Annotated in this window: 48 protein-coding genes; 14 read left to right on the top strand and 34 right to left on the bottom strand. The window is 33.6% G+C overall.

Annotated elements, in window-relative coordinates:
* Positions 1–109: 109 nt before the first annotated feature.
* Together CD128_RS02475 and CD128_RS02480 are read left to right on the top strand one after the other, a co-directional pair.
* A complete protein-coding gene (locus CD128_RS02475) occupies positions 110–553 on the top strand; it encodes a MarR family winged helix-turn-helix transcriptional regulator (protein WP_103328503.1) in 444 nt (147 codons plus the stop codon).
* Positions 554–788: 235 nt separating this feature from the next.
* Positions 789–1205, top strand: a complete 417-nt coding sequence (locus tag CD128_RS02480) for an Hsp20/alpha crystallin family protein (protein ID WP_103328504.1) — start codon at positions 789–791, stop codon at positions 1203–1205.
* A gap of 55 nt (positions 1206–1260) precedes the next feature.
* Here the strand turns inward: CD128_RS02480 and CD128_RS02485 are convergent, their stop codons facing one another.
* From CD128_RS02485 to CD128_RS02575, 19 genes are all read right to left on the bottom strand, one after another.
* Positions 1261–2436 (bottom strand): nitrate/nitrite transporter, encoded by a 1176-nt coding sequence (locus CD128_RS02485; RefSeq protein ID WP_103328505.1) that lies wholly within the window; start codon positions 2434–2436, stop codon positions 1261–1263.
* Positions 2437–2699: 263 nt separating this feature from the next.
* Entirely contained in the window at positions 2700–3353 is a 654-nt protein-coding gene (gene nreC, locus CD128_RS02490) for a nitrate respiration regulation response regulator NreC (protein ID WP_103328506.1), read from the bottom strand.
* 21 nt (positions 3354–3374) lie between these two features.
* Positions 3375–4409, bottom strand: coding sequence for a nitrate respiration regulation sensor histidine kinase NreB (gene nreB / locus CD128_RS02495; protein ID WP_103328507.1), 1035 nt, complete (start codon positions 4407–4409; stop codon positions 3375–3377).
* Positions 4410–4418: 9 nt separating this feature from the next.
* Positions 4419–4868, bottom strand: a complete 450-nt coding sequence (gene nreA / locus CD128_RS02500; RefSeq protein ID WP_103328508.1) for a nitrate respiration regulation accessory nitrate sensor NreA — start codon at positions 4866–4868, stop codon at positions 4419–4421.
* Positions 4869–4888: 20 nt separating this feature from the next.
* Positions 4889–5572 (bottom strand): respiratory nitrate reductase subunit gamma, encoded by a 684-nt coding sequence (gene narI / locus CD128_RS02505; protein WP_103328509.1) that lies wholly within the window; start codon positions 5570–5572, stop codon positions 4889–4891.
* A complete protein-coding gene (gene narJ / locus CD128_RS02510; RefSeq protein ID WP_231917248.1) occupies positions 5565–6140 on the bottom strand; it encodes a nitrate reductase molybdenum cofactor assembly chaperone in 576 nt (191 codons plus the stop codon). The genes narI and narJ overlap by 8 nt, the downstream gene beginning before the upstream one ends.
* Positions 6133–7686: a nitrate reductase subunit beta gene (gene narH, locus CD128_RS02515; RefSeq protein ID WP_103297960.1), complete on the bottom strand. Its 1554-nt coding sequence runs from the start codon at positions 7684–7686 to the stop codon at positions 6133–6135. Before narH ends, narJ begins: the two co-directional genes overlap by 8 nt.
* The gene (locus CD128_RS02520; RefSeq protein WP_103328510.1) at positions 7676–11359 is read right to left on the bottom strand and encodes a nitrate reductase subunit alpha; all 3684 of its coding nucleotides are present in this window, start codon (positions 11357–11359) and stop codon (positions 7676–7678) included. The genes narH and CD128_RS02520 overlap by 11 nt, the downstream gene beginning before the upstream one ends.
* A gap of 248 nt (positions 11360–11607) precedes the next feature.
* A complete protein-coding gene (gene cobA / locus CD128_RS02525; protein ID WP_103328511.1) occupies positions 11608–12549 on the bottom strand; it encodes a uroporphyrinogen-III C-methyltransferase in 942 nt (313 codons plus the stop codon).
* A complete protein-coding gene (gene nirD / locus CD128_RS02530; protein WP_103328512.1) occupies positions 12540–12854 on the bottom strand; it encodes a nitrite reductase small subunit NirD in 315 nt (104 codons plus the stop codon). Before nirD ends, cobA begins: the two co-directional genes overlap by 10 nt.
* A gap of 3 nt (positions 12855–12857) precedes the next feature.
* Positions 12858–15269: a nitrite reductase large subunit NirB gene (gene nirB / locus CD128_RS02535; protein ID WP_103328513.1), complete on the bottom strand. Its 2412-nt coding sequence runs from the start codon at positions 15267–15269 to the stop codon at positions 12858–12860.
* Between the two features lie 234 nt (positions 15270–15503).
* Positions 15504–16217, bottom strand: coding sequence for a sirohydrochlorin chelatase (locus CD128_RS02540; RefSeq protein ID WP_167797504.1), 714 nt, complete (start codon positions 16215–16217; stop codon positions 15504–15506).
* A 161-nt stretch (positions 16218–16378) separates the two neighbouring features.
* Positions 16379–17200 (bottom strand): formate/nitrite transporter family protein, encoded by an 822-nt coding sequence (locus CD128_RS02545; RefSeq protein ID WP_103328514.1) that lies wholly within the window; start codon positions 17198–17200, stop codon positions 16379–16381.
* Positions 17201–17336: 136 nt separating this feature from the next.
* Positions 17337–17519 (bottom strand): hypothetical protein, encoded by a 183-nt coding sequence (locus tag CD128_RS02550; protein ID WP_103328515.1) that lies wholly within the window; start codon positions 17517–17519, stop codon positions 17337–17339.
* A 69-nt stretch (positions 17520–17588) separates the two neighbouring features.
* The gene (locus CD128_RS02555; RefSeq protein WP_103328516.1) at positions 17589–18056 is read right to left on the bottom strand and encodes an SRPBCC family protein; all 468 of its coding nucleotides are present in this window, start codon (positions 18054–18056) and stop codon (positions 17589–17591) included.
* 123 nt (positions 18057–18179) lie between these two features.
* Positions 18180–18695, bottom strand: a complete 516-nt coding sequence (locus tag CD128_RS02560) for a YceI family protein (protein WP_103328517.1) — start codon at positions 18693–18695, stop codon at positions 18180–18182.
* Positions 18696–18832: 137 nt separating this feature from the next.
* Positions 18833–20380, bottom strand: coding sequence for a zinc ABC transporter substrate-binding lipoprotein AdcA (adcA, locus tag CD128_RS02565; RefSeq protein ID WP_103328518.1), 1548 nt, complete (start codon positions 20378–20380; stop codon positions 18833–18835).
* Positions 20381–20518: 138 nt separating this feature from the next.
* On the bottom strand, positions 20519–21115 hold the full coding sequence (locus CD128_RS02570) for a thioredoxin domain-containing protein (protein WP_103328519.1): 597 nt from the start codon (positions 21113–21115) through the stop codon (positions 20519–20521).
* A 24-nt stretch (positions 21116–21139) separates the two neighbouring features.
* Positions 21140–21499 (bottom strand): DUF4467 domain-containing protein, encoded by a 360-nt coding sequence (locus CD128_RS02575; RefSeq protein ID WP_103328520.1) that lies wholly within the window; start codon positions 21497–21499, stop codon positions 21140–21142.
* A 264-nt stretch (positions 21500–21763) separates the two neighbouring features.
* Between CD128_RS02575 and CD128_RS02580 the strand changes: the two genes are divergently transcribed.
* Entirely contained in the window at positions 21764–23011 is a 1248-nt protein-coding gene (locus tag CD128_RS02580; RefSeq protein ID WP_103328521.1) for an aminoacyltransferase, read from the top strand.
* A 77-nt stretch (positions 23012–23088) separates the two neighbouring features.
* Here CD128_RS02580 and CD128_RS02585 read toward each other — a convergent pair whose 3' ends face one another.
* From CD128_RS02585 to CD128_RS02600, 4 genes are all read right to left on the bottom strand, one after another.
* Positions 23089–23820, bottom strand: coding sequence for an amino acid ABC transporter ATP-binding protein (locus tag CD128_RS02585; RefSeq protein ID WP_103328522.1), 732 nt, complete (start codon positions 23818–23820; stop codon positions 23089–23091).
* A complete protein-coding gene (locus CD128_RS02590) occupies positions 23817–24536 on the bottom strand; it encodes an amino acid ABC transporter permease (RefSeq protein WP_103328523.1) in 720 nt (239 codons plus the stop codon). The genes CD128_RS02585 and CD128_RS02590 overlap by 4 nt, the downstream gene beginning before the upstream one ends.
* Positions 24517–25311 carry a transporter substrate-binding domain-containing protein gene (locus tag CD128_RS02595; RefSeq protein WP_103328524.1) on the bottom strand — a complete coding sequence of 265 codons (795 nt, stop codon included), beginning with the start codon at positions 25309–25311 and terminating at the stop codon, positions 24517–24519. Before CD128_RS02595 ends, CD128_RS02590 begins: the two co-directional genes overlap by 20 nt.
* A 138-nt stretch (positions 25312–25449) precedes the next feature.
* Positions 25450–26895 (bottom strand): MDR family MFS transporter, encoded by a 1446-nt coding sequence (locus CD128_RS02600; protein WP_103328525.1) that lies wholly within the window; start codon positions 26893–26895, stop codon positions 25450–25452.
* Between the two features lie 163 nt (positions 26896–27058).
* Between CD128_RS02600 and CD128_RS02605 the strand changes: the two genes are divergently transcribed.
* Positions 27059–27160, top strand: coding sequence for a putative metal homeostasis protein (locus CD128_RS02605; RefSeq protein ID WP_103298466.1), 102 nt, complete (start codon positions 27059–27061; stop codon positions 27158–27160).
* Positions 27161–27319: 159 nt separating this feature from the next.
* Here the strand turns inward: CD128_RS02605 and CD128_RS02610 are convergent, their stop codons facing one another.
* From CD128_RS02610 to CD128_RS02625, 4 genes are all read right to left on the bottom strand, one after another.
* Entirely contained in the window at positions 27320–28006 is a 687-nt protein-coding gene (locus CD128_RS02610) for a 2,3-diphosphoglycerate-dependent phosphoglycerate mutase (RefSeq protein ID WP_103328526.1), read from the bottom strand.
* Between the two features lie 643 nt (positions 28007–28649).
* Positions 28650–29519 (bottom strand): cation diffusion facilitator family transporter, encoded by an 870-nt coding sequence (locus CD128_RS02615; protein ID WP_103328527.1) that lies wholly within the window; start codon positions 29517–29519, stop codon positions 28650–28652.
* Positions 29520–29720: 201 nt separating this feature from the next.
* Positions 29721–30104 (bottom strand): GtrA family protein, encoded by a 384-nt coding sequence (locus tag CD128_RS02620; protein WP_103298462.1) that lies wholly within the window; start codon positions 30102–30104, stop codon positions 29721–29723.
* Between the two features lie 11 nt (positions 30105–30115).
* Positions 30116–31603, bottom strand: a complete 1488-nt coding sequence (locus CD128_RS02625) for a hypothetical protein (protein ID WP_103328528.1) — start codon at positions 31601–31603, stop codon at positions 30116–30118.
* 105 nt (positions 31604–31708) lie between these two features.
* Here CD128_RS02625 and CD128_RS02630 point away from each other — a divergent pair, with 105 nt between their 5' ends.
* Together CD128_RS02630 and CD128_RS02635 are read left to right on the top strand one after the other, a co-directional pair.
* Positions 31709–32863 (top strand): glycerate kinase, encoded by a 1155-nt coding sequence (locus CD128_RS02630; protein ID WP_103328529.1) that lies wholly within the window; start codon positions 31709–31711, stop codon positions 32861–32863.
* A gap of 20 nt (positions 32864–32883) precedes the next feature.
* Positions 32884–33660 (top strand): hypothetical protein, encoded by a 777-nt coding sequence (locus CD128_RS02635; RefSeq protein ID WP_103328530.1) that lies wholly within the window; start codon positions 32884–32886, stop codon positions 33658–33660.
* Between the two features lie 226 nt (positions 33661–33886).
* Here CD128_RS02635 and CD128_RS11775 read toward each other — a convergent pair whose 3' ends face one another.
* Entirely contained in the window at positions 33887–33982 is a 96-nt protein-coding gene (locus CD128_RS11775) for a type I toxin-antitoxin system Fst family toxin (RefSeq protein WP_135351009.1), read from the bottom strand.
* A gap of 211 nt (positions 33983–34193) precedes the next feature.
* On the opposite strand from CD128_RS11775, the gene CD128_RS02640 reads away from it, so the two are divergent.
* The 3 genes from CD128_RS02640 to CD128_RS02650 all read left to right on the top strand — a co-directional run bounded on the left by CD128_RS02640 (position 34194) and on the right by CD128_RS02650 (position 37014).
* On the top strand, positions 34194–35396 hold the full coding sequence (locus CD128_RS02640) for a Bcr/CflA family efflux MFS transporter (protein WP_103328531.1): 1203 nt from the start codon (positions 34194–34196) through the stop codon (positions 35394–35396).
* Between the two features lie 164 nt (positions 35397–35560).
* Positions 35561–36232 carry an iron-sulfur cluster repair di-iron protein ScdA gene (scdA, locus tag CD128_RS02645; RefSeq protein WP_103328532.1) on the top strand — a complete coding sequence of 224 codons (672 nt, stop codon included), beginning with the start codon at positions 35561–35563 and terminating at the stop codon, positions 36230–36232.
* Between the two features lie 20 nt (positions 36233–36252).
* Positions 36253–37014 carry a class I SAM-dependent methyltransferase gene (locus CD128_RS02650; protein WP_103328533.1) on the top strand — a complete coding sequence of 254 codons (762 nt, stop codon included), beginning with the start codon at positions 36253–36255 and terminating at the stop codon, positions 37012–37014.
* A 76-nt stretch (positions 37015–37090) separates the two neighbouring features.
* Here CD128_RS02650 and CD128_RS02655 read toward each other — a convergent pair whose 3' ends face one another.
* Complete coding sequence (locus CD128_RS02655) at positions 37091–37567, bottom strand: GyrI-like domain-containing protein (RefSeq protein ID WP_103328534.1); 477 nt, start codon at positions 37565–37567, stop codon at positions 37091–37093.
* Between the two features lie 159 nt (positions 37568–37726).
* Between CD128_RS02655 and CD128_RS02660 the strand changes: the two genes are divergently transcribed.
* Complete coding sequence (locus CD128_RS02660; RefSeq protein WP_103328535.1) at positions 37727–38338, top strand: C39 family peptidase; 612 nt, start codon at positions 37727–37729, stop codon at positions 38336–38338.
* Positions 38339–38401: 63 nt separating this feature from the next.
* Here CD128_RS02660 and CD128_RS02665 read toward each other — a convergent pair whose 3' ends face one another.
* Positions 38402–39211 (bottom strand): metallophosphoesterase, encoded by an 810-nt coding sequence (locus CD128_RS02665; RefSeq protein WP_103328536.1) that lies wholly within the window; start codon positions 39209–39211, stop codon positions 38402–38404.
* Positions 39212–39540: 329 nt separating this feature from the next.
* On the opposite strand from CD128_RS02665, the gene CD128_RS02670 reads away from it, so the two are divergent.
* Both CD128_RS02670 and CD128_RS02675 read left to right on the top strand, forming a co-directional pair.
* Complete coding sequence (locus CD128_RS02670; protein ID WP_103328537.1) at positions 39541–40941, top strand: amino acid permease; 1401 nt, start codon at positions 39541–39543, stop codon at positions 40939–40941.
* A 214-nt stretch (positions 40942–41155) separates the two neighbouring features.
* Positions 41156–43357: a cation:proton antiporter gene (locus CD128_RS02675; RefSeq protein ID WP_103328538.1), complete on the top strand. Its 2202-nt coding sequence runs from the start codon at positions 41156–41158 to the stop codon at positions 43355–43357.
* 53 nt (positions 43358–43410) lie between these two features.
* Here CD128_RS02675 and CD128_RS02680 read toward each other — a convergent pair whose 3' ends face one another.
* The gene (locus tag CD128_RS02680) at positions 43411–45237 is read right to left on the bottom strand and encodes an APC family permease (protein WP_103328539.1); all 1827 of its coding nucleotides are present in this window, start codon (positions 45235–45237) and stop codon (positions 43411–43413) included.
* A gap of 286 nt (positions 45238–45523) precedes the next feature.
* Between CD128_RS02680 and CD128_RS02685 the strand changes: the two genes are divergently transcribed.
* Positions 45524–47026 carry a serine hydrolase gene (locus tag CD128_RS02685; RefSeq protein ID WP_103328540.1) on the top strand — a complete coding sequence of 501 codons (1503 nt, stop codon included), beginning with the start codon at positions 45524–45526 and terminating at the stop codon, positions 47024–47026.
* 85 nt (positions 47027–47111) lie between these two features.
* The gene (gene yidC, locus CD128_RS02690) at positions 47112–47969 is read left to right on the top strand and encodes a membrane protein insertase YidC (protein ID WP_103328541.1); all 858 of its coding nucleotides are present in this window, start codon (positions 47112–47114) and stop codon (positions 47967–47969) included.
* 189 nt (positions 47970–48158) lie between these two features.
* On the opposite strand, the gene CD128_RS02695 is transcribed toward yidC, so the two are convergent.
* From CD128_RS02695 to CD128_RS02705, 3 genes are all read right to left on the bottom strand, one after another.
* Positions 48159–48632: a DUF1440 domain-containing protein gene (locus tag CD128_RS02695; RefSeq protein WP_103328542.1), complete on the bottom strand. Its 474-nt coding sequence runs from the start codon at positions 48630–48632 to the stop codon at positions 48159–48161.
* A gap of 142 nt (positions 48633–48774) precedes the next feature.
* Positions 48775–49707: a 2-dehydropantoate 2-reductase gene (locus CD128_RS02700; RefSeq protein ID WP_103328543.1), complete on the bottom strand. Its 933-nt coding sequence runs from the start codon at positions 49705–49707 to the stop codon at positions 48775–48777.
* 191 nt (positions 49708–49898) lie between these two features.
* Positions 49899–51299 carry an MFS transporter gene (locus CD128_RS02705; protein ID WP_103328544.1) on the bottom strand — a complete coding sequence of 467 codons (1401 nt, stop codon included), beginning with the start codon at positions 51297–51299 and terminating at the stop codon, positions 49899–49901.
* Between the last annotated feature and the right edge of the window lie 189 nt (positions 51300–51488).

Consider the following 51488-nt stretch of genomic DNA (forward strand, 5'->3'; position numbering starts at 1 on the left):
TATAGAGATATTTGCGCTCTTTTTATACAAAAAATGCGGTTAATGAAACAATCAATTTGTTTCATCAACCGCATTTCTCATAGAACCAATATGTTAAGGGGGGATAAATATGTATGTAAAGGACAGCTATTTAAGTAAACAATTATGTTTTTTATTATATGTAACTTCAAAAGAAGTTATTAAAAAGTATACTTACTATTTAAAAAAACATGATTTAACATATACAAGTTTTATGGTTGTTATGGCTATCGAAGATGACGAAAAAATAAATATAAAATCTCTTGGCCAACGCGTCTTTTTAGATTCTGGAACTCTTACACCTCTCTTAAAAAAATTAGAGAAGAAGGGCTATGTTATACGTATGCGTGAAAAAGAAGATGAACGCAATTTACAAATTTCTTTAACTGAAAATGGTAAAAAGATTAAGCCCGTATTAGAATCTATTTCAGAACAAGTATTTGAAGACTTCAACTTTACTAAGGAAGAAGAAGATGAACTTGTTCATAGATTACGACACGTCATTACTAACAATTTCGCTAATGCACTAGAATAAATAATAATACATGACAAAAGCATACATCTTATACTTTCGTTTTCATTTTTGACTTATATAAAAGACTTTATACATAATTTGCAAACTTTTGTCATGTTCTTTTCCATTCCACATTTTTACATACTACTTTCAATTGCTTTTACTTTACGTAAAGATACACTCTCTATATAATGAAATTGAAAATTTCCACTAAATAATTGTGATTTCAACTCTTATATAAAGGAGAGAATATATAATGAATAATAGAGAATTCTTTGAGCAATCTATTTTTAAAAATAATCCTAAAGATGTATTTCGCGATTTAGGTGAGCAAGTATTTAATCAATTCTCATCAAAGACTTTCCCAACAAATATTTATAATCAATCTAATCAATATATTTTAGAAGCTGAATTACCAGGTGTTAATAAATCAGAAATTGAGTTAACTTATGAACATTCAACACTAACTATTAAAGCGCAAAAACACGTTTCTGATCAATCTGGTAAAGTTCAGCTTAGCGAACGCGCTAATGGTGAACTTGTAAGGCATTTTGAATTTGATGATATCGACAAAACTCAAATCAAAGCAAGTTACACTGACGGGATTTTAGTGGTTATTCTACCTAAAGAAACTTCAGACGAAGATAATACTACTAAAATTACAATTGATTAGCAAACTAAAAAAACGTAGGATTCATTTTCATTAATGTTTCCTACGTTTATTTTTATTATTTTGTTGTCATCAGGGGTCTATTATATTCTTTTTTGTATAAATGACCCATTGTAATAAAGGCTATAATGCCAAAAATTGCTAATAGAATGAAAGCTAAATGACTTGAACCTGTTAAGTTTGATACATATGTGATAACTAATGGTGGGAAGAAGCCACCTAAACCACCCATCATTGAAACGATACCGTTAGCAGCACCAGATTCTTTCGCAAAATAAGAAGGAACTAATTTAAACACTAATCCATTTCCTAAACCAGCACATACGCTAATAGTTAAACAACCAATTGTAAATAATGCGATGTGATTTGAAATACCTAATATAATCGCACCTACAATCATAACTACAAAGTCAATCATTAATACTTTCACCGCGTTAAATTTATCCCCTAACACGCCTCCAAGTGGTCTTAAGAATGTTGCTAAAGCAATAAACACGCCCGATCTAATCCCTGCATCTACTTTATCGATTCCGAAATTATGTACTAAGTAGTTAGGTAAGAATAAACCAAATGCTACAAATGCCCCGAAAGTGATAAAGTACCATAAACTTAAATAATATAATTTATAATTTGATGATAGCTTTTTAATCTGCGACATTAATGGAACTTTCACTTTAGGTTCTTTATTGTCACCTAAGATAAACATTAAAACCGCAAATAGCGCAATGATAATTAAGTAACTTCTAACTGTTGTTTGCCAACCAATAATCCCTGCAATCGGTGGTGCTAAGAAAGAAGATACTGCAGTTCCTAAATTCCCTACTCCATAAATACCATTAGCTAAACCTACTTTGTCTTTTGAAAAGTATTTAGGAACTGATGTTACACCAACAGAGAATACTGCTCCTCCAACACCTAAGAAGAATCCTGCTAACATTAGCATGCCAGGTGTTTGGGCTTGTCCTAATAAAAAGATAGGAAATAGCAATACTATAAAGCTACAAAAGAAGACCCATTTTGCTCCAACGATATTAGTTAAATATCCAAATGGTACACGTAAAATAGAACCTAAAATGACTGGAATAGCTAAAATGATTGATAGCTGTTCTGGAGAGACTTTAACATCTTGAGAAATATACGGCATTAGTGGAGAAATAATACTCCAAGCCATGAATCCCACTACAAGACTCAAAGTTTGTAATGTAAGTTGAAAACCACCCTTATTTTTATTCATTTTTTCACCTTCACTATTTCTTTTTTCTTTATCAGTAATTGTTATATAAAAGAGGTCAAAAATTATATTTCAATCACATTACTGATTACATTTGTATTGTAGTTAATTTGTGAAAAAATGAACATAAGGACTTTCCCTTATCATAGTAAGGAATCCCCCTATATTTCTCTTATATATTTTTACATAAAAATATCGCCATGAAGACACTTCAAATTCTCGTTTTCTTCATGGCAATTCAATAGATTCTATATAACCTTTTCAAATTAAAACTCTAATAATTTTTTCTTCAATGCATATTCTACTAATTCTGGTTTAGACTTTAATCCCAATTTAGTCATAATATGCGTTTTATGTGCTTCAACCGTTTTAACTGAAACGAACAATTTCTCTGCGATATCTTTATTACCATAACCTTTCGCGATTAATGGCAATATTTCCAGTTCTCGTTTAGAAAGTATTTTAAAAGGATCATTCGTCGATGCCTCGTCTATATTTGAATGATTAACAAATTCATTGACTAACGACGTCGTTAATTTCATGTCTACATATGTTTCACCTTTATATACCGTACGTACTGCTAATAGTAACTGTTCATCTGGTGAATTTTTTAAGATATATCCTTTTGCCCCATTGCGAAGTACATGAAATAAATATTCTTCATCGTCATACATTGTTAATATTAATATTTTTGTTTCAGGAAAACTTTCTGCAATTTTGCTTGTCGCAATCAACCCAGATTCGCCTGGTGGCATGCTCAAGTCCATAATAAGAACATCAGGTTTATATTCCATTACTTTTTGATAAGCCTCTACCCCATCAGCAGCCGTCGCAACAACTTCCATGTCTTCCTGGAAATTTAATATCATTGAAAACCCAGTTCTAACAACCGCATGATCATCTGCAATTATAATTCTCAATTCAAATTCCCCTAACGTACCCTAAAGTGGTATTTCTAATGTAATAATTGTCCCTTTTCCAATGTGTGTTTCAATATCCACTTTGCCTTTGACAAGTTCAGCTCTTTCATTCATCCCATATAATCCTAACCCTGTCCCTTGTGGTTGTGAATTAGGATTAAATCCTGCTCCTCTGTCTATAATCTCCGCTATTAAATTATGTTCAGTTTGTTGCACTGAAACATCCACTGAATTAACACCAGCATATTTTAAAGCATTGAAAATAGCTTCTTGTACAACACGATAGACAACAGTTTCTATTTCACTATTGAATCGATGATTTTTAATATTGGATTGATAGATAATTTCTAATCCATAATTTTCTTCAAACTGTTTAAAATAAGATTTAAATGCCGCTTCCAATCCCAAATCATCTAGAGAGGATGGTCTTAATTCTACAGATAAATTACGGATATCATTGATTAAATGAGACATCAAGCTTTCTATGTGCTCTGATTTTTCAATGAGTTGTGACATCTCTTGTTGATATTTCAATAATCGTAATTCAACATCAATATTAAGCATTTCTTGAACCACACTATCATGCAATTCCCTAGAAATTCGCTTTCTTTCATTCTCTTGTGCAGAGATTGTTTTACGTAACATCTGACGTTGATACATCTTTTCTTGACGCTCAATTTGAGGTGAAATATCTTGTAGTGTAAATGCGTAAATTTGTTCATCTTCATCAATACATTGATAAGAAGCAGTAAAAGGTTGTACTTTATTATTCACTGTCTTCATAAACACTTGAAAGTTTTTATCATTAGGTGTTGATGTATCTAAATAACAATTGATACAACTTTTTAGTGCAAATTCATTGGAATACCCTTCACAACGTCTACAGATTGCATCCGTCATGACGCTGTAATTGTTATCAAGTGAGATAATTTCTTGAGCTGCTTCATTCATCGCAATCACTTTGCCATCATTATTAATAAAGACAATTTTTTCATTTGTTTTTTCATAATACTTTTTAAGCAAATGTTCTATAGTGTTATCTTGAATATTTAGCACATTGATCACCTACATTTCTTCAGTAAATGCCCATAACTTACCACTAATATTTAAATTACGATCACTAGGAAGTGGCTTTTCGTCACGTTGCCCTAATAATAACACACCATATACTTGTTGATTGTGACATAGAGGTATCGCAATCACTGCTGTCAATTCTTCACTAATTAAAATAGGATATTTAATTTTTTCTTCAGGTGTTAAAGTTTCTGAAACTTGCGACATGACCATTCGTTTCCCTGTTTTCATCACCATGCCAGCTAATCCACGGCCTTTTCTCAAAATAATTAATTTATAACGATCATTTAAACTTCCAGATACATAACGCCATTTAATAGGAGAAGAAGTAGAAGAATATTCATATAATGCTACGCCGGCAAAATCATACCCTTCCTCTATTCGTAAACGATTTAATTCGTCTTGAAAAGCCTCTTCCTTTATCACGGGTTCAATGGGCATTTGAGTATCTCCTTTCATCATCATGAGCGTGTTTTATGTCTGCGGTAAACGATATATCTTCTATTCGTATAAGATAAAGGTATACTCCACACATGTACTAGTCGAGTAAATGGCCAGCAAGCTAAAATGGTAAATCCAAGTAAAATATGAATCTTGAATGATAGCGGTACGTCAGTCATTAAACTCGCATTAGGTGAAAATGTGAAGAGATGTCTGAACCAAATAGAAATCGTTTGACGATAATCAAAATCACTTACCATTGCGTTCGTTACTAAAGTTGAATAACAGCCCATGAAAATAATTAATATTAATAAAAAGTTAACAAAAATATCTGAAGCTGAACTTAATCTTCTAACATTTTTGATAGTTAAACGTCTTGCTGTTAAAAGAAACATACCAATAAATGTCATTATACCAAAGATACTACCGATATAGACAGCACCAAAGTGGTACATTTCTTCACTTACACCTAAGCCATCTATCCATTTAGCTGGAATAGCTAAACCAACTACATGACCGAAGAATACTGGGATGATACCCAAATGGAATAATAAACTTCCCCATTTTAGCTGTTTCTTCTCGATTAATTCACTTGATTTAGCTGTCCATGAAAATTGATCATACTTGTAACGTGCAATATGACCTACTACAAAAATCGCCACACATAAATATGGAAAGATAATCCATAAAAATTGATTAAGCATGAGACGTCACCTCATTTGGAATATTTAAACATGCTTTAAGTGTATTGCGCAGCGCACGAATCACATACGCATATGGGTTATTATCTTGTGCCAGTTGGTTCGCCATTTCATACGTACCATCTTCAATAATCATAATGACGAGTTCAATGTTTCCTTCAGCACGTGGATCATCTTGCCATTGTGCTACATGTAAAAATTGCAACATTAAAGGTAGATAATCTGATAACTCATTACTTGCCATCTCTAAGCCAAACATTTCATATAAAACTTTCAATTTAGCTAACATTTGACCACGTTCTTTTTGCGTATCAAATTTATTGTAAGTCATATAGAGTGGCGTTTTTTTATTGAAATCAAATGTATCTGTATAAATTGCTTTAATTTCTGATAATGAGAATTGATGCATCATCTCACGGTATTTTACTAAATCTTCATAGCCAGGATGAGATTCATCAATTGTTTCATTAAACGTTTTTGGATGGAAGGTAAGCTTTTCAGGAAAATTAAGCTGCTGCGCGATATAACCAAAACTCTCTTGATAGTAATGAAATTGTTGTAAATTAATCACGGAAAATACCTCCATAGAAATTATCATTATAAATTTCTTGTCCTGTTTTTCCTGAACCTACTGCTACGCCACAACCTTCACAATTATCTCCGAAGTATTCTCCTCCATATCCTTGGCTACCTTGTGCGTGATACGTATCTAAATACGTTTCTTTATGAGATGTTGGAATAACGAAACGATCTTCATATTTTGCTAAACCTAATAAACGGTACATTTCTTGAATTTGGATTTCTGATAAACCAAGTCGTTCAAGTTTATAACTATCGAAATCTTTACCAGTAATTTGAGAGCGCATGTAACTTCTCATCATAGCCATTTTTTGAAGTGCTTCTTTAACAGGTTGTACATCGCCTGCTGTAAATAAATTAGCTAAGTATTCGATTGGTAAACGCATTTCTTCAATCGCTGGGAAAATCATATCTGGATTTTGGCCAGCATTTTTCCCTTCAAAATAACTCATGATAGGACTAAGTGGTGGGCAATACCAAACCATAGGCATTGTTCTATACTCTGGATGTAATGGGAACGCAATTTTATATTCAATTGCTAATTTATACACTGGTGAATTTTGTGCTGCTTCAATCCATTCATAGCTAATACCATCTTTTTCAGCTTGTTCAATCACTTCTTCATCAAATGGATTTAAGAAAATGTCTAATTGTTTTTCATATAAGTCTTGTTCATTTTCAGCAGATGCAGCTTCCTGTACTCTATCAGCATCATATAAAAGTACGCCTAAATATCTCATTCTACCTACACATGTTTCTGAACATACTGTAGGTAAACCTGCTTCAATTCTTGGGAAACAGAATGTACATTTTTCTGCTTTATTTGTCTTCCAGTTGAAGTAAACTTTTTTATAAGGACAACCTGTCATACAATAACGCCAACCACGACATGCATCTTGGTCCACTAACACAATACCGTCTTCGTCACGTTTATACATTGCACCTGAGGGACAAGAAGCAACGCAGCTAGGGTTTAAACAATGTTCACATAAACGAGGTAAATACATCATAAATGTTTCATCAAATTGGAATTTAATATCTTCTTCGATTTTTTGAATATTAGGATCTTCTGGACCTGTAATATGCGCACCTGCTAAATCATCTTCCCAGTTAGGACCCCATTCAAGATCCAATTTATCTCCTGAGATGATTGAATGAGCTTTAGCTACTGGTGAATGTTTGCCTTCTTTCGCAGTTGTTAAATGTTCATAATTATATGTCCATGGTTCATAATAATCTTTAATGAGAGGCATATCAGGATTGTAAAAGATTTTACCTAAAGCTATTTTTGATAATCGACTACCTGATTTAAGTTCTAATTTTCCTTTTTTATTTAAGACCCATCCACCTTTATAGTGTTCTTGGTCTTCCCATCGTTTCGGATATCCTACACCTGGTTTAGTCTCTACGTTGTTAAACCACATGTATTCTGCACCTGGACGGTTAGTCCAAGTATTTTTACATGTAACGCTGCAAGTGTGGCAACCTATGCATTTATCTAAATTTAACACCATTGCAATTTGCGCTTTAATCTTCAAGCCAATTTACCTCCTTCATTTTTCTAACAGCTACGTAAACATCTCGTTGGTTTCCAATTGGGCCATAATAGTTAAAGTGATAACTAATTTGTGCATAACCACCTACAAGTTGCGTAGGTTTTAAGTGAATTCTTGTTGGTGCATTGTGTGAACCACCACGTGTATCAGAAATTTCTGAGCCTGGTGTTTCAATATGTTTATCTTGCGCATGATACATAAACATTGTGCCTTTAGGCATACGGTGTGATGTGACAGCTCTCGCAGTGACGACACCGTTACGGTTATAAACTTCTAACCAATCATTATCATTAATGCCATGTTCTTCAGCATCCTCATTTGATAACCACACGACTGGGCCACCTCTAAATAATGTCAACATACGTTCGTTATCTTGATATGTTGAGTGAATATTCCATTTACCATGTGGTGTAAGGTAACGTAATACTAAAGCATCTTGTCCACCTTTTACTTTCTTATCTCTTGTGCCAAAGACCATAGGTGGCAACGTTGGTTTATATACTGGTAAACTTTCTCCAAATTGTTGGAAGACTTCGTGATCGATGTAATAACTTTGTCTACCTGTTAAAGTTCTGAATGGTACTAAACGTTCAATATTTGTTGTAAATGGAGAATATCGACGTCCATTTTTATTTGAACCTGGGAACACAGCGGTTGGTATTACCTCACGAGGTTGTGATGTAATATTTAAGAATGAAATCTTTTCTGACGCGCGTTCTTTAGAAATATCTTTTAGTTCCATACCTGTTTGATTTTCTAAATCTTCATATGATTTTTGCGATAATTTACCATTCGTTGCTGATGAAATATTTAATATTGCATCAGCTACTTTACGTGCGGTATCAATACGTGGGCGATTATTTCTTACTGAGTTTTCATCTTCATCATTCCAAGTACCTACCATACTTTTCAATTCATTGTATTCATCTTTTACTTCATAACTTACGCCATGCGCACCTACTTTTGCTTTTTCAAGTAAAGGTCCTAAAGTGACGTATTTATCATAGATTTTTGTGTAATCACGCTCTACAATTGAGAAGTTTGGCATTGTTTTTCCTGGAATAGCTTCAACTTCACCTTTAGACCAATCTTTGACAATACCATATTCTGAGCCAAGTTCTTGTTTAGAGTCATGGCCTAGTGGTGATGTCACAACATCTTTAAATGTGCCTGGCAAATAATCTTTAGCCATTTCAGAAACTGCTTTACTTAATGTTTTATAAATATCCCAGTCTGAACGTGATTCCCATAATGGATCAATCGCTGGATTGAATGGGTGCACGAATGGATGCATATCTGTTGATGATAAGTCATGTTTCTCATACCAAGTGGCAGCTGGTAACACAATATCTGAATAAAGTGGGGTGGCTGTCATACGGAAGTCTAGTGATACGAGTAAATCTAATTTCCCAACTGTATCTTCGCGCCATTTAATTTCTTCTGGTTTATCGTCTTCATTAGGTTCAGCCATTAAACCTGAACGTGTACCTAATAAATGTTTCATGAAGTATTCTTGGCCTTTAGCTGAACTTGAAATTAAATTTGATCTCCATACAAACAATGTTTTTGGATGATTTTTTCTTAAATCTGGATCTTCAACCGCAAATTGCGTTTCTTTATTCTTAACAGAGTCAATCGCTCTTTTTAAAATTGCTTCATTAGAGTCATCGCCCGCGTCTTTAGCTTCTTCCCCAAACAATAAGCTGTTTTTATTGAATTGAGGGTATGAAGGTAACCATCCTAATCTCGCAGCTGTCACATTGTAATCAGCTGGATGTTGGTGCTTAATATTTTGAGCTAATGGTGATTTTAATTTATCAACATTTGATTCTTCATATTTCCATTGGTCTGTCGCGAAGTAGAACCAACTTGTACCATTTTGTAAACGTGGTGGACCTTGCCAATCTTTTGCAAAAGCGACTGTATTCCAACCTTCAATAGGGCGACATTTCTCTTGTCCAACATAGTGTGCCCAACCGCCACCATTTACACCTTGGCAACCACATAATAGAACTAGGTTTAAAACAGCACGGTAAATCGTATCAGAATTGAACCAGTGGTTAATACCGGCACCCATAATAATCATTGAGCGTCCTTTAGTATCAATGGCATTTTGTGCAAACTCTCTTGCCACTTGTGTGATTAATTCAGGTTTAATACCTGTCACATCTTCTTGCCAAGCTGGTGTATATTTAGATGCTTTATCGTCATATGATTTTGCTTCTAATTCATGATTGAAACGTTTAATTCCATATTGACTTGTCATCAAATCATAAACTGTCGCTACATATACTTCTTTACCATCTGCTAATGTTACTTTTCTTGTAGCAATCGGTCTTTCAAAGATGCCGTCTCCTTTACTGTCAAAGTATGGGAATTGAATTGTTTTAAGTTCATAATCTTCCTCAGCCATTGACATTGCAGGATTTATTTTAGTGCCATCTTCTGTTTCTAATTTCAAATTCCATTTTTTACCTTCTTCCCAACGTTGGCCCATTGTGCCATTTGGTACTACAAACTGATGACTAATTGTGTCATGAATAACTGGTTTCCATTCACTATTGTCACTTTCCATTCCTAAGTCGCTTGCACGTAAGAATCTTCCTGCTTTATAACCATTTTCATCTTCATCCAACATAATCACGAAAGGCATATCTGAATATTGTTTAGAATAGTTGATGAACATGTCACTAGGATTATCTTCATAAAATTCTTGTAAGATAACGTGTGTCATGGCTTGTGCTACTGCAGCATCTGTTCCAGGATTTGGTGCTAACCAGTTATCTGCAAATTTAACGTTCTCAGCATAGTCAGGTGCTACCGAAACAACTTTAGTTCCTTTGTATCTTACTTCTGTCATAAAATGGGCATCCGGTGTACGTGTTAATGGTACGTTAGACCCCCACATAATGATGTAAGAAGCGTTGTACCAGTCACTTGATTCTGGCACGTCTGTTTGTTCACCCCAAATTTGTGGAGAAGCAGGTGGTAAGTCAGCATACCAGTCATAGAAACTAAGCATTTCCCCGCCTAGTAAATTAATGAATCTTGCCCCTGCTGCATAACTAATCATCGACATTGCTGGGATTGGTGTAAATCCAGCTATTCTATCTGGTCCATCCTTTTTAATCGTATATAATATTTGAGCAGCAATAATATCAGTGACATCTTTCCAATTAGAACGCACATGACCACCCATACCACGTGCTTCTTTATACGTTCTAGCTTTGCCTTCATCTTCAACAATTGATGCCCATGCCGCAATACGGTTACCGTTGTTTTCTTCTAAAGCTGTTGTCCATAAATCTAATAATTTACCTCTAATATAAGGGTATTTAACACGTAACGGGCTATATTCATACCATGAAAATGACGCACCACGTGGACATCCACGAGGTTCAAATTCAGGCATGTCTGGTCCACAACTAGGATAATCAATTTGTTGATTTTCCCATGTGATGACACCGTTTTTAACGAAGACTCTCCATGAACATGATCCTGTACAGTTCACGCCATGTGTCGTTCTGACTACTTTGTCATGACTCCATCTTTCACGATACATTTTTTCCCATTCTCTACTTTTACTTTCAAGTACTGACCAATTACCATTAAATTTTTCAGTTGGTTTAAAAAAATTTAATCCAAATTTTCCCATTTATATAAATCCTCCTACCGATCAAGGTATTTAGCTTGTTACGTTATATGTTAATTGCTTATTAATTTAAGTTAATTGTACATTTTTTCACAAAGTAAATATATTAGGGAAATACCTATTTCATATAGCAGAATCCCTATAAAAATATATGCGACGTCGACCAATTTTCAATAAATAAAAAAATAGTCATACAGAAATGATTAATTTATCAGTTTCTGCATGACTATGTTATTTCGATTAACTATTTATTATTCCGCTTCAATATATTTAGACTGATGCTGATCTATAATACTTTGGTATAACTGTTGTTGTGATATATGATAACTGTCATCATACGCAAGTAGACAGTGTTGTCCCTTTTCCGAAAAATCTTCAGCAGTTAATAAGGCTTCATCTTTCGGACCATTAATGACATATAAAGTTTCATCGTGCTGTGCTTCACATTGTTCCGCTTTATCCTTATCAATATAATCAACCATCGCACCTAGAATACAAATACCTGGTTCACTCTCTAAATTAAGCTGTTTCAACTGATCTTCAATCGTACTGAGCTTATCGATAATGACCTTCTGATTATAGCAAGTTGCATTAAATACAATCGCAATCGAATAATCTTCATTAGTGTAGGCAGTGATTTGCTTAATGATATGACCCAATCGTTTGATACCCATATAAATCGCTAATGTACCACCATTAATGAGATTACGAATGTCAGTTTCATGGTTAATTGAATCTTTGAAGTGACCTGTTGAGAATGTCACACTAGGCGCAATACTTCGCATCGTTAGACCTATATCCATGTTAGCTACGGCTGCACTTGCGGACGTTACACCCGGAACAATCTCATATGCAATACCATGCGCTTTTAAGGTATCGATTTCTTCAGTGACACGTCCAAAAATAGCGGGGTCGCCACCTTTTAAACGAACGACGACGTGATGTCTTTTAGTCGCTTCCACAATCTTTAAATTGATTTCTTCTTGTTGAATATGTTTCGCATAAGGCTTTTTACCGACATCTATTACTTCAGCTGAAGGTGGTGCATATTGAATAATTAATGGATTAACGAGACGATCATACAGTATCACATCTGCTTTACGAAGGATACGTTCTGCTTTTTTAGTTAACAGGTTAGGATTACCTGGACCTGCCCCGATTAAATAAACTTTCGGTTCTTCAATTACAGACATACGTAGACGTCTCCGTCATGTACTTCGACTTTATATGTTTCTACGCAACCTGTGTCTGGTTCTTGGACTTCGCCGTTTCTTAAATCAATCTTTTGATCATGAAGTGGACAATATACAAATTCGCCACTTACTGTCCCTTCTGATAAAGGCCCTTGTTTATGTGGACAAATATTATTAATAGCGTGAATTTCCCCACTCTCTGTTAGGAAAAGGCCAATCTGTTTACCATCAACAATCACTTTCTTCCCGATTAACGGTGTTAATTCTTCTAAAGTAGTCACTTTTACTTTTTCCATTGCTTTCATCCTTTACACCTTCTCAACTTCAAAGATTTTTTGTGCGTCTTTATTTTCAACGATAGCTGACCAAGGTTCGCCATGACCATCAATTGCTTTTTTAGCATCCATAATTCTATCGAATAATTCTTGTTGTCTTTCAGGATCAAGTAAGACTTCTTTAACATTGTCAAAGCCTAAACGGTTAAGCCATGGCGCAGTTCTTTCAGCGTAAATACCAGTTTCTCTGTAATACTGCATTAAAGCACCACATAATTGAATCACTTCATCTTCTGTTTCAACAGTAGTTAAGAGTTTACCAACTGTTACATCAGTACCACCGTTACCTCCAATGTAAATTTGGTAACCATTTTCTACAGAAATCACACCAAAATCTTTAACACCTGATTCTACACAACTGCGTGGACAACCAGAAACACCCATTTTAAATTTATGAGGTGTATCGATATATTCAAATGTTTTTTCTAAACGAATACCTAAACGTGTAGTATATTGTGTACCGAATCGGCAGAATTCTTTACCTACACAACTTTTAACTGAACGCGTCTTTTTACCATAAGCTGAAGCAGAACGCATGCCTAAGTCTGCCCACACTTTAGGAAGTTCTTCTTTTTTCAAGCCGTATAAACCAACACGTTGTGAACCAGTGACTTTCACTAAAGGCACGTTATATTTCTTAGCTACTTCGCCTAATCGAATTAATTGATCCGCATCTGTCACGCCACCACGCATTTGTGGAATAACTGAGAATGTACCATCGTTTTGGATATTGGCATGGTAACGTTCATTCGCAAAGCGTGATTCTCTTTCGTCTTGATGGTCATGAGGGTAAACCATATTTAAGTAATAGTTGATAGCTGGACGACATTTTGGACAACCATTTTTATCTTTAAAATCAAGTACATGACGTACTTCTTTAGATGTTTTAAGCCCTTTTGCTCTAATTTGCGTTACAATTTGATCACGTGTTAAATCAGTACATGCACAAATACCAGTTGGTTTCGCAGCCACGAAGTCATCACCTAATGTACATTGTAATAGTTCACCGATTTGACCTTTACATTTACCACAAGAGTTACCTGCTTTAGTCGCTTTTGTCACTTCATCAACAGATGTTAAACCTTTTGTAGTAATCGCATTAACAATCGTTCCTTTATCGACGCCATTACAACCACAGATGGTTTCATCATCAGCCATATCAGCGATTGAAGTTGATGCCTCTTCGCCACCTTTATGCAGTAAAGATACTAACGTATAATCTTCTAATGATTCATTTTTCTTCATCATGTTATAAAATCTTGAACCATCATCAGTATCCCCGTATAATACTGCGCCAACCACTTGTCCGTTACTTAAATAGACTTTTTTGTAAATGTTATCGACGCTGTTAAAGATTTCGATGCCGTGGACGTCCTCATTTTCAACAATTTGACCTGCACTATATAAATCACAGCCAGAGACTTTTAATGAAGTAAATGTAGTAGAACCTTGATAACCATCTGTCTCTTTACCAGTTAAAAAGTCCGCAAGCACTTTACCTTGTTCATACAATGGAGCTACTAAACCATATACTTTACCAGCATGTTCCGCACATTCACCTACAGCATAAACATTAGGATCAGATGTTTGTAAATAATCATTTACGACGATACCTCTGTTCACTTCTAAACCTGCTGATTTTGCCACACTAGTGAATGGACGTATACCAACAGCCATAACTACTAAATCTGTTTCAATCACACGGCCATCAGCTAATTTAATCGCTTCAACATCTTTATCACCAATGATTTCTTTCGAATTCGCTTGTAGTTCAATATTCATACCTTGACGTTCTAAATCTGCTTTCAACATTTCGCCCGCTTTACGGTCAAGTTGCATTTCCATTAACCATTCAGCTAAATGTAAAACCGTAACATCCATTCCTTGGTCCATTAAACCACGTGCACATTCTAAACCAAGTAAGCCACCACCGATAACCACTGCACGTTTTTTAGTTTTAGCTATTTCAATCATGCGTTCAGTGTCTTCGATTGTGCGCCATCCGATAACACTAGGTAAATTTGAACCTGGAATAGGTAATACAAATGCGCTTGAACCTGTCGCAAAAATACAAATATCGTATTGAACTTCTACGCCCTTAGAAGTCATCACAGTTTGGTTTGTTCTATCTACTGTTTCTACTGGATCATCCACAATTAATCGAATGTTGTTTTCCTCATACCATTCATAAGGATTCATAATTGTTTCTTCGACGGTCATTTTCTTTTGTAAAATATTAGACAACATAATTCTGTTGTAGTTTGGATAAGGTTCTTTGCCGATGATTGTAATATCAAACATTGAGTCTGAGCGTTCTAATATTTCTTCTATTGTTCTAAGGCCTGCCATACCATTACCAATCATTACAAGCTTTTGTTTAGTCATAAAATATGCCCCTTTTACCACTTAATATTTAATTATTTATAATGATTAAAATTATAAATTTATTATTATTGCGAATTTGCAACTACTTTCTTCACTGTCATTTTATAACATTTTTGGCTATTTTTGTGATTTTTTTCACATATTTTTAAAAAGTAGGGATTTCCCTAATACTTTATTTCTTACTTTAAATATGAAAAAACTCCCCTACATTGTCATGCAAGGGAGTTCTAAATATTATACATGTAGTTGTTCTAATCGTTCACTAATAATTAGCTTAAGTATGTTATCGAAATTAATGGACGGCGTTATATGTAGTGTACCTTCAATATCCATTTCGGAAATCAGACGTTTCACTTTATTCACTAATCGGCCATCATATAGAAACATTGGCACAACAATTAAGTCATCATATTCACGTGATAATTGGTCGAGGTCATTTCTAAATGTAATATCTCCGTATAACGTACGGCAATAAATCGGCACTTCTTGAGTTAACTTTTCACCAAATTCCTTAAGTTCATCGTGTGCTTTAGTATAAGAGAAACTGCCGTGCGCAATTAACACAATCGCATAGTTTGTTGTAGCATCAATATGTACGTCATTGATGCGTTTTTCAACTAAACCTACCATGTAATCATGCGTACCAAGAGGCTCACTGATTTCATAACGAATGTTAGGATGCGCTTGCTTAATGCTTTCTAAAATATTTGGCACATCGACAATATAATGCATCGCTGAAAAAATTAATAAAGGCACTACTTTGAATTCTGTTTCACCTTGGTCAATCAATCCACCAATCGTATTTTCGATACTTTTTTCTTCACTTTCAATAAACGCCAATTCATAATTATATGTTTCATCGCTTAATAGACGATCTAGAAAGTCACCTAGTGCTTTATTTTGGTCCCCTTTACGCATACCGTGTGCGACTAAAATATTTGCTACCAATTCCCCTCATCCCTTTCTTTTTGAAAATGAATTACTAATATGTAACATCTGAATGTAACAATAGTTAATGTTGATTAAAATGATATGTTTTTCTATGAGTTAAGTCAACGTAAAAAACGAGATAATTTCTCATTATACTGAAATTATCTCGTCATAATTTTTTATTTTGTACTAAAACTATCGCGTTTACCATTTAAATAAGCGTATACAAGACCTACAAAGATGCCCCCACCGATGTAGTTACCGATAAATGCGAAAACGACATTTTTTAATACGTCTAACCATGATAATGCATCAATATTATAGAACATCATTCCGGCATATAAACCAGCGTTGAACACAACGTGTTCGTAGCCCATAAATACGAAGACAATAACACCAACAGCAATAAAGAATGCTCTTGCAAGTCCTTCTTTAAATAACATTGAAACGTAAATGCCGATGTTAATAAAGAAGTTACAGAATATGGCTTTAATTAAAATGTTTAACCATGATGATTCTACTGTTTTAGCATGAACAGTTTTGCTTAAAGCCGCAATCATCTCCGGCGTCATAATATGTGTGCCTTTCATTAAAAAGAATAAAATAAATCCACCAATGATATTTCCTAAGAAACAGAATAAGAAAATGACGATCATTTTATTAACTGTAATTGCTTTATAGTACCAGCCCACTGTCAAATACATAAAATTACTTGTCAGTAACTCTGAATTTGTTAGAACGATTAATACTAATGCTAAACTAAATGAAATAGCACCTAATAAGTTAACTAATCCCTCATTTGTCCCCGCAAATTGCGTTTTAACAGCTAACATGAATACGGTCACTATTGCTAATAAAAATCCTGACATCATTGCTTTCAACAAATATCTTCCAGGTGTTTTCTTAGCCATGACTTGTTTCATTTGAACTTGGCCTACTGCAGATTCAACTATATCTCTTGTAGTATATGTATCTTCTACATTTTTATGATTTTCCAACATCTATTACTCTACCCCCACACTATATGAATGTATGATTTACAATTATATATAAATTATTAGTAAAGAGGTAGAACAATTTGAATTTTTCCAAAAAAATCGATATGTAGTTTTTGGTTAAACTACATATCGATAATTATTAGCGTGTGCGTTTAAATTTAGATAAATAATGTAAACCACCCGCAAAAATACCATATCCTAGTGCTGTTCTTAAAACATATTTGACAGCGCCATTATTTAGGCATTTTGAATTAAATAATAATGTAGGAATTAATGTACTTACTGAAAATAATGCAAGCACTTTTAAATAACGTTGTTTCATCATATCATCCTCTTTTCACTTACATTATAACTTAAAAATTCTTACAAAAATTGACATCCTTATGACTTTTTATTTTTCCAACAATTTATCTAATTGATCAAGCGTAGAATTCATTCCCGCTTCTACTCCCATGTTAATGGCTTGTTGTGCCGCTTCTTTTGTTGGAAATTCAGAAGTAGACGTTACAGTAGTACGATTGGCCTCATCTTTGAACTCCATAAAGATATGCATACCAGGTAGGCGTGTGTCTTTCTCACCTTGAGGCGTCGCAAAGAAATCGAAATATTCAATGTGATGTGGTTTGTTCACTTTTTTATATTCTGTAAGTGTGTAACTTGTGTGTTCAGGCGTTTTGATGGCAAAGAATGCTTGTCCGCCAGTAACAGCATTAAACTTAAATACTTTTGTTGTTGCGCCTTGTGGATGAAACCATTGTTCAAATAATGCTTTCGTTGTGTAAGCATCAAAAACTTGTTCAACTGGTGCATCAAACGTTCTTGAAAATATAATTTTATTATCTTTAATTTTAATCGTCATTATTTAATTCCCTCATTTTCAAAAAGCTTTATTCTTACAAAATTTAACAATTTCTCTCTATAAATACAACAAAAAAACAGACAAGGCCGTCACCTCGTCTGTTTAGATAGATTGTTAGAAATACTATTCTTCAATAGGAAATTCTAGGTCAAACTCAACGTCTAATGATTTACCTAATAAGAAACCACCAGTTTCTAATTGTTGATTAAATGTAATACCATATTGTTCACGGTCGATTTTACCAGTAATTACTAGACCAGCTGTATTTTTACTGTTTAAAGGATTTAAGCTGATGCCTTTAAAGTCTAAATCAAATGTTTCTTCATGAGTTTGATCTTTCATAGTTAAATTACCAGTTACTGAATGGTCATCGACTTTAGTAATTTCAAATTTAATTTCTGGATATTGTTCAACATCTAAGAAGTCCGCGCTTTTAAGATGGTTATCACGGTCTGCTACTTTAGTATCGATTGAATTTGCTTGTACTGTAAAAGTCCCTTGTAATGAGCTTAAGTCATTGAAATCACCTGTAATGTTAGCATCGAAGTCATTAAAACGACCTTTAACATTTGATACTACTAAGTGTTGAATAGAAAAGTTTACTCCTGAATGCACTGGATCTAAATTAAAATTAGCCATGTTTGCATACCTCCAATAATTAAATGATGAAACTACTAAAATCTGTTTCATATTTGTATATTTTTTATACTTAGTATATTAAATGAACTAATAAGAAAATACAAGTAGAAAGACTCGATTTTAAAAAAATTTATTTTTTAATGTTCTAACATTTCATGTTCAATTTCATCTTTATTTAAATGAGCTGGATAATACGTTGGCCAATGATCCATTTCTTTTAACAATTTGTTATTATCATTTCCCATGAAAATGTGGAAGTGTTCCGCTTTTTTAGGATAAATATTATGATCGCTAAATTGTACATAAGTAGGAAGATGGTTATTTTTATCTTCGCTATTTACTAATTTAAAGATATATCTCACACCACGGTTCCCTTTTTTATAATCTAAAATTTTGTAGCCCACGTATTCGTATTCTCCTGTTTCTGTTTTCCCATTTTTAGTAAAACTAATATGATTACCTTCAATATTTATATTTGAAATATCAGTTTTATAACCATTTTCGTAATATTTTTTATATTCTTGAGTAGATTTAGATGAATCCTCTTCGGCTTTATGTTTCATCACTTTATCTAAATCACCATTTTTTAAATATGGATAAACAGATTGCCACTTGCCGGCATAATCAGATAATTGACGATCTTTTACTTGATTATCTTTGAAATAGCCTTCTGAGATAGCTTTATCATATTTATGTTCCGCTTTAGGATCCTTTAATTTTGTATTCGTATTTAAAGCTTTATCTAACGCTTTAATATTGTCATGCATTAATTTTTGGTAACTAATATTTTTATCTTTAAGTTGTTCTTTATTTAACGACTCCATATTATAAAATTTTAAAGGTTCTGCATTAGTTTCTTTACGGATAGTTTCAGTAACTTTATTTGCTACATTGTCTTCATAGAGTATGTATTTAACATTATTCTTTTTAATTTCTTTCACTAATTTTGTCAGTTCTTTTTGTGATGGATCTTCTGCATTCATATTTTGAATACCTTTTTGGATAAAGCCATAACGATTTGCAATATAGCCTAGTGATTCATGAGAAATAAACACAGCATTTCCTTGTTTATCTTTAGTAACCTCTTTCATTGATGCATCAATATTGTTTAAATCGCCCATTAATTTTTTATAGTTTTTTTCATATTCATCTTTATGTTGAGGATCTTTTTTAATTAACTGATCTTTGATTTCTTTAGCAAAGACTTCATCCATTTTTGGATCTAACCAAACATGAGGGTCATAGCCTCCGTGATGATGGTGTTCATGACCTTTTTCGTGTTCATGCTCTTCGTCTCCATGTTCATGCTGGTCAGTTAATAATTTTGATTTATCTAATCCTTTTTGAAGTGATAATTTCTTTTTATCCTCTTTTATTGTGCCAGCAATTTTCTTTGCAACTGGATCTAAGTCATCACCTGTATAAACAAACAAATCAGATTTATTTGCTTTTAAAATGTCTTTTTGTGTAGGTTCATAATCATGTAAATCTGTACCAGCTGGATAAATTGAAGATACATTCACGTGGTCTCCACCGATTTGTTCTACAAAAGATTGTAGTGGATAAACTGTTGTCGTTATATTAATCTTTCCGCTTTTCTTCTCCTCACTATCCTCTTTGCCACAAGCCACTAAGCTAAGTACTAAAATTGTAACTAATACAGCAATACTTAAAACTTTTTTCATGTCCTCCCTCCTAAATAGTAATGGTTACGATTTAAAAGTATAGACGTTATTTCTTTAAATAGCAAGTACGTATTAAAAAAAAGAGTGTATTAAATTCAACTGTGAATTTAATACACTCTGTTTATACTATTCATGTGATTATAAATATTTTTTCCAGTTTTCTAGCTTGTATGGATCGTCTACTTTTTTACCATTAATAAATACTGTTGGTACAGATTTGATGTGGTCCTCTTTTGTCTGTTTTTTCTGTTCCTCTGCTTTTTTCCATGCATCACTATTTTCTGTTTTATATTCTTTTTTAATACTTTCTTTGTCATTTTGTGAAATGTCTAATTTATCAATTTCTTTGTCTAAGAAGTCTTCAGTTAACCATTTTTTATCTTCATCTTGTTGTTGTGCATAAATGTTATGTTGGAAAGTTAAATATTCTTTAGGTGCAATTTTTTCTACTGCATTACCAGCTCTTGATCCTACTATAGAATCTTTTGCTAAAAATCCTGCATTCACAAATTGATATTCTACTTTATTTGTATCAATATATTTTTTTTCGATGGTAGGCATCACTTTTTCTTCCACTTTTTTACAATACGGACATTTATAATCTCCATATTCAACGATTAATATTTTGCCATTCTTAGTTTTAGGTGGTGTTTGTTCTTTCTTGTTATTAGAACATGCACCAATAACTAGAAGTAGCAATATAAATGCGCCACCTGCTAATAATATCTTTTTCATAGGTGCTCCTTTAATAATTTAATATTAATTCATATTTTCTTCTTTATAGTCTGGATCATGACCCTCAACATATTTTTTGGTATCAAAATTATCCAGATATTTTGCTTTCTTACCATTAAATTGATATGTATAGTAATGAACTTCTTCGTTGTTACTTAAAGGTTTATACGCTAATATTACATACTTTCCTTTTTCAAATACGTAGATATTGGCGTCTTTTTTATCAAAATGTTTAACGACATCGCCTTGATCATTTTTGGCAAGTCGTTCTTGTTTCTGGTCTTGTAACTTCACCGCTTTATCTATTTTATTAGTGTATTTATCATTACCACACCCTGCTAATAGCAGTGCACACACACTTATCGTTACGATTAATTTCTTCAATCAAATTCACTCCTACAACTCAGTTCGATATATTACCAGTTTCAATAATATTATTACTGCAAACTCTATCATACAACGCTTTTGACTTGAACGCTAGATGATTAAAAATCAATTTTTTATAATTTTTTAAGTTATTATTTTTTAAAAATTAATTTCAACATACTACTAAAGTATGAGTGAATATAATATGAAAATATGTGTAATAGCGCAGTTAATTTGATAGAATAGGTTATAATTCTTAAAAAGACAGAGGAGTAGATATGTATGAAATTCGTAAATTTAACACCTGAAGAATTTGAGAATTTTACATCCGAAAATTTTTCACATTACACTCAATCGCGTATTCATTATGACAATAGAAATGAAATGAAACATGATGTTCATATTGTAGGCGTCAAAGATGAGGAAGGTAACGTTATTGCTGGAACTTTAATGACTGAAGCGCGTGCCCTAAAAATCTATAAATATTTCTATACACACCGTGGTCCCGTAATGGATTATAGTGATATTAAATTGGTTCATTTTTTCTTTAAATCATTGACAGATTATTTAAAAAAGCAAAATTGCTTATTCGTGTTAGTTGACCCTTATATTTTAGAAAACTTAAGAAATGCGGATGGTGAAATTTTAGAAAGTTATGATAATCGTGCCGTTATTAAAACATTAGAAGATTTAGGGTATAAACATCAAGGATGGTCCGTAGGTTACAGTACAATGAGTCAAATTCGTTGGTTATCTGTACTTGACCTTAAAGATAAATCTGAGGATCAATTATTAAAAGAAATGGACTATCAAACACGCCGTAATATTAAAAAAACGTACGAAATGGGCGTTAAAGTGAGAACATTACCTATGGAAGAAACAGATACGTTCTTTGAACTGTTCCAAATGGCAGAAGAGAAACATGGCTTCAAATTTAGAGATAAGCCTTACTTCTATGAAATGCAAAAAACGTATCAAGACCATGCAATGTTAAAACTTGCTTATATTGATTTAAAAGACTATTTATCTACTCTGCAACAAAAACACGATGATTTAACTAAACAATTAGCTGATGTTGATGAGGCGTTAAAAGAAAGTCCAAATTCTAAGAAAAATAAAAATAAGAAAACGCAAATTGAGCAACAATTAAACAGTAATGAACGTAAACTCAATGAAACAAAAGAGAAAATCGTTGCAGAAGGTGAAGTGCTAAATCTAGCAGCTGCGCTTTACATTTATAATGACCATGAAGTTTACTACTTATCAAGTGGTTCAAACCCTAAATACAATGCTTATATGGGCGCTTATCGTTTACAATGGGAAATGATTAAATTCGCTAAAGAGCACAATATTGATCGTTATAACTTCTACGGTATCACAGGAGACTTTAGTGAAGATGCTGAAGACTATGGCGTCCAACAATTTAAAAAAGGCTTCAATGCTAATGTATGCGAATACATTGGAGACTTTATTAAACCAATTAAACCATTCGCTTATCGCGCTCAAAAATTATTAGAGCGTAGAAAATAACTCTAACTTAAATAAGTTCAATAAAAAACCACGTTATAAAGAATTTTTCAATTCTCTATAACGTGGTTTTATTTATCTTAGTCTTCATTAATTACATTTAAGAATCTGCGAAGTTCTTCTGTTTTAGGATGATTAAACATCTCATCTGGAGAACCTTGTTCACCTATTCTACCTTCATGAATGAAGACAATTTTATTTGAAACTTCTCTTGCGAAGCGCATTTCATGTGTCACAATGACCATTGTCATGCCTTCATCTGCTAATTCTTTAATTACTCTTAATACGTCGTTAACCAATTCAGGGTCTAATGCAGACGTTGGCTCATCAAACAACATGACTTTGGGATTCATAGCTAGTGCTCTAGCAATCGCTACACGCTGTTGTTGACCGCCCGATAAAGCATGAGGACGTTGGTCTTTAACGCTTGTTAATCCAACTTTTTCTAATAATCCCATCGCTCTCTCTCTAGCGTCCGCTTTGCTCATTTTCTTAACAGTTACTAAACCTTCCATCACATTCTCTAAAGCAGTTTTATGTGGGAAAAGATTGTAACTTTGGAAAACCATGCCTGATTGTTTACGAACACTAATTTGAGATTTTTTATTATTAGCTGTATAGCTTTCTCCGTTAACTGTTACATTACCTTCAGTTGGAATCTCTAAAGCATTGATCATACGCAATAACGTTGTTTTACCTGAACCTGAACGGCCAATAAGTGTTACAACTTCCCCTTTATCAACGTTTAAATCAATGCCTTTAATGACTTCTTTATCATTGAATGATTTATGGATACCACTTAATTCAATCATGAGTTATACCCTCTTTCAATATATGATTCATAGAAGCTTTGGATGACTGAAATAATGAAACATACAACCCAGTACATTACAGCTACAAGAATATAAATAGTAAAATATTCATATGTTGTAGAAGCCACTTCCTGAGCTTTACGGAACATTTCAGCTACTAAGATAAATCCTAATAGAGATGTATCTTTAATTAGCCCTAAGAACGTATTACCTAAAGCTGGAATCGATACACGAATCGCTTGAGGTAAAATAATACGTTGAATCGTTTGGCGATAATTCATACCAATAGAATACGCCGCTTCCGTTTGTCCTTTAGGGATTGAAATAATACCACCACGGATAATCTCAGATGCATAAGCACCTACATTAAGAGATAAACCAATAATGGCTGATAGTACAGACGATAACGTCCATTGTTCATCGGCATTACCTGTAATTAGACGACCTAATTCAGGAATACCATAGAAGATGATGAACAACTGAACAATCATTGGTGTACCGCGAATGATTGATACATAAACGCGTGCAATCCCTTTTAATATCTTACTATTTGAAATACGCATTAACGCTGTGAATAAAGCAATAATTAAACCTATGATAAACGTAACAATTGTTATTGGGATAGAATATTTAACTAATCCCTCTAACATTGGCCCAAATGCTTGCCCTGCTGCATCAAGTGCGTGTTGTTGTTGACTATTTAGGCTCAGAAACATTTTCACCGAACCATTTCTTACCGATTTCTGCTAATTTACCGTTTTCTTTAAGTTTATCAAGGCCTTTATTGAAATCAGAAACGACTTTGTCATCTACACTTTTATTGAATGTAAATGCTGATTTACTTTGTTCTGCGTCACCTTTAATTGCTTTAATTTTAGCATTAGGTTTTTGTTTTTTATAATCTAAGTAAGATAAGCTATCGTTAAATGTACCATCTACACGGTTTGATAATAATAAGTCCATTGCTTGGTTGAAGCCATCAACTTTAGTAATATCTGCACCTTTATCTTTAGCTAATTTACCGTAGTTAGATGTAAATGTTTGCGCTAATTTTTTACCTTTAACATCATTAAATGATTTAATATTTTTTTCATTATCACGTACTACTAATACTGCGCTTGAATAAGTGTAAGGTTTAGAGAATTTGTATTTTTCTTCTCTTTCTTTGTTAATACCAACTTGGTTAGCAATCACATCGAAACGTTTCGCATCTAAACCTGCAAACATTGAATCCCATGATGTTTCATTGAATTTAAGTTTGTATCCTTCTTCTTTAGCTACTGCTTTGATTACGTCGATATCATAACCAGTTAATTCGTCTTTTTTGTTGTGGAACGTGAATGGTGCATATGTACCTTCAGTACCTACTCTTAAAGTTTTTTTGTCGCTACTGCTAGATTTTGAATTATTGTTTTTATCAGATGATCCACTATTGCCACAAGCAGCTAACACGAAGATAAGTGCTAAAGCTACAAATAAAAGTCTTTTCATTTTTCATTTCCTCCATATTCCTATTAGTTTAGTCAGAATAAATTAATTCTAATCTCAACGGTAGGAATAGTCAATAATAATTTGCGTTATGTCAAGTGTTCAGAATGTTTGGATATTATCAACGATTAATCAACATGTTTAATTATCTTGCGCTTCGGCTTTTACTTTCTTTTTACTTTTAATGAGAAAAGTTAATAACAAGCTGATCATCGTAATACCAACTGCAAATAAAAAGCCAGCATGATAACCATGCAACATTGCATCGAGTTGAATTTGATGCATCATGTCTTGTTTATTCATTCCTTGATAGTCACTCATCGTTGGTTTAAAACTTTTACTAGCAGAACTTAAAATAGTGATTAAGCCTGCTGTACCAATTGAGCCAGAAATTTGTTGAATCGTGTTTGTCATCGAAGAACCATGTGCATTCAATTCTGGTGTCAGTTGATTCATCGTATGAGTCATTACTGGCATTAACCCTAAAGCAATACCTATCATACGCACTGCATAAATCGTTGCGAGCATAATAGTTGAGGCATGTTCATCCATAAAGACAAAGTAAGTTGTTGTTACAATCACAATTAACATACCAATAATAGCTAAGACTTTAGCGCCAAATGTTTCATATAACCAGCCAGATATCATTGACATAATAGCCATGACAATCGCACCTGGAAGTAATATCAATCCTGAATCTACCGGTGTACGATTTAAGACATTTTGCACAAACATCGGTAATACTGTTTCAGAACCAATCATTGAAATCATAGTCACTGCCATTATCGATAAACCAATCGCAAACTCTTTATTTTTAAACACTTTAAAGCTAAGCAATGGTGTTTCAAGTCGTTGTTGTCTCCAAATGAATAATCCTACTAAGATGATGCCACCTATAATGGTTAGTAAGACTATCGGATTATCCCAACCATCGTGCGATATTGAACTTACTCCATACAGTAATCCACCAAAGCCTAGAATAGATAAGATGATTGAAATGATATCAATTGGAGCTTTGACGTTGGTGCCCACGTTTTTAACAATTTTCAGAGCAAGAATAAATGTGATTGCTGAAATTGGCGCTACCACATGGAAGAGTGATCTCCAGTTAAAATATTCCACTAAATAACCAGATAACGTTGGCCCTATGGCTGGCGCTAAACCGATGACTAAGCCAAAGAAGCCCATATATTTACCACGTTCATGTGGTTCAAAAATATCAAGTATCGTCGTCATCATTAATGGCATCATGATACCTGAGCCTAACGCTTGGATGACGCGCGCAATTAATAATATTGTGAAGTTCGGACTAAAACCGCCTAATAAAGTTCCTATTAAGAAGATAGCGATTCCTGTTAAGAATACTTGTCGTGTCGTATAACGTTGAATAATGAATGCTGATAATGGTACAACTACCCCATTCGTTAATAGAAAGGCTGTTGTCAGCCAATGTACTTGCGAATATTCTATCTTAAAGTCTTTCATGATTCGCGGTAACGCAGTCGTTAGTAACGTTTCGTTTAATAATCCAAAGAAACCGCCTAATAACATTGTATAAATCATTGCTAATTTTCTTTTATGCGACATTGTTTTCCCCCATTCTCTAAAAGCTAAGTGTCAGATACTGTTGCTTATTATACAGATTGAAATTTAATTTTCACATAAATAGCTGTAAATTTTGTAAATCGTAATAATTACTATTTACAAATAAGATTTTTTCCTTTATTCTTTTAGAAAAGGAGGCCCAAATATGAAACAAGATTTACAAACGGCACGACGCAATTTAAACAGTCCTAACATCAAAACACGTAAACGTGCTTTAAAAATAATTAAGCAACATAAACGCAAATAAGTGAGCTTTCATACTCCCATCTGAAAATCACTTTATTGACGTTCATGAAATTTAACATACAAACTACACTATTATTTAACATTTAACTCCTAAAAAAAGAGTGGAATGGAAACCTTCTTCATTATAAAGATTTCCGTGTTCCACTCTTTTCAATAGAAATTATAAATAATAATGATCAGTAACGTTTAAATGTTCATCTAATTCATAGATTAATGGTGCACCTGTTTTAATTTCATAACCAACAATATCTTCATTAGAAATATTATCTAAATATTTGATAAGTGCACGAATTGAATTACCATGTGCTGCGACTAATACAGTTTCTCCATCTAATAAATGTTGTGAAATTCTATCAGTCCAAATCGGTACGACACGTTCAAGCGTAGTTTTTAAGCTTTCAGAATATGGCATCATGCGATGGTCTAAATGACGGTAACGACGATCTTTTAAATACGTTTCTCGTTGTTCTTCAGTTTCTGCTGGTGGTTTTACATCATATGAACGACGCCATTGATGTACTTGTTCTTCACCAAATTCTTTACGCGCGTCATCTTTATTTAAACCTTGCAATTTACCATAATGACGCTCATTTAAACGCCAACTTTTATGAACTGGAATCCATTGTTGATCAGATTCAGCTAATAAATATTGCGTAGTTTCTAAGGCTCTTGTTAATAATGATGTATACGCCACATCAATTTCGATACCGTTCTCTTTCAATTTACGGCCAGATTTAATCGCTTCCTCTCTACCTTGATCAGATAATTGAACATCTTCCCAACCTGTAAATAAGTTTTTAGCATTCCATTCACTTTGTCCGTGACGGCATAAGATTAATTTTGGCATATAAAACACCTTCCTGTATTTACTTCGTACTACTTTTTTGAAAAGTAAAACGAGGCTTGAAAATTTCTTCACTGTGCTAAGTATCTGGGTAGCTCTTTCTCTAATTACTTTCATTATAAAACTATTTTAATATTTTTCATAATCTTAGCGTTTTATTATCACTCTGCCATATATGCCTTTAAACTGACATGATTGTTACTTGGCCTATATCTCTGAAAATTACTTTTGATATGGTAGTAACCGATGACATGTTTAAAGGTGTTAAAGTATAGTCACCGTAATCAACAGCAAGACAAATTGGGAGTGGAACAGAAATTAAAATAATTTCGTCGTATCCCCAACTTGCTTTGCTTGTAAACTTTCTTTTCGAAAGTCTCTGTGTTGGGGCCCCGATCCCCAACTTGCTTTGCTTGTAGACTTTCTCATCGAAAGTTTCTGTGTTGGGGCCCCGATCCCCAACTTGCTTTGCTTGTAGACTTTCTCATCGAAAGTTTCTGTGTTGGGGCCCCGCCCACCAGCCAAAGATGACTAGGTTTGAAAAAAGTTTGCTTTAAGCGCGTTTTCAATCCAGTTAGCTATTGCCAAAACAAAACTGAGGTCAAGCTGTCATAGAATGGCTTGACCTCAGTTTTTTCGTTTTTATTTAATCTAATGTATTTGGTTCTGGATGAACATATACTGAAGAAATACCTACGCTATGTAGATGTGACTCCACTTTATCACATATTTCATGTGCTTCATGTAATGATAAATGTGCATCTACAACAATTGTTACGTCTAAAAAGATACTACTTCCGTGATAACGTCCTTTTACACTTTTTACATCTTTCACGTCTTTGACTTCTAATACCTCATTACGATATTCTTCTAAATCCTTTTCATTAAAACCATCACTTAATGCAAAGATAGAATCTTTAAAAATACCAAACCCAGTATAAATAATAAGTAAGCCTAATAGTGTGGCTAAAATAACATCGACAATAGATAATCCAAATTGGGTAAATACTAATCCAATTGCTGTCCCAATACTTACTAATCCATCAGACATATTATCCTTGGCTGCTGACTCTAAAGAACTGCTTTTTGTTTTTTTAGCTAATCGGTGATTGACGGCATAGACGCCAATCATTATGATTCCACTGATCAAACTGATGATAATTGTAATGGCGTTAGGCGTATGATGTTCATGTGTAAATATGCGTGGGGCATTTTCAATAACTACTTGTATCCCTACAAACATAATAATAAATGATACTAATAATGTTGAAATATTCTCAGATTTCAAATGACCATATGGATGGTTCTTATCAGCCGGCTTGATAGAAATCTTAAGTCCTACAATAACCGCAATTGATACTATAATATCGGTCATATTATTTAAAGCGTCTGCTCTGACTGCTGCTGAATCATATACAAATCCGATAATATATTTAGAAACTGAAAGAATGATATATACGATTAAACTTAGATACGCGCCTCTTTGAGCTAACTTTAGATTTTCACTTTGAGACATCTCATTCCCCACCTTAAAAGCATTAATATCAATAGTATGAGCTATGAAATATTGAATTACAACGTTTTTTTATTTCTATAATTTTTGTATAAATACGCTAATTTATTTTTTAGCTAAGCCTAAATTGACAATTAACTGATGCTAAAAAACGCCCTTTAATGAGTCTATATCTAGACTAATAAAAGGCGTCATTAGTGTACTTTATTTATCGCGTAATAACCATTTTGATAACACAAATGTAATTGGAATAGTAACAATCAATCCTACAAACGGTGCGATTTCTGATGGAAAATTAAACCATCTTACAAAAACATATAAAAATAGTGTTTGCATCCCCATATTCACAACTTGCGTTAAAGGGAAACTTAAAAACTTTTTCAAAGTTGGTTTTACATTATAAACAAAATAACAATTTAAATAGTAAGAAATAATAAAACTCACTACAAAACCTATAATATGACTGAGCATATAATGTACATTAAATAACTTTAATAAGATTAAGTACACAAGGTAATAATCAAGCGTATTAATTCCACCGACTATCACAAATTTTATAATTTCATAGTGCGTTTTAGTTAACTTCATAATAATTCTCCTTAGTCGTTTGTTTCTGTAATTTTAAACGGCAATACTTTCATTTTTTTATTATTAGGAATGTGATGATATTCTTTGAAGTTTTCTTTATCAATTTCACTAGTCGGCGTCATGCCACTAAAGTATGTTTCAAATGGTAAATGATGGATGACTAGTTCATTTTTATGGGTCTCCATTTGCGTATGTATAGAATCTAATCGTTTTTCATTTTCAAAATGCAGTGTAGTACAAACAATGATATATACAATCATTAATAATAGAGTTAACACTTTAAATATGTTGAACGTAGTTTGCGTTAGTCTACCAAGTGTAATTAAGAGAATAACAGCAAGTAGACACCATAAAGTATATATCATAAAGAAATATTGTGGCACTACTTTTCCAATTAAGAATATAGGAATGGCATTGAGAATTATTGAAATGCCTATGCCTCCAATGACAACGCGCATATAACGATTCTTAACCATATAGAAACTCGCTATAAATACACTGACATAAAATATAAGACAGATTGTCATATTAACGAAACCATAACTATATAAGATGACCAGTTGTTTCAAGTTGAGAGGCACATAAATCAATATTCTGTATATTGGCAATGCGCTAATTCCAAATATTAAAAAGAATCGTTTATATTTATTCCACTCTTTAAAAGCTACATTATTTATCAATAATATAATTAAAACAATAGCGATTATACTTATTACAAGGACGTTATCGAAAAATATATATTGTGGTAACTGTTCAAACAAAGTCAGCTTTATTTTATGAAAGAAACCTAATTCATCTACTTGAGCACGTAAATTCCTAATATTGATAAAATAGTAAATATAGGTTTCATTAAACAACATTATAAATGTACCACATAACGTTAACATAAAGCCTATTAATAAGTTAAAGTTGATCTTCCGCTTCCAAATAAAGTAAATGATTAATGCGCTCAACAGCATCATGACATTATAGAAAGTGAGTGTTTCCGCAAACCATTGGCCTATGACACAGGCGATCCAAAATAAACAGACGTTCCAAAACTTGAACTCATTTTCAAAGATAAAAGTTGTAATCACAAAATGTAAAATATAGAATGCGATACAAGTCCCAAATACATAACTATAAAATAATTCAAAATTGCCATAGCTTTGCGCAAAAATTGAATTGGGTATAACAAATACGAAGAGTATTATTAAAATGAAAGTATTGGTTGAGAATGTATATGTTACGAGTTTAAGCATCATTAGGACGAAAAGTATAGAGATGATGCCATATGAGACGACGCGCAATATGGCAGATTGTGTGATAGCAAATGCTAAGAGATTACTTATATAACCTCCATCAATTTGTTCAAAATGATTGGTCACTGCTTGCATCCCTTGATGACTGCCCCAAAACCAATCCGAACTATGTAAAGGCATCATAAATGCGATATAACAGTAGAAAATGAATAAACCTATTAACCAGATGTATAATTCGTGTTGCTTTAATCTAAACATTTTTTCTCCTTCTTATTACTTAGAAAGACTTATCTAACAGAATTTTAATTTTAAATATTATTATATACTAATTTTATAAACTAACCATTATTAAGGGGTGATGATATGCCAATCCATAAAATTGTAATCGCAACTGATTCATTTAAAGAGAGCATGTCAGCTAAAGAAGCTGGTTTAGCTATTCAACGTGGCTTTCAAAAAATATTAAATAAAACTATTAACTATGATATTATTCCAATGGCAGATGGCGGTGAAGGCACCACTGACGCTTTAAAAGAAGCGTTAAACGCTGAAACATATAAAGTGAAAGTTCATGATCCCCTCCATCACGACATTGAAGCAAGTTATGCCCGCTCACAAGATAATAATGTGGCAATTATTGAAATGGCGGCCGCTTCCGGTTTAGACTTATTAAAATCTCATGAACGTGAGCCGTTAAAGACGTCTACCTTTGGTGTAGGAGAATTAATTAAAGACGCGCTGGATCATGGTGTTTCAAAGATTATTTTAGGGCTGGGTGGAAGTGCAACGAATGACGGTGGAAGTGGCATGCTTACCGCTCTTGGGGTGAAATTTTTAGATGAAAATGAGGAAACCTTACCTTTAGGTGGCGGTTATCTTTCACAGCTAGCACGTATTGATTTGTCTCAATTAGATTCACGCCTAGAGCATGTACAATTTGAAGTCGCTTGTGATGTAAATAATCCATTATTAGGTGACAATGGTGCAACCGCCGTGTATGGGCCTCAAAAAGGTGTCACAGATAAGATGATACCAAAGTTGGATTCCGCCTTAGCTACCTATCATGATATGATTGAAAGAGATGTTAATAAAAATGTTAAAGATGTACCTGGTGCCGGTGCGGCTGGTGGATTAGGTGCAGGTATCCTAGCATTTTTCTCAAATGCTTCCTTATCCAAAGGTATCGATATCGTTCTCCAGGAAACCCAATTTTCAAAAAGAGTGAAAGATGCAGATTTAGTCATCACTGGAGAAGGAAAAATGGATGCGCAAACTATTTATGGCAAGACGCCCATTGGTGTAGCACAAGCAGCAAAACAATATGATATACCTGTTGTAGCGATTTGTGGTAGCCTAGGTGATGGCTATGAAGCGGTTTATGAGCATGGCATTGATAGCGCCTTTAGCATCATCGAACAACCTATGGAAATAGATGATTTATTAACTAAGGGGAAACACAATATGCAACGTACCGCTGAAAATGTGGCACGATTACTCCAACAAGTAATGAAAAAATAAATATAAATGAGGTGACCAACATGAAACGTACAGATAAATATAAAGAATCTTATAAATACGATGATCAATATCGTCAACCTTCTAAACAAAATCAGGACAAACGTTATCGCCAAGAGCGTAGACAAAATGATGAGAACTACCGTCAACGCAATGGTCAACGCCGTCCCGAGTCAGAAGACCCAAGATATCGTGACGATTACGCGTCACGCGAGGACTATCGTCGCGATGAGTTCTATGATGACCATGGCGAACGTTATTACAATGAACGTGATTTCCGTCGCGAACAACAATTAGAAGAAGAAAATGAAAAAAATCGAAAATCTAAAAAGTGGTTAATTGCGATTATAGCGATTCTATTAGTGATTGTGGCTATATTTGCTACAAAAGCAATTGTTAATCATATGAGTGGCGAAGATGAGAAAGTGAGCAATGATCCTAATAAAGTATCTAAAAACTATGAGAATCAAGTAAATGATCAAAAAGATAGTATTCAAAGCCAAGTTGAAAAAGCTAAAAACGAAATTAAAGATAAGATTGATAGCGATTCACGTATTTCACAAATTCAAGATGAGATTAATAAACTGAAAAATAATGAAGAAAATAAGAATGATTCAAAATTCACTCAGTTTTATCAAGATCAAGTTAATAAATTAAAAGAAGCTAATAATGCGCAACAAAATAATGAAAATCAAGGCAAAGTAGATAACTTATTAAATGATGTGAATACAAAAGTGGATGACATTAAAAGTAAACTAGACAGTCTTATTAATGGTTCTAAAGACGCAAACAATCAATAATAATGTGTTAGGTAAACTAAAAACTTGTTTAATCTTACTAGACATTAATATTTATCTTCATATCTACATGTTATAACGCAAGTAACAAATATGATGCTAAGCATCACACTTTGCATTTCTTCACTAACTAGTGCTATAATTCAATTAACAAGAATTCTAGTATGAATACACCAATCCCCTCACTACGGCAATAGTGAGGGGATTTTTTGGGTGTGGCTATAGTCGCCTATTTATCATTGCGATTACGTAGCCAATACGTAAATAACGCAACAATACAACCACTGATGACTGTGGTCGTGATGTGAACAAGAATTTCTAGCATGAATAACACCTCCTCTCTGCGTCTAAATTGACGCCTGAGAGATAGGCGACTTATATATTATACCATCTTCGAATTTACGATGCTCCTACTCACCCTACCAATGCAAACTTCAATTTTCTGTCCATTCATTTAATAAAACTTTTTTTATAACTTACAAATATTTGAAAAAACGATATAATGTAATTTACAAATCTTTTCAAGGAGATTCTATATGCAAAATATAACAAGCACTAAACTCCCCTTGTTTTTAGTTATAATTTTAGGTAGCATGACTGCCTTTGGTCCAATGATTATTGATATGTATTCACTTGCGTTACCTACAGTGCAACATCACTTCGGCTCTTCTACTTCTGAAGTGCAACTGACTTTATCGTTCGCAATGATTGGATTAGCATTAGGACAATTTTTGTTAGGACCTTTAGCAGATGCGTTTGGATATAAAAGAACAGGCATTATCACTTTATGTATCTTTCTCTTAACCTCTGTCAGTTCCATCTTTGTAACTCACCTCTCGTTGTTTATCGTTATACGTTTGGTTCAAGGATTAACAGCAGGTGGTATTATTGTCATTGCTAAAGCATTTGCAGGCGAAAGATATACAGGTGACTTACTTGCTAAATTTCTAGCTTCACTCATGGTGGTTAACGGTATTATAACGATTATTGCTCCCCTATTAGGTGGCTTATCACTAACACTAGGTTCATGGAGAATCATTTTCGTTATTCTAACTATTATTAGCCTAGTGATTCTAAGTGGCTTTGCGTTGAACATGCCTTCAACGGTTAATGAAGAACATCGCACGTTAAATTTTAAAGCCATTTTCCTAGATTTCGGACAGTTGTTAAAAAAGCCAGGTTTCGTTATTCCTATGATCTTACAAGGTTTAACTTACGTCATGTTGTTTAGCTTTTCATCAGCTTCACCCTTTATCACTCAGAAAATTTATAATATGACACCTTTGCAATTTAGTGTAATGATTGCAATTAATGGCATAGGTCTTATAGTTGTCAGTCAAAGTGTCGCTATATTAGTTACATATATTGATCGTTATCGTTTGTTTATTTATTTAACTTTAATTCAAATTATCGGCGTTGTGTTGATTACAATGACCCTTCTTTTACATGGTCCTTTATGGATATTACTTGTCGCTTTCTTCTTAAATGTTTGTCCAGTAGCTTCAGTTGGTCCTCTTGGATTCTCTATGGCTATGGAAGAACGTACAGGCGGAAGTGGTAATGCTTCAAGTTTACTAGGGCTATTTCAATTTATTCTTGGCGGCATTATTTCTCCTTTAGTTGGTTTAAAAGGGGAATATAATATTATGCCGTATGTGCTAGTGATTACAATCACAGCTATATTATTAATCGTCCTTCAAGTGATTTATTTTAGACACCACAATCGAATAAATGCTTAGACTCATTAGGGCAAAGAAATCTTAATAAATTAGATTACTTTGCCTTTTTTATTTATTCATCATTTTGTTATAACTTTTCGACAAATACATGACATCTAACTTCCCCCTCTCTATAAAAAAATAATTATTTTATATAATAGCCAATGTATAAAGGAGGAATTGAAATGATTAACAAAGATTCAATAGTAGCAAATATTGTCACTCAACAACCTTTGGCAGCAGATGTCTTTAGACAATATGGTATCGATTTCTGTTGTGGTGGCAACATTTCAATTGAGGAAGCAGTTCAAAATAAAAAAGTGGATGCTGAAACACTTCTAAATAAACTTAATGCATTACCAGTCTCACAACCTGGAGGTATTAGCGTTGAATATCTCGATGCGCCTTCATTAATTCAATATATTCAATCACGTTTCCACCAAACTATACGTGAAGAGTTTAAAAACCTTTCCCCTTACGTTACTAAAGTAGCGAGAGTACATGGCGAAAGATTTCCATATCTATTAGAATTACAAGATTTATATCGTCAATTTAGAGATGGCATGTTGGAACATATGGCTGAAGAAGATGAACAAGCTTTTCCAAAATTAATTGAAATCTCAAAAGGCCATGAGGTAGAAAATGCAGATCAGATTATTCAAAGCTTAGTGGATGACCATACTCAAACAGGTCAATTACTTCAATCTATGCGTGAATTAACTAACGATTATCAACCTCCGCAAGAAGCTTGTACAACATGGCGTTTAGTGTATAACCGTCTTGAGAATTTAGAACGTGAAACCCACGAACATGTACATCTTGAAAATCACGTTTTATTCAACAAATTTACAAGTTAATAAATGCGAGGTGTTAATGAATGGGAAATAAGAAACTAGCAGGCCACACCTTCTTAGCTACATTAGGTAAAAAAAGGTTGCGCCCAGGTGGTAAAGTAGCTACGGATTGGCTTATTCAAAAGGGACATTTTTCAAAAGAAAAGAACGTTCTAGAAGTAGCATGTAACATGTGTACGACATCAATTGAACTGGCCAAAACATATCACTGTCATATTGAAGGTGTAGATTTAAATAACAAAGCCTTAGAACAAGGTCGAAGAAATGTCGCCAAACATCATTTAGAGAAGTATATTCATTTAACACAAGCTAACGCTTCGAAACTACCATTTGAAGATAATAGCTTTGATATTATCTTGAATGAAGCGATGCTTACAATGTTGCCTATAGCAATGAAAGAAAAAGTACTTCAAGAATATTACCGCGTGCTTAAACCAAATGGCATTCTACTTACACACGATATTACGATTGTTAATCGCCCACTTAAAGAACAAGTAATCACTGAACTCAGTGACGCCATTAATGTAAAGGTAACGCCTTTAACTACAGAACATTGGTATCAACTTTATCAATCAGCAGGGTTTAGCATGATTGAATCTCATACAGGCACATTGTCATTAATGTCGCCCCTTGGCATGATGAGAGATGAAGGTTTGGTAGGCACACTTAAGATCATTAAAAATGCCTTAAAACCTGCTAATCGTCCGATGTTCTTTAAAATGTTCAAAACAATGCGCAGACATAAAAATAACATGAACTATATCGTTCATGCTGTTCGAAAATAATTGCTTCAAACATGATTCCATTGTAACTTATCTTCCCATAAACAACTCACAATGGAATCATGTTCTTATTTAAAAATTAGCGAGAAATAGGCATCCAAATTTCTGTAATATAATCATCGCTATGAGTATTTCCCGGTAAATAATGTTCAAGAAGTGGCATAGATTTAACTGTGACATCAAGATGTGGTAATACATTTTGATGGATGTGTGCGAGAGTTGTTTTAACAGCTTTAGGAACTTTACCCACAGCATTAAAAACAATATATGTTTGAGCCTCTAATTCAATTATTTCATAAGTCCCCTCATTGTAACCATCTGTATTTGTAGGTACGCCAATCATATATTCCATTTCTCCGTTGTCTAGCGAATAACAAATACCTAATATTCCAGATAATTTATGATTACTTTTTTCGATTATTTTTTCAGTTAATTGTTTATCGTTTACTTCTTGCCAAAAGTCAGGAATGCCTTGTTGCATTTCTTTTCCATTATTAAATCTTCGTTTTATTCCTACAAACTTTAATTTTTCTAAATCTATAAATCGGTAGTCCATTTTGCCCTCCTTTTCAGAAAATCAAAAATTCGAATTTCTTTCTTAACTATTATATACCCAGTTCAAATTGATATACGAAAGACTTATGAGGGTATATAATGGATTTACTTTAAATAGAACGTGCGCAACATGTTACGAGTGAATGAAGGAGAAACAATTATGAAAAAAACCATCTTGCCTGTCAAACCGATTAGCCAATTATTTCCGATTCCAATGGTTATGGGATGTGAAGGCGTTTCAGCAGCTATGTTACTTCAATATAATCATTATGATATTAAGTCAACAGACATTATGAAACATTGGCCTACGCATCCGAATAATCCTCATAAAGGTTATGTCGGTCATCAACTATTGATTAAATTCGGACATCATCAAACCATCTTCCCAGATGCTTATGTTCCCTATTTACAAACGTTTGACGACCGCTTCGTTGACGGTACTGGTACAGATTTGACCGAATTAGAAGATATTATCGACCAAGGCCAACCTATTATTATGTATCATACTAGTCTCGGCGATGCACCTAGTCGCAGAACATTTAAATTTGATAATACAACGACCGAGTTAGTTTCTAATATTCACGTAACATTATTAATTGGCTATGACGAGAATTATTACTATTATATTGATCCGTTATGGAGTCATGTATTTCGTAAATTTATCTTCCCTGCCATTATTCCAAATCGTTTCCAAGTCATTAAGATAGGTAAAAAAATATTGGAACGTAGTTTTAATGAACCTGGTAAGAAGTGTATTTATCTTCAACCATAATAAATCCTCGCTAAGTAATCTTTTCGAATGACTACTTAGCGAGGTATTTTCATTTTCCATCTTTTAAATATCGAAATCCATTAAGGCGTGATTCATTTCTGTGTCTATATCATCTGTGCGCCATTCACGTCGATAGCCCAAGCAAGGACACATATAGGTAATGCCTTTATCGACGATGGCCTTACGGAAATGAACATGGCCCATAATACTATACTGAATTGGATAGCTTTGATATAAACTATCAAAGTCACGCGTACCAATAAATGCATTGAAGAAATCGAATATTCTATGCGGTGTTGGCACAACAAATTGAGGATGCGTCACAATATGCGTCATTAAAATAATGTTCTTATCACTTACGCTTGCCAAATCTTTTGCAGTTTGCGTTGCTGCCAATTGAGAGAACGTTCTATCATCTGTTTGCCAATCTATCTTCACCTTATCTTGCCATGTTGCCCCGTAATATTTGCCTCGTTCAATACGTTCAAGATCAAACTTATCATCGGCATAACTGTAATCGTACCAAGCTGTATGACCGACAATCGCCCATTCATCATTAATCACATAAGGCTTTCCGATTAAACATTCTGGTTGCTTAGCATAGAATTCATAAATCTCTTTAGAAGTAATCGTATCATCGGGCGCCCAATAATCGTGATTTCCAGGCACAAATAATACTGGAATAGATATATTATGTTTTAACTCACGAATAAACTGACAGCTTTCTTGAAAATGATTGGATATATCGCCAGCGATTAATAATATATCTATATTTCGTTTTAAAACAACACGTGTAAGCGATTCTAAATAAGCTTGCGCATCCAGTTTAGGATTTCGATCAATATGCAAGTCTGATATGGCTCCAATTTTCATATACTTGTCCCTCTTACTCAATAATTTATTAAGTTTCAATTATTATGTCACATAAACTTTTAAATTTAAATTATTCTGATTATTGCATTTTAATAAATATATTTGTATTTCTAAAAATTAAGAGTATAATAAAAATAACTTTTAGCAATGACACATATTTTAATAAAATTAAAAGTTAACACCATTTAAATAACAGAATATTCAAACTATTACATACTACCGTTTATCTAATCGTACACTCATCTGTTAAAAGTGGAAATTTAAATACTAAAATAAGAAAGCGTTTTCACAAAAGATTATGAACTCCATGCTTTCTGAGGAGGAAGTATATGGCAAGACAGTTAGAGAGAGAATTAAGTAACAGACACATTCAGTTAATTGCAATTGGTGGCGCTATTGGAACAGGTTTATTCTTAGGTTCTGGGCAAACAATTTCTTTAACAGGGCCTTCATTATTAATCACTTATATGATTATTGGTATGGTGCTCTTTGCGTTTATGAGAGCCTTAGGAGAATTATTATTAAGTAATACACGCTTTAATTCATTTGTAGATATTGCAAATGAATACATCGGACCTTTTGGAGGCTTCGTTATTGGCTGGACGTACTGGCTTTCTTGGATTGCTTCAAGTATGTCTGATTTAACAGCCATGGGACAATATTTTAGTTTCTGGTTCCCACAAGTACCTCACTGGATTACGGTTCTATTTATTGTACTTATGCTTATTTCATTTAATATGCTTGGTGCTAAATTATTCGGTGAATTAGAGTTTTGGTTCTCAATTATTAAAATCGTAACTATCATTGCGATGATTATTGTAGGACTTGTGATGGTCTTCTTCTCATTCAGAACTTCATATGGACATGCCTCTTTTGGTAACTTAACCAATCATGGCGGTATCTTCCCTAATGGTCCATTTGGTTTCTTAATGGCATTTCAAATTGCTGTTTATTCATTTATTGGAATTGAGTTAATCGGAGTTACTGCCGGAGAAACAAAAGATCCAAGAAATGTTATTCCTAAAGCCATTAATAATGTACCAGTGCGTATCTTATTATTCTATGTTGGTGGCTTATTAGTCATCATGTCCGTTATTCCATGGAATAAAATTCATTCAGATAGCAGTCCATTTGTGACAATGTTTAGTTTAATTGGTTTACCTTTCGCAGCAGGATTAGTTAACTTTGTAGTTTTAACTGCAGCTGCTTCAGCAACAAACAGTGGTATTTATTCAAATAGCCGAATTTTATTTGGTTTAGCTAAACAAGGTTTAGGACCTAAAGTATTAAGTAAAACAAATCATAATAGTGTGCCATACTTATCTATGTTAGTGTCGTCTGGCGTATTACTTGCAGCCGCTTTACTCAACTTTATCTTCCCTAATGCGATGCAATTATTTATTTACGTTACTACACTATCAACCGTCCTCTTTTTAGTTGTATGGGCTATGATCATTATTTCTTACATTATTTATGTACGTAAAAATCCTGAAGAACATCGTAAGAATAAATTCAAATTATTCGGTGGACAAGCAATGGCGTATGTTGTCCTAACATTCTTCTTCTTTGTCTTTATCTTATTGTTCTTTAGCGCAGATACAAGAATGGCAGTATTTATTTCACCGTTCTGGTTCATTTTCTTATTCTTCTTATATAAAAAATATAAACAGAATGCAGAAGCATTGGCAGAGCGCACACGTAAACAAGGACGTAACTCTATTACCTACTAAATTTATGACTTACTATCTATCTTAGCGAAGTACATTCAAATGCGATTGTACTTCGCTATTTTTTAGTTTAGGCTAAGATTTTTAAAGGTAGAATGTATAGAACAAAATAAGTTAAATTAAAAATTCTTTTGTACCGTAGTCATACTTTTTTGATAGCTTATTTAACATCATGTAAAATAATACTATTATAAAAAATTTAATAAAGGAGTTATATATGGAACTATTAGAAGCTTTTCTCTTATTTATTTGTGCAGTAATTATTAGTTCTATTATTTATAATAGGTTCCCTAAAATTCCTACTGCTTTTATTCAAATTGCACTAGGTGTCTGCCTTTTTATCCTCCCTATTCCAATTCATTTCGAATTTGAATCTGAAGTATTTATGATGGCAGTCATCGCACCATTATTATTTGTCGAAGGGACTCACGTTTCTCGTACAAAATTAATGGAGTATCGCAAACCTGTTATTCTAATGGCGATGGGATTGGTATTTACGACCGTTATTGGTGTAGGCTTCTTTATCCATTGGATTTGGCCTAGTTTACCTATGCCTGCAGCATTTGCTATCGCAGCCATTCTCTGCCCTACCGATGCCGTAGCAGTTTCAGCTATTACAAAAGGTAAAGTCCTGCCTAAAGGTTCGATGTCCATCTTAGAAGGCGAATCATTACTTAACGATGCTGCTGGTATCATTTCATTTAAAATTGCAGTTACTGCGTTAGTTACAGGCAGTTTTTCAGCTTTTGACGCTATTGGCCAATTTATTATTTCGACTATCCTAGGTATTTTAGTAGGTATTATTGGTGGGGCATTAGTAGTTCGATTAAGAATTTATTTAACTGCAAACAAAGGTTTAAAAGATAGTAATACATTAACATTTATCCAATTACTTACACCTTTTGCGATTTATTTTATTGGGGAAGAAGTGCATGCCTCTGGGATTATCGCTGTCGTTGTAGCTGGATTAATTCACGGCTTAGAACGTGATCGTTTAATTCGCGCCCAAACTGAATTACAAATGAACTACAACCAAATTTGGAACACATTAAGTTACGCATTAAATGGTTTCGTCTTTGTTGTATTAGGTTTCATTGTGCCTGAAGTATTTATGGAAATTATTCATAAAGAACCTCAAAATATCACTTTCCTTATTATGATCTCATTACTGATTGCACTCGCGATTTATGTCTTCAGATACATATGGGTGTATTTATGGTTCAAAGATTTTTATTATCCTAAAAATGTGCAGTCCTACCTTGATGAGGAAGAAGACGCTGGCCCGCCTAAGCGTAGTCATTATGCGTTTATCATGACGATGTGTGGTATTCATGGTACCATCTCGCTTTCCATGGCATTGACCTTGCCTTATATGATGAATGGCAATCATGAATTTACTTATCGCAATGATTTATTATTTATTGCATCGTTAATGGTATTAATTAGTTTAATTATGGCGCAAATTGTTTTACCTATCATTACTCCTTCTGAAAAAGTCTCAGATTTCAAAGGCATGACCTATCAATCTGCTAAAATCTTTATGGTTCAGAACGTGCTTGATGCCTTTAAGAAAAAAGCTAAAGACAATAAAAATGTAGATTATCGTCCAATTCTCAACCAATATTTTAATGAATTATCGTTCTTAATTAATATGGAACCAGATAATCAAAATACAAAAGAATTGCGTCGTTTACAGGAGATTGCCGAAAAAGAAGAAACTGAAACACTTGAACGTTTAATTGACAAAGGACGTATTTCTAAAAAAGACTTAACAGACTATCGTAACGTGATGGAATTCAGTCAATCTTATCGTGAAATGTCATTTGTGCGTAAAGTAAGCCGTCTTTTCAAAATGCTCTTCCTCCGCTTTAAAGCTAGAAAAGATTCACGTAAGGAAGCACACAAAATTCATAAAGAAGACCGTGCGCTTATGCGTGAAGAACATAAAGCAACGTCTAAAGAGGATCATGCATCCATCAAAGAAAAACGTGAAGAGTATAAACAAGAACGTCATAAAGTGAAAGAAGAACGTAAAGCTCAACGAAAAGCATATAAAAATAGCTTCAACAAAGTACAACAAATTATGCGTGTCGTAAATCACAACATTATTATGAGAATGCGTGAAGAACAAAATAGTTCAAACGTACTTGAAGTCAGTTTAATTATTAACCAATATCATGCGTTATCACGTACAATTCGCCACAATCAAAACAGAAAACAACAAAAAGAAGAAAACAAAGACGTTTATGCCTTAACAACACAACAACAACATGAGGTAAAACTTGAAGCCTTATACATTCAACGTCAATTACTCGATGAATTAATTTCTCGCAATAAAATATCTAATGAAATTGCGACACAGTTGCGTGAAAATATAAACTATAACGAAATCGTGTTAGCACACGAAGCACAACATTAATTAATTAAGAAAGCAGGAACCTGAAAAATAACATTTCAAGTTCCTGCTTTTTACTATTTCTGTAATTTAAATGGCACTGTCGCTAAAATAACATTTTTTTGATAGAATAAGTGCATTTTCAAACGAATACTCGTTTGGTTGTGCAAGAAATTATGCCATGATTTTTTAGTGATAAACTGTGGTACTACTACAGTAATCACATAATTTTTATCATTTGCTTTTTTATTAATTTTATCAATAAAGCGTGAAATCGGACGAATCACACTACGGTATTCTGAATGTAAGATAACTAAACGCACGTCTGGGAAATGGTTTTTCCACTTTTCAGCAAAAGCTTTATCCGCTTCATCACCAAATGAAACGTGCACGGCGATAACATCATCCGCAATCATCTGTGCATAATAAACAGATTTATCAATCGCAGATGTAATTGTACTTACTGGAACAACTGCTAAGTTTTTATCAACAATTGGCATATCCTGTATCATTGCAGTTGATTTCAATTGTTTCGCAATATCTTTGTAGTGACTATTGATACGTAAGAATACGTAAACAACAATAGGTAAAAAGATTAAAATTGGCCATACATGTGAAAATTTAGTAATCAAGAAAATCATAAATACGATGAAAGTGATTGTGCCACCCACTGCATTCGCAATAAGTTTTGTAGCCCAACCTTTTTCGCGTCCTTTAACCCATTTAAGTACCATACCGAATTGTGCTAACGTAAATGGAATAAACACACCTACTGCATATAACGGAATTAAGTTCTCAGTTTTACCCTTGAAAATAATGATTAATAAAATCGCACACACGCCTAAAGTAATAATTGAGTTAGAGTAACCTAAGCGGTCACCACGCACTCTGAACATACGTGGCATATATTTATCTTTCGCCATACTTGCCGCTAACATTGGGAAAGCTGTAAAACCAGTATTGGCAGCTAATACAAGAATCATTACTGTAGTAGCTTGTACAAAGTAATAGCCCACATTATGTCCTAAAATATTCGCTGCTAATTGCGATAATACTGTCGTTTCAGTTTGTGGCATAATACCATACCAATATGCTAAGCCTACAATACCTACTAATAAGAAGGCTAAGATACCCCCCATAGTCACTAATGTTTTAACGGCATTTTTAGGACCTGGATCTTTAAAGTTCGTAACAGCATTGGAAATTGCTTCTACACCTGTAAGAGATGAAGCCCCTGAAGAAAAGGCTTTTAATAACAGGAATAACGTCACACCTGGTACGGCTGTACCTACGCTTGCATGCATATGAGGTGTCGCTTGACCTGTCGCAACTTTCCAAACACCGACAATAATCATAATAATTAACCCGATAATAAATAAATAAACTGGATATGATAATACAGTGGCTGATTCAGTTAAACCACGTAAATTCATAATCAAAATAAATAACACTAATAAACATGCGATTAATACTTTGTGATGATATAAAGATGGAAAGGCTGCCACAAATGCATCAGCACCTGACGCAATACTAACAGCTACCGTCAATATATAATCGACAAGTAAAGAACCACCTGCAAGTAAGCCCCATTTTTCTCCTAAGTTTGTCTTAGACACCATGTAGGCGCCGCCACCTTTAGGATAGGCATAAATAATTTGGCGATACGATAAGATTAACGCAGCCAATAGAATTAATACCGCACAAGCAATAGGTAACGTATACCAAGATGCAATTGCTCCTATAACAGATAATGTGATTAAAATTTGTTCAGGACCATATGCAACGGATGATAAGGCATCGGATGATAAAATGGCTAGCGCTTTGAAATTACTGATTTTTTCATTTTTCAAATCTCTATTTCGTTTAGGCTTACCAATTAAAAGTCTTTTAAATTGAGTGAACATTTAACCCTTACCTCTTTTATATTCAATTTCAATGGATAAAATATACTCCCATTTCTAACAAAAGTATAGACACTTATCTAAGATTTATTAGATATTTATACTCTTTAAGTTACTTTTTACCATTATATTTTCAGGTATATTTTTATAATATAGTCATTTCAAAAATGTTGATAACAATGTATAAACCCCTTTATTGAGCTATTTTAACTAAATGTTGCTATACTAATCACAGTTATATATTTAAGTTGTTCACTATATAGAATGTTATTTAAAGGAAATAGAAAGAATGAAAAAGAAATTATTGATAAGTGGTACTATTTTGCTCATTATTATGGCTATCATTTCAATAGGTATTAAAAAGAAACCTAGTTATTCTATGTTTAGCCCATCCTCTCAAATTTATATTGATAAAATGGTTACAAATGAAATGAAGGATGATCACATTCCTGGTATGTCGGTGTTAATTATTAAACATAACAAAGTGTTTCTTAATAAAGGGTACGGCTACGCTAACATCGATAAGAAGATTAAAGTTTCTCCAAAGACACGTTTTGAAATTGCATCTAATACTAAAGCATTTACTGGCTATGCCATCATGCAACTAGTAGAAGACGGTAAAATTAAACTAAATGATAACGTAAGTAAGTACATACCTGGATTTTATATGAAGTATAAAGGTAAGAAAGAAGACATTACTGTTGATCAGTTAATCGCACAAACAAGTGGTATCCCTGGCGGTATTACTGATAACGATAAAATCACTAAAAAGAATAATAATTTAGCTGGTATAGTCGAGAGTATTAAAGGACGTACACTTGATACGAAGCCTGGCAAACAGTTCCAGTATTCCAATATGAACTACGACATGTTAGGCCTCATCGTACAAAATGTTTCTCATGAATCTTATTCAAATTATATAAAGAATCATATTTTCAAACCATTGAATATGCGTCACTCAACTACTAAAGAAAGTAACGACAAAAAAGCATACGATGCTCAAGGATATAAAGTGAAATATAGTAAGCCTTATGCTTATAATCCAGATTTCAATCTTGGTGATAATCCTGCTGCTTATATGATGACAGGCACTAAAGATTTAGAACCTTGGATTCGTTTCCAACTCAACACACATTCTAAGCAAAGTACATTAATTAAAGAAACGCATCAACCTAAAGTTGAAACCGAACAAAAATCTGCGCCAACAAGTTATGCTACTGGTTGGTTCGTAGACGAGAGTGCGAAAGATAAATTGGTTTATCACCCTGGCACATTAGAGAACTATTCATCATATATTATTTTAAACCCTAAAAAAGATTACGGCATCGTTGTGCTTGCGAACGCCTATTCTAAAAATGTTCCAGAACTTGCACAGCATTTAAACACTCAGATGAGTGCGAATCGACATGTCACAACACTTCAAAATTTAATCAATCAATGGCAAGGTATTATTATTGCGCTCACAGTTATCATATGCCTAGCTATTATTAGTGTTTTAGTGTTCATTTACCGACTCATTGCTAAACATAAACCTGTACAGTTCAATTTTAAATCACGTAATAATAAACTACGAATCTTGATGTTGGTATTGGCCTTTGCACTGACTATAGGCATCATTCATTTATTACCATCGATTGTTCTAGCTAATACAGACTGGCATTTCATCATGTCGTGGCTACCTACTTCTGCTAAATTAGCATTAATGAGCATACTCATACTTTTAACAAGTTTATTCGCATTTTTATTCTTGAACATTATAACAACCACCTCTAGCTCAAAAGATAAGAAATAGTTAATATAAAAAAGTATGAAATATGTTAAGCTAATCATACTAAAGACTAAGATTATTAAAGACCTCAATGCATAGGAGTAGAGACATGAAAAAGAAATGGTCCTTATTCTTTATGAGTCTAATCATCTTACTAGCAGGGTGCGATTATTCTCACAAAGAAGATCAACATGGGTTCTTTTACACAATATTTGTCAGACCAATGGATGCGTTACTACATTTTTTAGGACGCTCATTCCATGATAATTATGGCTTGGCAATTATCGTTATTGTGCTGATTATCCGTCTTGTGTTGATGCCTTTAATGTTTGTTCAAGTTAAAAATATTCACGTCGTTCGCGGCAAAACAAAAGTTGTTAAACCTGAAATCGATAAAATCCAAGAAAAAATTAAACAAGCTAAAACACCTGAAGAAAAAAGTGCAGCAAATAAATTATTAATGAAAAAATACAACGATTACGGTATCAATCCATTTAAGAATTTAATTGGAACATTACCTATTTTAATTCAAATCCCTATCTTATTAGGGTTATATACTTGCATTAAATATCCAACAAGTGGCGGTATTATTCAACATCCTCACTTCTTATGGTTTAACTTAATGCATACGGATATCGCTATGACTTGTATCGCTGCCTTCCTTTACTTTATTCAACCATTAGTGAACTCCATTCACTATCCTAAGAATGAACGTAGATCGTATTACGTCATGATGATTTTATCTCCATTATTTATCATCTACGCTTCTCTACAATCTGCTTCAGCACTTAGTTTATATTGGGCGGTAAGTGCAACATTCTTAATTATTCAAATGCATTTTGCACATAGTCACTATGCTAAGATTGGTAAAGCTGAAGGTGAAAAGTTAAAACAACGTATTGAACGCCAACGCCGTGAATCAGATACACCATCGCAAACAGAACCTACACAAGAGAAAGAACAATAAATTCAAATACAAAGGGAGCTGAAACCGCAATGTGTTTCAACTCCCTTTTCATTATTAATCCTTTATTTCATTTAAACGTTGCACTAATCTTGTGCCAATTAATCCAGTCGCGCCTGTTACAAATATTTTAGCCATGCTTTATACTCACCTTTCTATCTCTTTTTTGAAAATGAATATCCAAACTTGTACTTATTTTCCAGAAGTTCGAACTAAATCAATGGTATTCATCCATACAATATGACCTAGCAATTCTGAAATACGCTCTTCAATTGGCAAATCTTTAACTGGAGGCGTCAATTGCAGTTTCGGTAAAATATATTCATGGAATGCGATATGCACGGCTATACCGAATAATGAACCTTTTAAAGCCGTAACCTTTGAACATTTTTCAGCTAATAAACCATAAGCGAATGCATTAGCTACTGAAAAACCATAATGAATGCCCATTACTGTCACAGGAACATCATTTCCGTTGTAGCGATACGTTGCATTCTTAATATTCTCAGGTAACTCTAATTTATTGAGTAATGTCATTGGTGGTGGCTCTTCATCGCGTTCAGGAGTTCTAGGAGGCACTAGACCTTCCCAGCCCATCTTTACAGCACCACTTAACAGGCCGCCTACAACACCAGTCATAAGGATACGTTTCGTTGTTTGATTCATTATTATCACAACTCCTATTTTGTCGATAATCTTTTCAATTATTTATGGTTTTACCCCAAAATTCAAATTTTTAAAAGTAAATATAATTAAAGCCTTTGAATATCACATTTACATGCAACTTCAAAGGCTGAAAATATTTGGCTTATTTCGCGTGTCGTTGTTCTTCTTTAGCATGAACCATATTAGCTACAAATTGGTTAACTGGCGCCTCGATATGATGTTCCGCACCTAATTTAGCCACAGCGCCATTAATATAGTCAATCTCAGTTAAACGATTATTATTAATTAAATCCTGATACATTGATGGGAAATGAGGCCCTACTTTATCGTTTAAATCGATAAGATAATTGTAAACTTCATCTGCGTTTAAATGTACCCCATCCACTGTCGCAACTTGAACAATTTCTTGAGTGATTTTATAAACAAGTTTTCTCGCATAATCACTTTCATTTAGATTAGATAAACGACATTCTAAAATAGTACATAATGCATTTGCCGTACCATTTACACAAATTTTCTTCCAAATTGATTGTTGTAAATCTTCGCTTTTATGAGGATTAAGTTTTGCTTTTTCTAAAATATCAAATACTGTATCCACATTAGGTCTTCCTTCTTCTACAAATGCGCCAATTTCAACAGGACCAGCGCCCATCAAATGCGTATGTCCTGGAGACTCTAAACCAGCTGTCCAAGTTGTTACACCTCTTACAATGCGCGCTTCATCAACATAGTTTGCAATTTTACGCTCATGTTTTAAGCCATTCATCGTACAAACCATAATCGTGTTGTCATGAATGTGCGATTGAATATGTTGTAACATGTCTTGAAGTTGCATGGCTTTAGTGAATAAAAAGATAACATCATACTTAGCATCCTCAGGTATTTCCGTATCTTGGTACATAGGAATATTCAAATGGTGTTGTTCTCCATTAATATCAATATGTAAGCCCTCATTTTTGACGGCTGAAGCTTGAGGTTCCCAACCATCAATTAAGGTTACGTCATAACCTTGTCGATATAACATTGCGCCAAATCCACTACCTAACGCCCCTGAACCAGCAATCGCTATTTTCATATGTCATAACTCCTTTTTTTGTTAATGATGATTTTAAAATACTACTTAGCCTATTATCAGTCAATATTATTTGCTAAATATTCTTAAATTTCAGATAAATAAATCCTCTCTTTTTTATTGAAAAATGGGAACGACACAGAAATCTGGTTTAATAAAGGATTCCTATATCATTCCCATTTAAGGATATAATATTAAATTTTACCTACTTTTTTAGGAACTAAGAATAAGATTGTAATGAAAGCAGTTAAAGCAATACTTGCGTTGAATATTACCCCAGCTGCGCCACCAAGTTGTAAATTCATTTGTGAAGCGCAAAATCCGTAAATTGTACTAGACATCGCTACACCAAAGGCATTTCCTAATGAAGATGCCATCTTATAAACACCAGATGCTACCCCAACTTTATCGTCAGGTGCTTCAGCAACTGCTGTATCTGTTGAAGGTGTCGCGTATGTACCTAAACCAATACCAAATAATAAATAACCTATAATACTTGAAATAATATAAGCTACATTTGGTAAAAATGTTAATGATAGTAATAATAAACCAACAAAGGTAAAGCCACTACCCATTAATAATGGTCTTCTTGCTCCTTGTTTTTGTAATAACTTTTCACCTACACGTATCATGATAAGTACAGCTACAAGATACGTAATAGAAATGAGACCTGCTTGTAATGAGCTAAATCCTAATTGACTTTGATAGTATGTGTTAACAACAATTAAAGTACCACCAGCAACACCATTTAACATAAAGTTAGAAAGCGTCGCACCACTGTAGCCTTTATTCATAAACAAATGAAAATCAACTAGTGGATTTTCAGCTTTAAGCTCACGAATGATAAATAAAATCCCAGCCACTAAGAATACTGCACCTAGAGATAAAATCATTGGTGAGAATAATCCACGATCAGCGGCTTGTGTCACCATAACATTGACACTCAATAATGTAATTACAAGTAAAATAAGTCCCATTACATCAAATTTTGCTTTATTATCTCTTCCTTCAGTTTCTGGTTCATATTTCGTTTCAGGCGTGTGTTTAATTAAGAAGATGGCTAAGATAGATAATACAATTGATACAATAAATATCCATTGCCAACCAACTGTAGAAGCCATAAATCCACCAAATAGTGAACATACACCACTACCGCCCCATGAACCGATTGACCAGTAACTCACTGCACGTTGTCGTTCTTTTCCAATGTAATATTCATTAATAATCGCAAGTGTTGATGGCATAATAAACGCGCCTGATAGTCCCTGTAACGCACGTCCTATTAATAATAACCAAGCAACTGGCGCAATAATTAATAATAATGAGCCAATAATACTCAAGGCTAATCCTAAGTAGGTCATCTTAACGCGCCCAAATTTATCAGCAATATCCCCGGCGCCTACAATAAATAAACCTGAGAATAATGCGGATAAACTCACCGCAATATTGATTGTGCCCATATCTGTATTAAATGACGATTGTAGCGTTGGAACGACATTTACAAGAGATTGAGCGAACAACCAAAACGTAAGTACCCCAATAATAATTCCTATGAGTAGTCTATTATCTCCCCTAAATTCTTTTGAAGACTCCATTTGAAAAACTCCTCCTCATATACCCTAAAAACTAAACCTAATTAGTTTATATTAAAAACCTTATCATAATTACGCTTAAATGGCTTCACAAAATACTTTATTTTTTCAAATTATGATTAATTTGAATATATAAACTCATCTATATTAATAAATTTCATATTTTCGTAATTATAAGTAATACTTTACACC

The organism is Staphylococcus croceilyticus, assembly GCF_002902575.1.
In the GTDB taxonomy this organism is placed as follows: Bacteria; Bacillota; Bacilli; order Staphylococcales; family Staphylococcaceae; genus Staphylococcus; species Staphylococcus croceilyticus.

Bases quoted from the DNA above. Each gene is read 5' to 3' on its own strand.
- CD128_RS02475 (WP_103328503.1), top strand. From the start codon at position 110: ATGTATGTAAAGGACAGCTATTTAAGTAAACAATTATGTTTTTTATTA.
- CD128_RS02585 (WP_103328522.1), bottom strand. From the start codon at position 23,820: ATGATTGAATTAAGTGGTATCCATAAATCATTCAATGATAAAGAAGTC.
- CD128_RS02605 (WP_103298466.1), top strand. From the start codon at position 27,059: ATGAAACAAGATTTACAAACGGCACGACGCAATTTAAACAGTCCTAAC.
- CD128_RS02560 (WP_103328517.1), bottom strand. From the start codon at position 18,695: ATGGCTAATTTTAATTTAGATCCAGTGCATTCAGGAGTAAACTTTTCT.
- cobA (WP_103328511.1), bottom strand. From the start codon at position 12,549: ATGTCTGTAATTGAAGAACCGAAAGTTTATTTAATCGGGGCAGGTCCA.
- CD128_RS02615 (WP_103328527.1), bottom strand. From the start codon at position 29,519: ATGTCTCAAAGTGAAAATCTAAAGTTAGCTCAAAGAGGCGCGTATCTA.
- narI (WP_103328509.1), bottom strand. From the start codon at position 5,572: ATGCTTAATCAATTTTTATGGATTATCTTTCCATATTTATGTGTGGCG.
- adcA (WP_103328518.1), bottom strand. From the start codon at position 20,380: ATGAAAAAAGTTTTAAGTATTGCTGTATTAGTTACAATTTTAGTACTT.
- CD128_RS02570 (WP_103328519.1), bottom strand. From the start codon at position 21,115: ATGAAAAAGATATTATTAGCAGGTGGCGCATTTATATTGCTACTTCTA.
- CD128_RS02555 (WP_103328516.1), bottom strand. From the start codon at position 18,056: ATGACGATTAAAATTAAAGATAATAAAATTATATTTTCAAGAACGTTT.
- CD128_RS02480 (WP_103328504.1), top strand. From the start codon at position 789: ATGAATAATAGAGAATTCTTTGAGCAATCTATTTTTAAAAATAATCCT.
- CD128_RS02595 (WP_103328524.1), bottom strand. From the start codon at position 25,311: ATGAAAAGACTTTTATTTGTAGCTTTAGCACTTATCTTCGTGTTAGCT.
- CD128_RS02680 (WP_103328539.1), bottom strand. From the start codon at position 45,237: ATGTTCACTCAATTTAAAAGACTTTTAATTGGTAAGCCTAAACGAAAT.
- CD128_RS02550 (WP_103328515.1), bottom strand. From the start codon at position 17,519: ATGAAACAACGTTATTTAAAAGTGCTTGCATTATTTTCAGTAAGTACA.
- nreA (WP_103328508.1), bottom strand. From the start codon at position 4,868: ATGCCCATTGAACCCGTGATAAAGGAAGAGGCTTTTCAAGACGAATTA.
- CD128_RS02660 (WP_103328535.1), top strand. From the start codon at position 37,727: ATGAAAAAAACCATCTTGCCTGTCAAACCGATTAGCCAATTATTTCCG.
- CD128_RS02665 (WP_103328536.1), bottom strand. From the start codon at position 39,211: ATGAAAATTGGAGCCATATCAGACTTGCATATTGATCGAAATCCTAAA.
- CD128_RS02485 (WP_103328505.1), bottom strand. From the start codon at position 2,436: ATGAATAAAAATAAGGGTGGTTTTCAACTTACATTACAAACTTTGAGT.
- CD128_RS02685 (WP_103328540.1), top strand. From the start codon at position 45,524: ATGAAAAAGAAATTATTGATAAGTGGTACTATTTTGCTCATTATTATG.
- CD128_RS02545 (WP_103328514.1), bottom strand. From the start codon at position 17,200: ATGTTGGAAAATCATAAAAATGTAGAAGATACATATACTACAAGAGAT.
- CD128_RS02600 (WP_103328525.1), bottom strand. From the start codon at position 26,895: ATGTCGCATAAAAGAAAATTAGCAATGATTTATACAATGTTATTAGGC.
- CD128_RS02675 (WP_103328538.1), top strand. From the start codon at position 41,156: ATGGAACTATTAGAAGCTTTTCTCTTATTTATTTGTGCAGTAATTATT.
- CD128_RS02590 (WP_103328523.1), bottom strand. From the start codon at position 24,536: ATGTTTCTGAGCCTAAATAGTCAACAACAACACGCACTTGATGCAGCA.
- CD128_RS02625 (WP_103328528.1), bottom strand. From the start codon at position 31,603: ATGTTTAGATTAAAGCAACACGAATTATACATCTGGTTAATAGGTTTA.
- CD128_RS02630 (WP_103328529.1), top strand. From the start codon at position 31,709: ATGCCAATCCATAAAATTGTAATCGCAACTGATTCATTTAAAGAGAGC.
- CD128_RS02695 (WP_103328542.1), bottom strand. From the start codon at position 48,632: ATGAATCAAACAACGAAACGTATCCTTATGACTGGTGTTGTAGGCGGC.
- nirD (WP_103328512.1), bottom strand. From the start codon at position 12,854: ATGAAAGCAATGGAAAAAGTAAAAGTGACTACTTTAGAAGAATTAACA.
- CD128_RS11775 (WP_135351009.1), bottom strand. From the start codon at position 33,982: ATGCTAGAAATTCTTGTTCACATCACGACCACAGTCATCAGTGGTTGT.
- CD128_RS02655 (WP_103328534.1), bottom strand. From the start codon at position 37,567: ATGGACTACCGATTTATAGATTTAGAAAAATTAAAGTTTGTAGGAATA.
- scdA (WP_103328532.1), top strand. From the start codon at position 35,561: ATGATTAACAAAGATTCAATAGTAGCAAATATTGTCACTCAACAACCT.
- CD128_RS02705 (WP_103328544.1), bottom strand. From the start codon at position 51,299: ATGGAGTCTTCAAAAGAATTTAGGGGAGATAATAGACTACTCATAGGA.
- CD128_RS02520 (WP_103328510.1), bottom strand. From the start codon at position 11,359: ATGGGAAAATTTGGATTAAATTTTTTTAAACCAACTGAAAAATTTAAT.
- CD128_RS02610 (WP_103328526.1), bottom strand. From the start codon at position 28,006: ATGCCAAAATTAATCTTATGCCGTCACGGACAAAGTGAATGGAATGCT.
- CD128_RS02635 (WP_103328530.1), top strand. From the start codon at position 32,884: ATGAAACGTACAGATAAATATAAAGAATCTTATAAATACGATGATCAA.
- yidC (WP_103328541.1), top strand. From the start codon at position 47,112: ATGAAAAAGAAATGGTCCTTATTCTTTATGAGTCTAATCATCTTACTA.
- CD128_RS02670 (WP_103328537.1), top strand. From the start codon at position 39,541: ATGGCAAGACAGTTAGAGAGAGAATTAAGTAACAGACACATTCAGTTA.
- CD128_RS02640 (WP_103328531.1), top strand. From the start codon at position 34,194: ATGCAAAATATAACAAGCACTAAACTCCCCTTGTTTTTAGTTATAATT.
- CD128_RS02580 (WP_103328521.1), top strand. From the start codon at position 21,764: ATGAAATTCGTAAATTTAACACCTGAAGAATTTGAGAATTTTACATCC.
- CD128_RS02620 (WP_103298462.1), bottom strand. From the start codon at position 30,104: ATGAAGTTAACTAAAACGCACTATGAAATTATAAAATTTGTGATAGTC.
- nirB (WP_103328513.1), bottom strand. From the start codon at position 15,269: ATGACTAAACAAAAGCTTGTAATGATTGGTAATGGTATGGCAGGCCTT.
- CD128_RS02650 (WP_103328533.1), top strand. From the start codon at position 36,253: ATGGGAAATAAGAAACTAGCAGGCCACACCTTCTTAGCTACATTAGGT.
- CD128_RS02700 (WP_103328543.1), bottom strand. From the start codon at position 49,707: ATGAAAATAGCGATTGCTGGTTCAGGGGCGTTAGGTAGTGGATTTGGC.